This window comes from Vibrio sp. 03-59-1, assembly GCF_013114135.1.
Lineage (GTDB): Bacteria > Pseudomonadota > Gammaproteobacteria > Enterobacterales > Vibrionaceae > Vibrio > Vibrio cortegadensis.
In genome coordinates, this window is sequence record NZ_VTYA01000015.1 from 1 (window position 1) to 57,301 (window position 57,301).

At 43.5% G+C, this 57,301-nt stretch carries 61 protein-coding genes (1 of these 61 cut by a window edge); 23 read left to right on the plus strand and 38 right to left on the minus strand.

Going from position 1 to position 57,301, the window contains the following annotated elements; translation table 11 throughout:
- Positions 1-471: 471 nt before the first annotated feature.
- The gene (locus tag F0249_RS15030) at positions 472-1,026 is read left to right on the plus strand and encodes a gamma carbonic anhydrase family protein (protein ID WP_171757093.1); all 555 of its coding nucleotides are present in this window, start codon (positions 472-474) and stop codon (positions 1,024-1,026) included.
- Here the strand turns inward: F0249_RS15030 and F0249_RS15035 are convergent.
- The 4 genes from F0249_RS15035 to F0249_RS15050 form a co-directional block, all read right to left on the minus strand.
- Entirely contained in the window at positions 1,019-1,282 is a 264-nt protein-coding gene (locus F0249_RS15035; protein ID WP_171757094.1) for a DUF1488 domain-containing protein, read from the minus strand. The two genes, F0249_RS15030 and F0249_RS15035, sit on opposite strands and share 8 nt — an antisense overlap.
- Positions 1,282-2,115: a shikimate dehydrogenase gene (gene aroE / locus F0249_RS15040; protein ID WP_171757095.1), complete on the minus strand. Its 834-nt coding sequence runs from the start codon at positions 2,113-2,115 to the stop codon at positions 1,282-1,284. The genes F0249_RS15035 and aroE overlap by 1 nt, the downstream gene beginning before the upstream one ends.
- An 84-nt stretch (positions 2,116-2,199) precedes the next feature.
- The gene (gene hemF / locus F0249_RS15045; RefSeq protein WP_017052843.1) at positions 2,200-3,117 is read right to left on the minus strand and encodes an oxygen-dependent coproporphyrinogen oxidase; all 918 of its coding nucleotides are present in this window, start codon (positions 3,115-3,117) and stop codon (positions 2,200-2,202) included.
- 8 nt (positions 3,118-3,125) lie between these two features.
- Complete coding sequence (locus F0249_RS15050; protein ID WP_029203399.1) at positions 3,126-3,683, minus strand: L-threonylcarbamoyladenylate synthase; 558 nt, start codon at positions 3,681-3,683, stop codon at positions 3,126-3,128.
- A gap of 205 nt (positions 3,684-3,888) precedes the next feature.
- On the opposite strand from F0249_RS15050, the gene purE reads away from it, so the two are divergent.
- Both purE and F0249_RS15060 read left to right on the plus strand, forming a co-directional pair.
- Positions 3,889-4,374, plus strand: a complete 486-nt coding sequence (gene purE / locus F0249_RS15055) for a 5-(carboxyamino)imidazole ribonucleotide mutase (RefSeq protein ID WP_017052845.1) — start codon at positions 3,889-3,891, stop codon at positions 4,372-4,374.
- 4 nt (positions 4,375-4,378) lie between these two features.
- On the plus strand, positions 4,379-5,509 hold the full coding sequence (locus tag F0249_RS15060) for a 5-(carboxyamino)imidazole ribonucleotide synthase (RefSeq protein WP_171757096.1): 1,131 nt from the start codon (positions 4,379-4,381) through the stop codon (positions 5,507-5,509).
- 85 nt (positions 5,510-5,594) lie between these two features.
- On the opposite strand, the gene F0249_RS15065 is transcribed toward F0249_RS15060, so the two are convergent.
- The 4 genes from F0249_RS15065 to F0249_RS15080 are packed head-to-tail and all read right to left on the minus strand — an operon-like array spanning position 5,595 to position 8,832.
- Positions 5,595-6,167, minus strand: a complete 573-nt coding sequence (locus tag F0249_RS15065; RefSeq protein ID WP_113798156.1) for a type I DNA topoisomerase — start codon at positions 6,165-6,167, stop codon at positions 5,595-5,597.
- Positions 6,168-6,188: 21 nt separating this feature from the next.
- Complete coding sequence (locus tag F0249_RS15070; protein ID WP_017052848.1) at positions 6,189-6,665, minus strand: DUF494 family protein; 477 nt, start codon at positions 6,663-6,665, stop codon at positions 6,189-6,191.
- Between the two features lie 2 nt (positions 6,666-6,667).
- Positions 6,668-7,768 (minus strand): DNA-processing protein DprA, encoded by a 1,101-nt coding sequence (gene dprA / locus F0249_RS15075; RefSeq protein ID WP_171757097.1) that lies wholly within the window; start codon positions 7,766-7,768, stop codon positions 6,668-6,670.
- Positions 7,765-8,832: a LysM peptidoglycan-binding domain-containing protein gene (locus tag F0249_RS15080; protein ID WP_253825331.1), complete on the minus strand. Its 1,068-nt coding sequence runs from the start codon at positions 8,830-8,832 to the stop codon at positions 7,765-7,767. The genes dprA and F0249_RS15080 overlap by 4 nt, the downstream gene beginning before the upstream one ends.
- Positions 8,833-9,014: 182 nt before the next feature.
- Between F0249_RS15080 and def the strand changes: the two genes are divergently transcribed.
- The 6 genes from def to F0249_RS15110 all read left to right on the plus strand — a co-directional run bounded on the left by def (position 9,015) and on the right by F0249_RS15110 (position 15,361).
- Positions 9,015-9,527, plus strand: a complete 513-nt coding sequence (gene def / locus F0249_RS15085; RefSeq protein ID WP_017052851.1) for a peptide deformylase — start codon at positions 9,015-9,017, stop codon at positions 9,525-9,527.
- 16 nt (positions 9,528-9,543) lie between these two features.
- Positions 9,544-10,491, plus strand: coding sequence for a methionyl-tRNA formyltransferase (gene fmt, locus F0249_RS15090; protein WP_171757099.1), 948 nt, complete (start codon positions 9,544-9,546; stop codon positions 10,489-10,491).
- A gap of 68 nt (positions 10,492-10,559) precedes the next feature.
- On the plus strand, positions 10,560-11,843 hold the full coding sequence (gene rsmB / locus F0249_RS15095; protein WP_171757100.1) for a 16S rRNA (cytosine(967)-C(5))-methyltransferase RsmB: 1,284 nt from the start codon (positions 10,560-10,562) through the stop codon (positions 11,841-11,843).
- 137 nt (positions 11,844-11,980) lie between these two features.
- Positions 11,981-13,357, plus strand: a complete 1,377-nt coding sequence (gene trkA / locus F0249_RS15100; RefSeq protein WP_113798169.1) for a Trk system potassium transporter TrkA — start codon at positions 11,981-11,983, stop codon at positions 13,355-13,357.
- A 10-nt stretch (positions 13,358-13,367) separates the two neighbouring features.
- Positions 13,368-14,813: a TrkH family potassium uptake protein gene (locus F0249_RS15105; protein ID WP_017051906.1), complete on the plus strand. Its 1,446-nt coding sequence runs from the start codon at positions 13,368-13,370 to the stop codon at positions 14,811-14,813.
- Between the two features lie 11 nt (positions 14,814-14,824).
- Positions 14,825-15,361 carry a DUF3157 family protein gene (locus tag F0249_RS15110; protein WP_171757101.1) on the plus strand — a complete coding sequence of 179 codons (537 nt, stop codon included), beginning with the start codon at positions 14,825-14,827 and terminating at the stop codon, positions 15,359-15,361.
- Between the two features lie 12 nt (positions 15,362-15,373).
- Here the strand turns inward: F0249_RS15110 and F0249_RS15115 are convergent, their stop codons facing one another.
- Positions 15,374-16,027, minus strand: coding sequence for a hemolysin III family protein (locus F0249_RS15115; protein WP_171757102.1), 654 nt, complete (start codon positions 16,025-16,027; stop codon positions 15,374-15,376).
- Positions 16,028-16,155: 128 nt separating this feature from the next.
- Complete coding sequence (locus F0249_RS15120) at positions 16,156-16,947, minus strand: sporulation protein (protein WP_017051909.1); 792 nt, start codon at positions 16,945-16,947, stop codon at positions 16,156-16,158.
- 326 nt (positions 16,948-17,273) lie between these two features.
- On the opposite strand from F0249_RS15120, the gene F0249_RS15125 reads away from it, so the two are divergent.
- From F0249_RS15125 to ccoG, 3 genes are all read left to right on the plus strand, one after another.
- Entirely contained in the window at positions 17,274-17,441 is a 168-nt protein-coding gene (locus F0249_RS15125; RefSeq protein ID WP_170961688.1) for a hypothetical protein, read from the plus strand.
- A 98-nt stretch (positions 17,442-17,539) separates the two neighbouring features.
- The gene (locus F0249_RS15130) at positions 17,540-17,806 is read left to right on the plus strand and encodes a YihD family protein (RefSeq protein WP_017051911.1); all 267 of its coding nucleotides are present in this window, start codon (positions 17,540-17,542) and stop codon (positions 17,804-17,806) included.
- Positions 17,807-18,053: 247 nt separating this feature from the next.
- Entirely contained in the window at positions 18,054-19,472 is a 1,419-nt protein-coding gene (gene ccoG, locus F0249_RS15135) for a cytochrome c oxidase accessory protein CcoG (RefSeq protein WP_113798178.1), read from the plus strand.
- A gap of 238 nt (positions 19,473-19,710) precedes the next feature.
- Here ccoG and F0249_RS15140 read toward each other — a convergent pair whose 3' ends face one another.
- The 11 genes from F0249_RS15140 to F0249_RS15190 form a co-directional block, all read right to left on the minus strand.
- The gene (locus tag F0249_RS15140) at positions 19,711-20,259 is read right to left on the minus strand and encodes a GPO family capsid scaffolding protein (RefSeq protein ID WP_171757103.1); all 549 of its coding nucleotides are present in this window, start codon (positions 20,257-20,259) and stop codon (positions 19,711-19,713) included.
- A 74-nt stretch (positions 20,260-20,333) separates the two neighbouring features.
- Positions 20,334-21,362, minus strand: a complete 1,029-nt coding sequence (locus F0249_RS15145; RefSeq protein ID WP_171757104.1) for a P2 family phage major capsid protein — start codon at positions 21,360-21,362, stop codon at positions 20,334-20,336.
- Between the two features lie 258 nt (positions 21,363-21,620).
- The gene (locus F0249_RS15150) at positions 21,621-21,905 is read right to left on the minus strand and encodes an ogr/Delta-like zinc finger family protein (RefSeq protein WP_171757105.1); all 285 of its coding nucleotides are present in this window, start codon (positions 21,903-21,905) and stop codon (positions 21,621-21,623) included.
- Positions 21,899-22,081 (minus strand): ogr/Delta-like zinc finger family protein, encoded by a 183-nt coding sequence (locus F0249_RS20360; RefSeq protein WP_171757106.1) that lies wholly within the window; start codon positions 22,079-22,081, stop codon positions 21,899-21,901. Before F0249_RS20360 ends, F0249_RS15150 begins: the two co-directional genes overlap by 7 nt.
- An 878-nt stretch (positions 22,082-22,959) precedes the next feature.
- Positions 22,960-24,744 carry a DEAD/DEAH box helicase gene (locus tag F0249_RS15160; protein ID WP_171757107.1) on the minus strand — a complete coding sequence of 595 codons (1,785 nt, stop codon included), beginning with the start codon at positions 24,742-24,744 and terminating at the stop codon, positions 22,960-22,962.
- A 994-nt stretch (positions 24,745-25,738) separates the two neighbouring features.
- Positions 25,739-26,095: a terminase family protein gene (locus tag F0249_RS15165; RefSeq protein ID WP_171757108.1), complete on the minus strand. Its 357-nt coding sequence runs from the start codon at positions 26,093-26,095 to the stop codon at positions 25,739-25,741.
- The gene (locus F0249_RS15170) at positions 26,092-26,337 is read right to left on the minus strand and encodes an ogr/Delta-like zinc finger family protein (protein WP_171757109.1); all 246 of its coding nucleotides are present in this window, start codon (positions 26,335-26,337) and stop codon (positions 26,092-26,094) included. The genes F0249_RS15165 and F0249_RS15170 overlap by 4 nt, the downstream gene beginning before the upstream one ends.
- A gap of 16 nt (positions 26,338-26,353) precedes the next feature.
- On the minus strand, positions 26,354-29,005 hold the full coding sequence (locus F0249_RS15175) for a toprim domain-containing protein (RefSeq protein ID WP_171757110.1): 2,652 nt from the start codon (positions 29,003-29,005) through the stop codon (positions 26,354-26,356).
- Positions 29,006-29,190: 185 nt separating this feature from the next.
- The gene (locus F0249_RS15180; RefSeq protein ID WP_171757111.1) at positions 29,191-29,376 is read right to left on the minus strand and encodes a hypothetical protein; all 186 of its coding nucleotides are present in this window, start codon (positions 29,374-29,376) and stop codon (positions 29,191-29,193) included.
- Positions 29,377-29,395: 19 nt separating this feature from the next.
- The gene (locus F0249_RS15185; RefSeq protein ID WP_171757112.1) at positions 29,396-29,656 is read right to left on the minus strand and encodes a hypothetical protein; all 261 of its coding nucleotides are present in this window, start codon (positions 29,654-29,656) and stop codon (positions 29,396-29,398) included.
- A gap of 10 nt (positions 29,657-29,666) precedes the next feature.
- The gene (locus tag F0249_RS15190; protein WP_171757113.1) at positions 29,667-29,921 is read right to left on the minus strand and encodes a hypothetical protein; all 255 of its coding nucleotides are present in this window, start codon (positions 29,919-29,921) and stop codon (positions 29,667-29,669) included.
- A 108-nt stretch (positions 29,922-30,029) separates the two neighbouring features.
- Between F0249_RS15190 and F0249_RS15195 the strand changes: the two genes are divergently transcribed.
- The 4 genes from F0249_RS15195 (at position 30,030) to F0249_RS15210 (ending at position 33,495) form a co-directional block, all read left to right on the plus strand.
- On the plus strand, positions 30,030-30,740 hold the full coding sequence (locus tag F0249_RS15195) for a S24 family peptidase (protein ID WP_171757114.1): 711 nt from the start codon (positions 30,030-30,032) through the stop codon (positions 30,738-30,740).
- Positions 30,737-31,792: a tyrosine-type recombinase/integrase gene (locus tag F0249_RS15200; RefSeq protein ID WP_171757115.1), complete on the plus strand. Its 1,056-nt coding sequence runs from the start codon at positions 30,737-30,739 to the stop codon at positions 31,790-31,792. Before F0249_RS15195 ends, F0249_RS15200 begins: the two co-directional genes overlap by 4 nt.
- A 68-nt stretch (positions 31,793-31,860) precedes the next feature.
- On the plus strand, positions 31,861-32,847 hold the full coding sequence (locus tag F0249_RS15205; RefSeq protein ID WP_017051913.1) for a serine/threonine protein kinase: 987 nt from the start codon (positions 31,861-31,863) through the stop codon (positions 32,845-32,847).
- Between the two features lie 48 nt (positions 32,848-32,895).
- Positions 32,896-33,495, plus strand: a complete 600-nt coding sequence (locus F0249_RS15210; protein ID WP_171757116.1) for a thiol:disulfide interchange protein DsbA/DsbL — start codon at positions 32,896-32,898, stop codon at positions 33,493-33,495.
- A 61-nt stretch (positions 33,496-33,556) separates the two neighbouring features.
- On the opposite strand, the gene F0249_RS15215 is transcribed toward F0249_RS15210, so the two are convergent.
- Positions 33,557-35,080, minus strand: a complete 1,524-nt coding sequence (locus F0249_RS15215) for a YifB family Mg chelatase-like AAA ATPase (RefSeq protein ID WP_171757117.1) — start codon at positions 35,078-35,080, stop codon at positions 33,557-33,559.
- Between the two features lie 495 nt (positions 35,081-35,575).
- Between F0249_RS15215 and ilvG the strand changes: the two genes are divergently transcribed.
- The 5 genes from ilvG to ilvA all read left to right on the plus strand — a co-directional run bounded on the left by ilvG (position 35,576) and on the right by ilvA (position 41,934).
- Positions 35,576-37,222, plus strand: coding sequence for an acetolactate synthase 2 catalytic subunit (gene ilvG / locus F0249_RS15220; protein ID WP_017051916.1), 1,647 nt, complete (start codon positions 35,576-35,578; stop codon positions 37,220-37,222).
- Complete coding sequence (gene ilvM, locus F0249_RS15225; RefSeq protein ID WP_017051917.1) at positions 37,222-37,506, plus strand: acetolactate synthase 2 small subunit; 285 nt, start codon at positions 37,222-37,224, stop codon at positions 37,504-37,506. The genes ilvG and ilvM overlap by 1 nt, the downstream gene beginning before the upstream one ends.
- Before the next feature lie 10 nt (positions 37,507-37,516).
- On the plus strand, positions 37,517-38,455 hold the full coding sequence (locus F0249_RS15230; RefSeq protein WP_029203289.1) for a branched-chain amino acid transaminase: 939 nt from the start codon (positions 37,517-37,519) through the stop codon (positions 38,453-38,455).
- 61 nt (positions 38,456-38,516) lie between these two features.
- Positions 38,517-40,373, plus strand: a complete 1,857-nt coding sequence (ilvD, locus tag F0249_RS15235) for a dihydroxy-acid dehydratase (RefSeq protein ID WP_171757118.1) — start codon at positions 38,517-38,519, stop codon at positions 40,371-40,373.
- Between the two features lie 31 nt (positions 40,374-40,404).
- A complete protein-coding gene (ilvA, locus tag F0249_RS15240) occupies positions 40,405-41,934 on the plus strand; it encodes a threonine ammonia-lyase, biosynthetic (protein ID WP_017054335.1) in 1,530 nt (509 codons plus the stop codon).
- A gap of 106 nt (positions 41,935-42,040) precedes the next feature.
- On the opposite strand, the gene punR is transcribed toward ilvA, so the two are convergent.
- On the minus strand, positions 42,041-42,964 hold the full coding sequence (gene punR, locus F0249_RS15245) for a DNA-binding transcriptional activator PunR (protein WP_017054334.1): 924 nt from the start codon (positions 42,962-42,964) through the stop codon (positions 42,041-42,043).
- Between the two features lie 147 nt (positions 42,965-43,111).
- On the opposite strand from punR, the gene punC reads away from it, so the two are divergent.
- Positions 43,112-44,314: a purine nucleoside transporter PunC gene (gene punC, locus F0249_RS15250; RefSeq protein WP_171757119.1), complete on the plus strand. Its 1,203-nt coding sequence runs from the start codon at positions 43,112-43,114 to the stop codon at positions 44,312-44,314.
- An 81-nt stretch (positions 44,315-44,395) separates the two neighbouring features.
- Here punC and F0249_RS15255 read toward each other — a convergent pair whose 3' ends face one another.
- A complete protein-coding gene (locus F0249_RS15255; protein ID WP_171757120.1) occupies positions 44,396-45,169 on the minus strand; it encodes a transporter substrate-binding domain-containing protein in 774 nt (257 codons plus the stop codon).
- Positions 45,170-45,262: 93 nt separating this feature from the next.
- Between F0249_RS15255 and F0249_RS15260 the strand changes: the two genes are divergently transcribed.
- Positions 45,263-46,006: an amino acid ABC transporter permease gene (locus F0249_RS15260; protein WP_029203545.1), complete on the plus strand. Its 744-nt coding sequence runs from the start codon at positions 45,263-45,265 to the stop codon at positions 46,004-46,006.
- Between the two features lie 98 nt (positions 46,007-46,104).
- Here the strand turns inward: F0249_RS15260 and glmU are convergent, their stop codons facing one another.
- The 14 genes from glmU to mnmG form a co-directional block, all read right to left on the minus strand.
- On the minus strand, positions 46,105-47,469 hold the full coding sequence (glmU, locus tag F0249_RS15265; RefSeq protein ID WP_171757121.1) for a bifunctional UDP-N-acetylglucosamine diphosphorylase/glucosamine-1-phosphate N-acetyltransferase GlmU: 1,365 nt from the start codon (positions 47,467-47,469) through the stop codon (positions 46,105-46,107).
- A gap of 164 nt (positions 47,470-47,633) precedes the next feature.
- Complete coding sequence (locus F0249_RS15270) at positions 47,634-48,056, minus strand: F0F1 ATP synthase subunit epsilon (protein ID WP_017054329.1); 423 nt, start codon at positions 48,054-48,056, stop codon at positions 47,634-47,636.
- Positions 48,057-48,074: 18 nt separating this feature from the next.
- A complete protein-coding gene (gene atpD, locus F0249_RS15275; protein ID WP_113798194.1) occupies positions 48,075-49,478 on the minus strand; it encodes a F0F1 ATP synthase subunit beta in 1,404 nt (467 codons plus the stop codon).
- Between the two features lie 52 nt (positions 49,479-49,530).
- Positions 49,531-50,397, minus strand: coding sequence for a F0F1 ATP synthase subunit gamma (gene atpG / locus F0249_RS15280; RefSeq protein WP_113798196.1), 867 nt, complete (start codon positions 50,395-50,397; stop codon positions 49,531-49,533).
- Between the two features lie 42 nt (positions 50,398-50,439).
- Complete coding sequence (gene atpA, locus F0249_RS15285) at positions 50,440-51,981, minus strand: F0F1 ATP synthase subunit alpha (RefSeq protein WP_113798198.1); 1,542 nt, start codon at positions 51,979-51,981, stop codon at positions 50,440-50,442.
- A gap of 13 nt (positions 51,982-51,994) precedes the next feature.
- The gene (gene atpH, locus F0249_RS15290) at positions 51,995-52,528 is read right to left on the minus strand and encodes a F0F1 ATP synthase subunit delta (protein WP_113798200.1); all 534 of its coding nucleotides are present in this window, start codon (positions 52,526-52,528) and stop codon (positions 51,995-51,997) included.
- Between the two features lie 15 nt (positions 52,529-52,543).
- Entirely contained in the window at positions 52,544-53,014 is a 471-nt protein-coding gene (gene atpF, locus F0249_RS15295) for a F0F1 ATP synthase subunit B (protein WP_113798202.1), read from the minus strand.
- Positions 53,015-53,071: 57 nt separating this feature from the next.
- A complete protein-coding gene (gene atpE, locus F0249_RS15300) occupies positions 53,072-53,329 on the minus strand; it encodes a F0F1 ATP synthase subunit C (protein WP_005372317.1) in 258 nt (85 codons plus the stop codon).
- A 54-nt stretch (positions 53,330-53,383) separates the two neighbouring features.
- Positions 53,384-54,196 (minus strand): F0F1 ATP synthase subunit A, encoded by an 813-nt coding sequence (atpB, locus tag F0249_RS15305; protein WP_017054323.1) that lies wholly within the window; start codon positions 54,194-54,196, stop codon positions 53,384-53,386.
- 8 nt (positions 54,197-54,204) lie between these two features.
- Positions 54,205-54,594 (minus strand): F0F1 ATP synthase subunit I, encoded by a 390-nt coding sequence (locus tag F0249_RS15310; RefSeq protein ID WP_017054322.1) that lies wholly within the window; start codon positions 54,592-54,594, stop codon positions 54,205-54,207.
- 191 nt (positions 54,595-54,785) lie between these two features.
- On the minus strand, positions 54,786-55,667 hold the full coding sequence (locus F0249_RS15315; protein WP_171757122.1) for a ParB/RepB/Spo0J family partition protein: 882 nt from the start codon (positions 55,665-55,667) through the stop codon (positions 54,786-54,788).
- Between the two features lie 24 nt (positions 55,668-55,691).
- Positions 55,692-56,465, minus strand: coding sequence for a ParA family protein (locus tag F0249_RS15320; protein ID WP_017054320.1), 774 nt, complete (start codon positions 56,463-56,465; stop codon positions 55,692-55,694).
- A gap of 13 nt (positions 56,466-56,478) precedes the next feature.
- Positions 56,479-57,111, minus strand: coding sequence for a 16S rRNA (guanine(527)-N(7))-methyltransferase RsmG (gene rsmG, locus F0249_RS15325; protein ID WP_171757123.1), 633 nt, complete (start codon positions 57,109-57,111; stop codon positions 56,479-56,481).
- On the minus strand, positions 57,111-57,301 hold the final stretch of the coding sequence (mnmG, locus tag F0249_RS15330) for a tRNA uridine-5-carboxymethylaminomethyl(34) synthesis enzyme MnmG (protein WP_171757124.1). 1,705 nt of this gene lie beyond the right edge of the window; only the last 191 of its 1,896 coding nucleotides appear in the window; its start codon lies beyond the right edge, outside the window — the gene reads right to left on this strand; it ends in the stop codon at positions 57,111-57,113. The genes rsmG and mnmG overlap by 1 nt, the downstream gene beginning before the upstream one ends.

Here is a 57,301-nt window from a genome sequence, read left to right on the forward strand (position 1 = left end):
TGACTGTGCCAAGTTCTAAGAACTTGTATTGGTCACTCAGTTCATTGATATCTTTTGTTTCGACTTAATTTACTTTCGCTTTAAAAAGCGAAAACAAACAGTACAAAACTAGTGATTATCATCAACGAGTGCCCACACAGATTGATAGGTCTAAATTGTTAAAGAGCTTCTCTTCCAAGTCGCTAAGCTTCCTTTGAAGAGGTGGGCTATTCTAGCGAGATAAACGAGAGTGTCAAACACTTTTTCAAATTATCTTTTTAAGCTAGAAGCCAAACTGACATTGCGCTTGAACCCTTGTGGGCTCTGCCGTGTCAGTGAGGTCGCATTATAGAGATAACGATCACGTTGGCAAGCGGTTTATTAGGTTTTTTGTTATTTATCTATCGTTTGAGTGTTTTTTATTCGAAAAGCCTCATTTTTATAAGAAAAGTCATTTATATTAAAATTGACGACAAATTTTAAGGACAAATTATGAGCCATATTCGCTGTTATAAAGATAAAAGACCTGTAATCGGAGAACGCGTCTATATAGATACAAGTTCAGTACTAGTGGGAGATATTGTTATTGGCGATGATTCGAGTATCTGGCCACTTGTTGCAGCTCGAGGGGATGTTAACCATATCCACATCGGCCAAAGAACCAATATTCAAGATGGGAGTGTATTACACGTCACTCATAAAAATAATGAGAACCCAGCTGGTTTCCCTCTTCTTATAGGGAATGATGTGACAATTGGGCACAAAGTGATGCTACACGGTTGCACCATTCATGATCGAGTGTTGGTAGGAATGGGAGCGATAATATTAGATGGCGTAGTAATAGAGGAAGAGGTAATGATTGGGGCAGGTAGTTTAGTCCCACCCAATAAAACGCTAGAGAGTGGCCATCTATATGTAGGTAGCCCTGTAAAAAAAGCGCGTCCTTTATCTGATAAAGAACGAGCCTTCTTACAAAAATCATCTGATAACTACGTACAAAACAAAAATGACTATTTAACGGAAGTGCAGAACATCGAAATTATCTAAGCTCAATTTCGCCCCTTTCGTTGAATTCTTCATTTTCAATTAATTCTTCCGCGAGCTCTTCAATATCAAAACGTATACTAGAAAACACTTGAAGAGTTTGCTGTTCCCCATCGACTGATATTCCCGACAATCTTTCAATCATCTCAAGAGAAATCGAACATTCAATCAGAGCTCCCGCTTGTTGAGCAGGAAAAGTAACAACGGATTTATGCTGATCCCATGTTTGTATATCAGCAAAGAGAATTGATTGATTCATTACATACCTTCTAAATTTTTACGCAATTCACGTAATACCTGTCGCGCTCCAGGACGAAGACCTCGCCACAACATAAAACTTTCTGCTGCTTGGCCAACGAGCATCCCTAAACCATCATAAGTTTGGCTCACGCTATTTTGAATTGCCCATTGATTAAAACAGGTATTCCCTTTGCCATACATCATGTCATAGCAAACAGAATTCGATGAGAATATGGATTCGCTAATTGCAGGCAATTGACCATCAAGGCTTGCCGAGGTTGAGTTGATGATGACATCAAATGGAGCATTTATCGATTCCATACTTTTAGCACGAATAGAACCGTAAGCTTCAAATATACCCGCCAGCTCTTGAGCTTTAGAAAAAGTTCGGTTGGTTACTGTAATATGAGCCGGGTTATGATCCAGCAATGGCTTAATCACACCGCGTGCCGCACCACCAGCCCCAATCAATAAGATTCGAGCGCCTTCCAACCTAACTTGATTTTGAAGGAGATCTTGAACCAGGCCTTCACCATCGGTGTTATCACCAATAACATCACCATCGTCGAGCTTTTTTAAAGTGTTCACCGCACCTGCAAGTTTAGCGCGCTCCGTTAAGCGATCGGCAAACTGGTACGCATCTTCTTTAAACGGCACGGTAATATTGCAACCTTTACCTCCATGCTCAAAAAATGCCATCGCTGCATCTTTAAAACCATCAGCAGGTGCTAAGCAGGTGCTATAAGTTAAGTTCTGATTGGTTTGCCTTGCAAAAAGAGTATGAATGAAAGGTGATTTGCTATGTCCAATAGGGTTACCAAACACAACGTACTGATCGGTTTGTTGGGCCATATCCTTGCCTGCTTATATATAGTTAAAAAAAGAGCCATCTAAGATGACCCTACCACTTCACACTATGCTAGCCAAGTATCACTGTTACCATTCTCTCGGTTTCAAATAGTTCAGGTAAAGATCGGCTTCTGGAGAGCCATCTTCTGGGTTATAGCTATATTCCCAACGAGCTAATGGTGGCATAGACATGAGTATGGATTCTGTTCTACCACCGCTTTGTAACCCAAATAAGGTGCCTCTATCATAAACAAGATTAAATTCCACATAACGTCCACGACGATAAAGTTGGAAATGACGCTCTCGCTCACTGTATTCCGTATTTTGTCGACGTTTTACGATTGGTAAATACGCATGGGTATAATTTTCACCAACCGCTCGCATATAAGCAAAAGAAGATTCAAAACCCCACTCATTCAAATCATCAAAGAAAAGGCCACCAACCCCACGCGTTTCATCTCTATGTGGTAAGAAAAAGTATTTATCACACCACTCTTTATGCAGCTGATAAACATCCGCTCCAAAAGGCGCACAGATCTCTTTCGCGGTATTGTGCCAGTGTTGGCAATCTTCTTCGAAAGGATAAAAAGGCGTTAGGTCAAAACCGCCACCGAACCACCAAATAGGCGCTTCGCCCTCTTTTTCTGCAATAAAAAATCGAACATTGGCATGAGAGGTGGGTACATAAGGGTTCTTAGGATGCATCACAAGGGATACTCCCATCGCCTCAAATTTTCGCCCTGCCAATTCAGGACGGTGCGCTGTCGCAGATCCTGGCATTTCGTGACCAAAAACATGAGAAAAGTTTACGCCACCTTGTTCGAAAACCGCACCATCTTTCATAACACGACTACGACCACCTCCACCAAGCTTCTCATCTGGCGTTCGTTGCCATGCATCTTCTACGAATAATGCTTTGCCATCAGCCTGCTCTAATTGTTGACAAATACTATCTTGAAGGGCCAACAGAAACTGTTTTACGGCTTGTTTATCTATCGCTGACATTAAGCTGATTATCCTTGTCTTAATATACGTGACGTTTTCGCGTCTCGAATTTCACTAGGCTTCTCTCGTCCACCCGTTTCTCCATGCAACACCGCAACTAACTTATCACCTAATTGCTCTTCTACTTCTTGAGTCGTCATACATGGAGGGTGACCCGTTAAATTTGCACTTGTTGAGGTAAGCGGCTTACCAAAGGCATGACACATTTTTTGAACCAAAGGATGGTCGGTCACACGTACCGCAATAGAATCAAACTGCCCACAGAGTGATGAAGATACTTTATCACTGGTCGGCATTATCCAAGTGACAGGTCCAGGCCATGTCGATTTCACTTCCTTAAGTTGTGCTGCCGTTAACTGGCTTTCATCAATATAAGGTAAAAGCTGGCTATAATTCGCAGCAATCAAGATCAACCCTTTTTCAACCGGGCGTTGCTTTAACGCTAACAATTTATCTATCGCTTCATTATTGTCAGGATCGCACCCAACGCCAAATACCCCTTCAGTTGGGTAAGCAATAACTTCACCTTGCTTTAATGCCAGTAGCGCCTGCTCAAAATTATCCATGACCATCCCTTTAACTTTCTTTTTATTCTTCGCTTTAATTAAGTAAGTGTACAAATTATCTCTGTTCATACCTAAAGCTATTTAATAGCAAAATGTATCTAAGTTTAAATCACACCGACGCAAACGTTTTCCTTGGGCGATTTTACCCGTATAATGCGCGAAAAATATCCGCACACCTAATTTTATAGCACTGAAGGAGTTTGAGATGAAAGTCGGGATTATTATGGGTTCTAAATCAGATTGGCCAACCATGAAACTGGCCGCAGAAATGCTTGATCAATTTGGCATCGCATACGAGACAAAAGTGGTTTCAGCTCACCGAACTCCTCAGCTTCTCGCTGAATATGCTTCAAGTGCCAAAGATCGCGGTATAAAAGTGATCATCGCTGGAGCTGGCGGCGCAGCGCACCTTCCTGGTATGGCAGCCGCTTTTACTAGCCTTCCTGTATTAGGTGTTCCTGTTCAATCTCGTGCTCTTAAAGGCATGGACTCACTACTTTCTATTGTTCAAATGCCAAAAGGTATTGCAGTCGGCACTCTCGCGATTGGCGAAGCTGGCGCGGCAAATGCCGGATTACTTGCCGCACAAATTCTAGGCACCAGTGATGAGAGTGTAATGGAAAAAGTGGAAGCGTTCCGTCAACAACAAACAGAAACTATTTTAGATAACCCAAACCCAGCTGAGGACTAATGACATGCATGTTCTTGTGCTAGGCGCAGGCCAATTAGCTCGAATGATGTCGCTCGCGGGCGCACCACTCAACATTCAAATATCAGCTTTTGATGTCGGAAGCAGTAATATCGTTCATCCACTCACTCAAGCGGTGATTGGTAATGGGTTAGAAAACGCGATTGAGCAAGCAGACGTGATCACTGCCGAGTTCGAACATATCCCCCATCAAATACTTGAAGTGTGTGAACGCAGTGGTAAGTTTTTACCATCAACAGAAGCAATCAAAGCAGGTGGTGACCGCCTTCTTGAAAAAGCACTGTTAGACGAAGCAAACGTGAAAAATGCTAAGTACTATGTGATTAACTCTCGCGAAGACTTTGACACTGCAATTACCCACGTTGGCTTACCGATGGTATTGAAAAGCACACTTGGCGGCTACGACGGTAAAGGCCAATGGCGCTTAAAGACATTAGACAATGTTGACGCGACCTGGGCAGAAATGGCTGAATGCATTGCCGCGACCGACAACCAAGCAATTGTTGCTGAAGAGTTTGTTCCGTTCGATCGTGAAGTATCGCTTGTTGGTGCTCGTGGCGCTAATGGCGAGATTCAAGTGTACCCACTGGCTGAAAATGTTCACACCGACGGCGTGTTGAGTTTATCGACAGCGATTGATGACATTGAATTGCAAGAGCAAGCGAGTGTAATGTTCACAGCTGTTGCTGAGCGTTTAGATTACGTTGGCGTGCTGGCACTTGAGTTCTTTGATGTTCAAGGTTCGTTGCTTGTTAATGAGATCGCACCACGTGTGCATAACTCTGGCCACTGGACGCAACAAGGTGCTGAGGTTTGCCAATTTGAAAATCATCTACGAGCAGTTTGCGGCCTGCCACTAGGTGGAACCGAATGCATTCGCCCAACAGCAATGGTCAACATTTTAGGTGAAGACTCACTCCCACAAAGCGTATTAGCAATGCCAGGTTGTCATGTTCATTGGTACGGTAAAGAAAAACGCGCAGGAAGAAAAATGGGGCACATCAATGTATGTGCAAATTCGCGGAAAGATCTCCAACAAGCACTACTTGAACTTGCGAATGAGCTTAACGAAAAGGCTTATCCTTCGTTGAAAAGCGCTGCGTTAAAAATACAGTAATATATACAACCGATAAGATCACAAAATGGCGCTATATGCGCCATTTTGTCTTTGATATGCAGCCTCTAATAACCCTTCAACATATTTACTCGTTAGATTGAGTATGCTGACATTTTCGGCTAGAGCATTGATACTTAGTTCCACTCGCCAATTTTTTCTCAACCAACAATGTAAAACCACACTCTTCACAGCGACCTTTGACTGGAGGGTGGTTCACTGCAAATTTGCATTTAGGGTAATTGTCGCAAGCAAAGAACGTTTTCCCAAAACGAGATTTACGCTCGACAAGGTGTCCTCTGCCACACTCTGGACAACCATGTAGTGGCTTATCTTCTGTTGGTTGCTCCGGTTTATCGAGGGACTCAATATGGTGACACTCAGGATAACTGCTGCATCCGATAAACATCCCATAACGGCCCTGCCTTAATACCAACTCATTGGCACACTTAGGGCAAGCTACTCCAAGTTCTTTTACGATATGACCATCATTTTGATGTAATGGGCGAACATAGCTACAGCTCGGATACTGCGAGCAACCTAAAAACGGGCCATGTTTTCCGTGACGGAGTTGCAGTTCACTGCCGCATTCTGGACATGGTTCATGCTCCAACGCGTGTTCGTGAGCGGAAAATAACTGCTGATCGATTTTACTGCTCATGGCATCTCTTGTTGGTTAGTACTAGTGAAGAATACCTTGCTCTTTACTGTATAAGAGCTCTTCCATTTGGGTATATGCATTTTCATTACCCGGTACATTAAACAGCACCATTAAAATAATCCATTTCAGATCATCAAGTTCAAAATCATCCGTTTCTAACCCCATAACTCGATCAATGACCATTTCTCGAATTTCGGTTGTGAGTACACCTACCTGTTCTAAAAACAGTAGAAAACCACGACACTCCATATCAATTCGCGCTATTTCCGATTTGGTATAGATACGTATTGACGTTGCTGAACCTGTGGATATTGCCGAATGATTATCGCTCTCTTGAAGCGCAGCTAGTTCTTCTAGCCAATGTAATGCTTTATAAATATCTTTTTGGTGGAAACCTGCACGAGTCAGCTCATCTTCAAGTTCATCTTGATCCACTTGCAACTCTGCCTCGCTATGGATATAGGTTTCGAACAGATACATTAGTATGTCCATCATCATAGCTAGCCCCTCCTCTTTCGAATATAGCCACCGGTTACTGCAACAACATGCCCTGAGAGCTCAAGCTCCAAAAGCTGCATCATGACCTCATGCACAGGTATATGGGTCCGCTGTGCCAAAATATCAACAGGAGTCACCTCTATTCCTACGTTAGCTAACAGAAGAGGAAATAGCAATTCTTCCTCTTCTTCCACCATGTCGAATAAATTTGGCTGATGATCTATAGACCAGTTTACCAGAGTTTCTATTTCAGAGAGAACGTCTTGCGCACTTTGGACTAAACATGCTCCCGCTTTAATTAAACTATTTCCGCCACGACTATTAGGGTTATGGATAGAGCCCGGCATAGCAAAAACATCACGCCCTTGCTCGTTTGCGTAACGAGCCGTGATAAGAGAACCGCTTTTTTCTGCCGCCTCAACGACTAAGACCCCAACAGACAAGCCACTAATGATGCGATTACGCCGTGGAAAGTTTTCAGGCCTAGGCTTGGCACTAGGACGAAATTCTGAAACTAACGCCCCTTTATCGATAATTCTTTCAGCCAACTTCCTATGGCGAGCTGGATAAATATTATCAAGACCAGAGCCAAGTACAGCCACCGTTTCACCACTTCCTTCTAACGCTCCATCATGAGCGTAACCATCGATCCCCAATGCAAGCCCGCTAGTTACGATTAAACCTTGGTTAGAAAATTCTTTCGCAAACGACTTCGCGGTTTGTCGCCCTTCCAAGCTAGCATTTCGACTGCCAACCATTGCGATTTGAGGATCCCCCAAGCAACTCGAGTTACCTTTTACAAATAATACTGGCGGATGGGAGGGGATCTCTTTTAAAAGTGGTGGGTAATGTATATCGAGAGGGGTAATAATATGATGATTCTGTTGCTGAGCCCACTTTAGGCAAGGCTCAACATCTGAGAGAGCTTTATGTTTTAAGTACTCTATCTGTTTTGTTTTGAACCCTATTGCCTGAAGGTTTTGAGGCTTATATTGAACAATGTTAACCAGTGAATCGATACATCTTAATCTGGATAATCTCTTTTCTCCCAAATAGGGAGTGAAGCTCAACATCAACCACGCTTCGAGTTCTTGCTCCGTCACGATCCTGCATCTTCACTACTGATCGCAATAGTCACTGGCTTGATTGGTGAAATAGCAGAAATTTCTCGACCAATAGGCGTAGAGCTATCTGTTATCAGCCCTAAACTAAAATATTGATAAGGACGAATAACAATCAAGCGACCAACGGTGATATCAGGCAATTGAATAGCATCACTCTTTTCGCCCTCATAACTAAACTTACCTTCTTTGCTATGTACCATCGCTCCGGGTTTAATTAACTCAAACATACTTCCTTGACGTAAATTATCTTCCGTACCTTGATCCAGAATGATCACTTGGTTGTTTGCAGCATACTGGCTTCCCGCTATCGCTCCTAAAATATTGGCGAATGCACCTTGAGGAGCAGGTTGAGGGTGAAAGGTGGTGGATAACGTCATGGTTTCAATGCCAACTTCAGGTAACACCACATCATTAATCAATATTTCTTGTCGTTGAGAGGTCACCTGTAAACTACTAAATTCTTCATCACTGTCCACCAAAGTAGCCGCTGCCACTAAACGTAAAGATGTGATACTTACCTCTGGGCTTTCACGCTTATACTCTTCAACCTGACGATAAATCCCCCACTCAGCATGACTGTGCTGACCATCAATAAATAGGCGGTCATTGGCGGTTAAAAACTTACGACCATCACTTGTTCCTAGAACCCTATGAGCATTATCAAGGAGATCTTTCTCTACCAACCGATCCGATTGAAGGTAAGGAAGCACTAACTCTTCCGCAATAGTCGGTACCGCTTTCTTTTCAATCAAGCGAACCTTAGGGCTCAGAGTGACCATAGGTTTAAGACTTAACACTGGCTGACCATCTCTCCACGTTAACGTTAACCTATCTCCTGGATAAATTAGATGTGGATTTTCAATGTCAGGGTTTATCTGCCATAAGCGAGGCCATAACCATGGATTATCTAAATATAAAGCTGATATATCCCACAGCGTGTCACCTTTCACAACGATATAAGTTTGTGGTGCATTATCTCGAATCGTCAAAGGTGCAGGTATTGATTCACTTGCACTCGCAATATTAGAAATAGAGAGCGACATTGACAGTAATGCGCCTGTAATACAGCGAAGAAATGAAGGCATAACTCCCGCTCCTTTAGAGTAATGAGTAATAGAGAATCGAATAATTGGTCTTAGGATGCTGTCATTTGCCCTCTAAAATGTCTAGAATTGAGCCAACAAGGTTTATGCTGTTTCGGCACAGTTCAACATTTAGAGTGTATATGTCTGTATTACAAGTATTAACATTCCCGGATGACCGCCTACGTACCGTGGCGAAACCGGTAGAGAAAGTTACCCCTGAGATCCAAAAGCTCGTCGATGACATGATTGAAACCATGTACGACGAAGAAGGTATCGGCTTAGCCGCTACGCAAGTTGATTTCCACCAACGTATTGTTGTGATTGATATTTCAGAAACTCGTGATGAACCAATGGTTCTGATCAACCCTGAAATCACCGAAAAACGCGGAGAAGATGGCATCGAAGAAGGTTGCCTTTCGGTTCCGGGCGCAAGAGGTTTAGTTCCTCGTGCGGCTGAAGTGAGCGTTAAAGCTCTCAATCGTGATGGCGAAGAGTTCACCTTCGACGCTGATGACTTACTGGCGATTTGTGTACAACACGAATTGGACCATTTAAAAGGCAAACTGTTTGTTGATTACCTTTCGCCTCTTAAACGCAAGCGCATCAAAGAAAAGTTAGAGAAAATTAAACGCTTTAACGAAAAACAAAAATAAATTAAGTGAGGTTACCTTGAGCCAGTCATTACGTATTGTGTTTGCAGGTACTCCGGACTTCGCCGCCCGTCATTTGGCGGCGTTGTTGTCTTCGGAGCATGAAGTTATTGCGGTATATACCCAACCTGACCGCCCAGCCGGTCGTGGTAAAAAGCTTACCGCAAGCCCAGTAAAAAATATCGCCCTTGAACATAATATTCCGGTATACCAACCAGAAAACTTCAAAGCCGATGAAGCAAAACAGCAGCTTGCGGAGCTCAATGCCGATCTCATGGTTGTCGTGGCTTACGGTCTACTATTGCCACAAGTTGTGCTTGATACCCCGCGTCTAGGTTGTATCAACGTGCATGGCTCAATTTTACCTCGCTGGCGTGGTGCCGCACCGATTCAACGCTCAATCTGGGCGGGTGATAAAGAAACCGGTGTGACCATCATGCAAATGGATATTGGTTTAGATACTGGTGACATGCTCAGCATTGCCACTCTACCGATTGAAACGACAGACACCAGTGCCTCTATGTATGACAAGCTTGCGGATTTAGGTCCAGATGCACTTGTTCATTGCTTAGCGGACATCGCTTCCGGTAATGCTAAACCTGTCAAACAAGATGATGAGCTTGCCAACTACGCGAAAAAACTTAGCAAAGAAGAAGCTAAGATTGATTGGACGATGGATGCTCAAGCCATTGAACGTTGCGTTCGAGCCTTTAATCCTTGGCCGATGAGTCACTTCTCTGTTGCAGAAAATAGCATCAAAGTATGGCAAAGCCGTGTGGAACCTCAAACAACCGATAAACCGGCGGGAACCATACTTAAAGCCGATAAAACGGGCATTTATGTGGCAACTGGCAGTGGTGTGCTTGTTTTAGAGCAGCTACAAGTACCGGGGAAAAAAGCCATGTCGGTACAAGACATCTTAAACTCGCGTGCTGCTTGGTTTGAAGTGGGAAGCCAACTCAACTAATTCGGCAAGCAAGTTCGGCCAGTCGTTACTGGCCTTTATTTTTTTGATTCAACAATCGGGTATCCATCATGAATGTTCGCGCTGCAGCTGCAAATGTCCTGTTTCAAGTGGTCGATAAAGGCCATTCACTTTCACATGCTTTACCAGCAGCTCAGAAAACGATTAAACCTCGTGACCACGCTCTTCTTCAAGAGATCTGTTACGGAGCATTACGTTATTTACCACGTTTAGAAACCATTGCGAACGAGCTGATGGATAATTCGCTTAAAGGTAAAAAGCGAGTATTCCACCACTTAATTTTAGTGGGTATCTACCAATTAAGTTTTATGCGCATTCCTGCTCACGCTGCCGTTGGTGAAACCGTAGAAGGAACAGTAACCCTACGAGGTCCGAGCTTACGTGGCTTAATTAATGCCGTACTTCGTAGCTACTTACGCGAACAAGACCGCTTGGACGAACTGGCCGTTAGTCATAACGCAGGCAAATATTGCCACCCAAGCTGGATTTTAAAAATGCTTCAAGAGAGTTACCCAGAACAATGGGAATCCATCGTTGAAGCGAATAACAGTAAAGCACCAATGTGGCTACGAGTGAATCGTCAGCACCACACTCGTGATGAATACTTAGCACTGTTAAATAGCGAAAACATTGAATGCACACCGCACCCTCAAGCGGAAGATGCATTAAAATTAACGTCTCCTTGTGATGTCACTTTACTACCAGGTTTCACTAAAGGTTGGGTATCGGTTCAAGATGCTGCGGCTCAATTATCTGTCGATTACTTAGCACCACAAGACGGTGAGTTAATTTTAGATTGCTGCGCTGCACCTGGCGGCAAAACTGCGCATATTTTAGAGCGCACAAAGAACACTGAAGTGGTTGCCATTGACTGCGATGACCGCCGTTTGGATCGCGTGTATGACAACCTACAGCGTTTACAACTGCGTGCTGATGTTATCTGCGGAGATGCTCGCTACCCTGAAGAGTGGTGGCAAGGTGATCAATTTGACCGTATTTTGTTAGATGCGCCTTGTTCAGCGACTGGAGTGATCCGTCGCCACCCCGACATTAAGTGGTTACGTAGAGCGTCTGATATTGATGCACTCGCGGCACTTCAAAGTGAAATTATGGATGCGATGTGGCGTGAGCTTAAACCGGGCGGCACGATGGTGTACGCGACGTGTTCAATCACTCCACAAGAGAACAGCATACAAGTAAAAGATTTCTTGGCACGAACCGACAATGCACAATTAGTTGGTTCTGATGTAGAAAACCCAGGCCGCCAAATTCTTCCTGGTGAAGAAGATATGGATGGTTTCTACTACGCCGTATTGGTTAAATCGCTCGCTTAAGCGTATAACATTGATTCGAGCAGCGCTTATAACTTGAAGCACTGCTCGCATTCATTATGAATGAGCACCTTAATTGCGCAGCTTTCTGAGAATAGAAAAGACTGGCGCATAACTGAGTAAAACAAGAGAAGCAAAGTATGAAAATCATCATTCTTGGTGCTGGCCAAGTCGGTGGCACTCTGGCAGAAAACCTCGTTGGCGAAAACAATGACATCACCATTGTCGACCGCAATGGTGATCGCCTTCGTGAACTGCAAGATAAATATGATTTACGAGTGGTGAATGGTTACGCCAGCCACCCAACAACTTTGCGGGAAGCCGGAGCACAAGATGCTGACATGTTGGTTGCTGTAACCAATATGGATGAAACCAATATGGCTGCGTGTCAGGTTGCCTTCTCTCTGTTTAACACACCGAACCGTATTGCCCGTATTCGCTCTCCTGAATACTTGGCAGAAAAAGAAGCGCTGTTTAAATCAGGCGCAATCCCGGTTGATCACCTCATTGCTCCAGAAGAGCTCGTAACCAGTTATATTGAGCGTCTCATTCAATATCCTGGCGCCCTTCAAGTGGTGAGTTTTGCCGAACAAAAAGTCAGTTTAGTGGCGGTAAAAGCTTATTATGGCGGCCCTCTGGTAGGGAATGCTCTGTCTGCTTTACGTGGTCACATGCCTCATATTGATACTCGTGTTGCCGCGATTTTCCGTCAAGGACGTGCGATTCGACCTCAAGGAACCACCGTTATTGAAGCCGATGATGAAGTTTTCTTCGTTGCAGCAAGTAACCATATTCGTTCCGTTATGAGTGAACTTCAACGTTTAGAAAAGCCTTACCGCAGAATCATGATTGTCGGTGGCGGTAATATCGGTGCCAGTCTCGCTAAGCGTCTTGAACACAGCTACAGCGTTAAGTTGATTGAGCGCAACCATAAACGGGCTGAAAAGCTTTCTGAAGAGCTAGAGAATACGATTGTGTTCTGTGGTGATGCGGCAGACCAAGAGTTACTTACGGAAGAAAACATCGACCAAGTTGACGTTTTCATTGCCTTAACCAACGAAGATGAGACCAACATTATGTCTGCCATGCTCGCTAAGCGCATGGGGGCGAAAAAAGTAATGGTGCTGATTCAACGTGGAGCGTACGTAGACTTGGTTCAAGGTGGCGTTATCGATGTTGCGATCTCACCCCAGCAAGCGACGATTTCCGCACTACTTACCCACGTGCGTCGAGCCGATATTGTGAATGTATCATCACTGCGTCGCGGAGCAGCAGAAGCCATCGAAGCAATTGCCCACGGTGATGAAACCACCTCTAAAGTTGTCGGCCGCGCCGTCGGTGATATTAAACTTCCTCCAGGTACAACCATTGGTGCCATTGTTCGTGGCGAAGAAGTGCTCATCGCTCATGACAGAACGATGATCGAACAAGATGATCACGTCGTTATGTTCTTAGTCGATAAAAAGTATGTTGCCGATGTAGAGTCACTGTTCCAGCCGAGTCCGTTCTTCCTTTAGGTCACTAAAAATGGTCAATCTGCGTCCGATTATTTTTGTTATAGGGTTAGTGTTATCCAAGCTAGCCCTATTTATGTATATCCCAACACTTGTCGCGTTTTTTACCGGAACGGGTGGCTTTTTAGAGTTTGGTCAATCGGTTCTGATCACCCATTTAATGGCGTTTATCTGTTTAACCATTGGTCGCACCGCACACTTTAAATTAAGTGTTCGAGATATGTTTCTAATCACCTCTTTGGTTTGGACTATCGCCAGTGCCTTTGCTGCCCTGCCCTTCGTTTTCATCAACCACATCAGTTTTACTGACGCTTACTTTGAAACCATGTCAGGCATTACCACCACGGGTTCCACCGTTTTAAGTGGCTTAGACAGTATGGCTCCCAGCATTTTATTGTGGCGCTCAATCCTACAATGGTTGGGAGGTATAGGGTTTATCGTAATGGCGGTTGCCATTCTGCCAATGCTGAACGTTGGAGGGATGAAGCTATTCCAAACGGAATCATCAGATTGGTCCGATAAAAGTAGCCCTCGCGCGAAAACTGTCGCCAAAAATATAGTTCTGGTCTACCTCGTATTGACGGTGTTGTGCCTACTGGGTTACTTAGCAACAGGCATGAACTTGTTTGATGCGATCAATCACTCTTTTACTACCCTTTCAACCGGTGGTTATTCAACATCTGATGGCTCAATGAATCACTTCTCAAACGGAGCTCATTGGGTTGCGACTCTATTTATGTATCTGGGTGGACTTCCTTTCTTGCTCTTTGTGACTGTGCTCAGCAAAAGAAAGCCACAAGCTCTGTATAAAGACGCTCAAGTACGAGGCTTCACTTATCTGTTCTTAGGCTCAAGCTTCATTGTCGCCGCTTGGTTAATCATTCGAGATGGCTATGCGGTTTTAGACGCGCTAAGAGTATCCATGTTTAACATTGTATCGGTCGTGACCACCACAGGTTTTGGTTTAGAGGATTTCACCGCATGGGGCGCTCTACCTAGCGTGTTATTTGCGTTCTTAATGATGGCAGGGGCTTGTTCAGGTTCGACATCTGGGGGCATTAAAATATTCCGCTTCCAAATTGCGATGACACTCCTGAATAAGCAGATAATGAAACTGATTCACCCATCTGGTGTCTTTGTTCAACGTTATAACCAAAGGCCAGTAAATGACGATATTGTTCGTTCCGTGGTCGCTTTCGGTTTAATGTTCTTCATTACCATTATTTTTATTGCTGCGGCTTTAAGCTCTATGGGGCTCGATCCTATCACCAGTATTTCAGGCTCAATTACTGCGGTCGCGAATGTAGGCCCAGGAATGGGGTCGGTTATTGGTCCAACGGGTAACTTTTCTCCTCTCCCTGATGCTGCAAAGTGGATACTCAGTTTTGGTATGCTGATGGGAAGACTTGAAATACTGACTATTTTAGTACTATTTTTTCCTGCCTTTTGGCGCCGTTAAAGAGGTTTACAATGAACAAATGGATAATGTTATTAAGCATATTTCTGAGCAGTAATGTGCTAGCCAATCAAATCGTCACACTGGAAAACGGACAACAAATTCAGCTGAATGATGATTTTACTTGGGAGTACTTATCTGCCAAAAGTGAGGAAACCACGGATGTTGTCGCGATCCCACTGGCTTCGAAAAAAGCAGGTACTCAATTCAAGGTTGGAGCAAATAAGCACATTCTTCAACTTTCTGATTCTGGTATAGATATTTTACTTCAGTCTGCCAGTTATGAGTCCGGCACGCTGATTATTCCAACCTCTATCACCAATCAAAGCTCTCAATCGATTGTATTGATTGATCTAGAAGTTGAAATATTAGACTCACAAGGTGTTTCTCTGCTTAAAACGGAAGTGGCTATCTGGAAATCAATCAAGCGTATTGCTGACACTTATCTAAGACCACAATCATCTGAGTCTGGTCGTAATTTAGTATTCGAAGTACCTCAACATACCGGCTATCAAATCAATGTTAACGTGCTGAATGTTGAATCTCGCTAAACACATCAACTCTTAGATAATTGGCACATAAAGATAGATAGCAAAGAAGTGACATACGCATCCACCTAGCACAAACAAATGCCAAATAGCATGGTTATAAGGGATGCGTTTTGTTACATAGAAAATCACACCTAAAGAGTAAATCACGCCGCCTGCCGCCAGTAAAACTAAACCTCCCACAGCAATATTTAGCGCCAACTGGTAGATAACAATCATAGAGAGCCAACCCATAATCAAGTAGGTGATCAACGATGCACGTTTGAATCGGTAAACAAATGCGATTTTCATAACAACGCCAATCAGCGCAATCGCCCAAATCACGCCCATTAATCCTATCGCTAGCGGCGTTCTTAATCCCACTAACAGGAATGGGGTATAACTGCCTGCGATCAGTAGATATATCGCGCAGTGATCTAACGTTTTGAAAAGGCGTTTCGTATTAGGGTTTGAAATAGAGTGGTACAGTGTAGAGGCAAGGAAGAGTAAAATGATGCTACTACCGTAAACTGCCATGCTGGTTAAAGTCATGATGTCAGCGCCATGCTCGATGGCGTTATTGAGCAGTAAAACTGAACCCACAATACCAAAAAGGCAACCAATACCATGGGTGATCGCATTGGCTAACTCTTCAGTTGTACTGTAGGCCGTATTCGTTGGTTGATTCATAAGTTTTCCATGGTAGGACCATTATTTGATTCTACCAGTATGCCATATTAAGCTTACACGTGTAAGCTCAATATTTTACCAGTCAAAAGACTGTTTGCCAGAAAACGTCTAAATTGAATAATATCTGACTAACTGACCTGTTCTAGATACTCTAAAACGATCTTTCCTGCCTCGCTAGCGGGTGTGTCTGCTGGGATCACGAGTTTACGTTTAAGTTCACCTAAACCCAGCAAGCTAGATAACATGCCACCAAATCCTTTTCGGTTTCTGTCTATCTCGAACCAAAGTTGCAATTGCTCAGCGTCTCGATAAGCCACAATCTCTAATTCACGCCAACGACCGTGGTAAGGGCCCGTTGTTGGTACAAATTCAAACTCTTGGACAAAAGGCATGGCGAAACCTTTAGCAGCTTCACACTCAACTTGTCGAATTCGTAACCCTTGCTCTTCCAACTCAGTGAAAATGCCATCCATGATAGGATCGGGTCTCACTGTCAAAATATCTTTATCCGTAGGATCAATCGCCAGCGCGATATCTAACCCTGTCTCTAACCAAACTTTCGCATCACCAATGGTCACAGGCGTATTCCATGGGATATCAAGTTCAATCTCAAAATCTCGTTGCTCACCTGCACCAATAGTAAAAGAGTAAGGTAACGCCCAACTCGCAAGCGCATAACTCTGCTTCACTCGCTTGGTGTGTTGCTCGCGATTGTCGCCACCACCCACTTCGACTTCATCGATATATTGACAACAAAGTTTCAGGTCAATGTTATCTATCTCCTGAGGTGTCGAACCACCATAAACATGGATCACGACATTCACTTTTTGCCCAGGGAACAAGACTTCTTGCTGTAGAACAGAATCCACTTTTGCAGATCCAATACCAAAACTTGCTAAGGTTTTCTTCAAAAATGACATCAGCACTCTCCTTTCGCTTACCTTAATAGTACTCATGAAACTGACTGCAACTCAATTCATTTTACTTGATGATGAGGGTTCAAGGTGGCTGTTTTTTACTCAGCTGTCGATCCAGAACGAGTAAGGTGATATTCTGAATAATGATATGCATACATATCATTATTCCTGATTATTTATAGGATAGGCTTACGCCAGAAGAGTCACTCTTTTTTGAACATGATTACGAATGGTGCCTTGCACTTATGACTAACAAGCAAAGGGGAGCAACTCATAGATAATCGGGCCATTAAATTGGCAATGGAAATGCCTGGCTGTTAGGTATATTAATGCGCCCAACTCCTGTCAGGTTTTCGCACTCAAATCGTGGTGCGTCTCGTCGTCGTTGCAGCTTTGTCGCTGTGTCTTCGGCAAAAAAAGTAGCACCAACAATGACTTTAGTGGAAAAGACGGCACTTCATGCTTCTACTTCAGTAAAAGTCATTCAAGCTGCTTAATAAAAAGCGCAGTTTAATACTGCGCTTTTTCCTTATCTTATGCGGTGCATTTTGATACCTTTACTCAAAATCATTATAACTATTATGGAGAAAGCCCAATGAAGTGCCATCGTATAGAAGAGCTGATTGAATTAATCGAACCTGAATGGCAAAAAGATTCAGAAATGAACCTACTACAGTTCATTGTAAAATTAGCTCAAGAGGCAGGATACGAAGACAAAATCGAAGATCTAACCGATGACGTACTGATCTACCATCTTAAAATGCGTAACAGTGAAAAAGACGAAATGATCCCAGGTCTCAAAAAAGACCAAGAAGATGACTTTAAAACCGCAATCCTCAAAGCTCGCGGTATCATCAAATAAATCATCTCACAGTAATTTATGACTTTATTCAAAGCGGCCAGATGGTCGCTTTTTTTCTGTTCTACTCTTTTTCTACTGATCTGTAGTAACAAAGATTGTTAAAGGTTGATAGCCTTAAAAAAAAGTCACCAGCATTGGCGCTATAATCGCCAACGAAAAAGCTCAATGAAACACCACATAATAAAATGCAATGTCTAAGAGTGTGAATTAAATAAATCACACCTAAAGCCCAATAAGGATAGCTCCAATGAGTCAGGATAAGATCGATATCAAAGATGTGACTCCCAAAACCTTCAATCCAAAAACCCATAAAGGGAATGGCGATAGGTTTAACCCAAGTAATCGCATCTACGTTCGAGAAAGTAAAGGTTTCTTCCAACAACTACGCCGCTATGGTGGCTGGTTTCTATTGCTGCTTTTTGCACTAACACCATGGATCCCGTTTGGTGAACGCCAAGCAATTTTACTCGATATAGGTAACCAACAATTTAATTTCTTTGGCACCACTCTTTATCCGCAAGATCTTACTCTGTTAGCTCTGCTATTTATGATCGCAGCGTTTGGCCTATTCTTTTTAACCACCTTTTTAGGCCGAGTATGGTGTGGCTATTTATGTCCTCAAACTGTTTGGACATTCATGTACATTTGGTTTGAAGAAAAATTGGAAGGTTCAGCGAATAAACGACGCAAACAAGACGCCAATAAACCCACCTCAAACCTCATCATGCGGAAAACCGTTAAACACTTAGCTTGGATAGGTATCGCGCTACTAACGGGCTTAACCTTTGTTGGCTATTTTGTACCAGTCAAAGATTTGGTGATTGATTTCTTTACCTTTAATGCCAGCTTTTGGCCTGCATTCTGGGTCATCTTTTTTGCGGCATGTACTTATGGTAACGCAGGTTGGATGCGATCCATTGTTTGCCTTCACATGTGTCCATACGCTCGTTTCCAATCGGCTATGTTTGATAAAGATACGTTTATCGTCGGTTACGACACTAAACGTGGTGAAAACCGTGGTCCTCGCTCACGCAAAGCCGATCCGAAAGCATTAGGATTGGGCGACTGTATTGATTGTGATTTATGTGTTCAGGTATGCCCGACAGGTATTGATATTCGTGATGGTCTGCAATATGAATGCATCAACTGTGGTGCTTGTATTGATGCATGTAATAAAACCATGGATCGAATGGGTTACCAACAAGGTCTGATTAATTACACCACTGAACACCGCTTATCTGGTAATCATACTAAGGTCATGCGACCGAAATTATTAGGTTATGGCGGCATTTTAGTATTAATGATTGGCCTCTTCTTTGTTCAAGTCGCCAGTGTTGCACCAGTTGGCTTAAGTGTACTGAAAGATAGAAACCAGTTAGTCAGAGTCAATAGCCAAGGTTTCTTTGAAAACACTTATACCTTAAAAGTCATCAATAAAACTCAGCAGACCCAAAGCTATGATTTAGAGGTAACAGGATTGCCAGGTGCTATTTGGTATGGCAACCAAACTGTCACCGTTGAGCCAGGGGAAGTACTGAACTTACCGATGAGCTTAGGGATTGATCCAGAAAAAATCAGCTCTCCAGTTTCAAAGATTCAGTTTATACTCACAGACAGTGACCAGTTTACAGTTGAAGTGGAAAGCCGCTTTATAAAAAAACTGTAACCCTTAATTTTTAATGGAAAAAGGCTCAGTAATGAGCCTTACAGTGACAAGTAAGTAATTGATTTTAATTAATATATCACAATAAGCGACCACAAAAAGACCACAACTAATAGATCAGAATTTCCAAGTCCGCGTGTTAGGAGTTCGAATTTCTCCACCCCTGCCGTATTCCTGCATACTTATGTAGAATAAAAAAGCCAGCTTATAGCTGGCTTTTTTATTTTGATATCCTGAACGGTCAAAGGTACATGTCCTCCTCTCCCTCTCTGTCTGACTCATTTGTGAGTGCATTAGCCTGTATGGTTAGGCTGTCCAGTTGAGCGGATAACGTCGTTATTTTGTTTTTTAACTCGCTAATTTGATCACCTTTTTCATAGAATGAGTTCTTCTTTATAATGTCATTATGAGACGTTGCTGAAAGGTGAATTTGAGTGGTGCCTAGAGATGATGGATTGTCCGTTAAAGCAAGGCCTGTTAAGTATGCCTTACCTGTGCCCGCAAACTCTTCTACATACTCGCATGTGGTATGCAATAGCTGACCTTGCTCAACGGTACGCAGTAGCTTTGAGTTAGGCTTAAGCACGGCATACAGCTTGTTTCCCTGCTTTTCTAGCGAAGCAACAGAGCCGAGCGCGTCGCCGAACTGCGCCAGGTCTTTTTTTATTCGAGCGGTATAAACGCTTGGGTTATAACCCTCGGCCATTTCATCAATAATTGTCTGACTAATTTCTTTGCCATTAACGGCTATTCCGGCGGTTAAAATACAGATAGGATCAGATATAAACATAGGTAGTTCACTTCATTGTATGGAATGAGCCTGCGCTATCAAGTGACTTACGGCTCTTCTGTTGATTCGTGGGATTATTTCCAAACACCACTCTTGTTTAATTTTACCGCATCAAAATCAATAGCGGCGGCTTTGTCCAATTGCTCAATGACGTAAGATAAAGACATCGATTCAAAATTCTCCAGACGGTTGAGGCTATCATTGCGCTTTCCAAATGAACGTCTGAAGGCATGAATTAAGAAGTAAATGGATAGGTTGTCGAAACTGGTTACCATGATGCCCCGAGCCGGAAAGCAAGACGGCATAAAGGCAGGCATCGCACCATAGGACTCTTTGAGCTGTCGCATTTCTATTTGGTGAACGGGTTGCTTCGGATCAATACGCTTTTGATAGAAACTGGCTGCATCATGAGCTACTAAATCACTGCCAAGTAATACAATCAGGTCGTTAACGTCACGATGGCGGGGCGCGATTTTTTCCTTCACGGCGGACACCGCTTCATTAACGGTTGCGTAGTGTCCATCTTCACCAATGCGTATATCTCCGCTATCAGAGCTCAAAATGGACGCTTCTCTGTGGTCTCTTAACGCTTGAATCCAACCTTCTGTGACATCTTCTCCGTTGGGGTTAAGTTCTTCGTCCGAATTGTCGGCGGTTTCTTGGCCAAAGAAGCCTACTCTAATTAAATCTAAGTTCGCGTGCTTTTGCATCTCCCGCTCTAAGCAGTCGTTAAACTCGTCATGATGCGCCCATGCATCAATCGTTTCGTAGGAGATGGCGGAATCAAAATTAACTTGCTTGCACTCATAAGGCATTCCGATACTTGGATTCACTTTGCGTGGTACGCGAGTGCCGCCCTTTGCTGTATCGGTACGAGCTGCGATGAGCTTGCCACTGCCTAAGCCTATTGATTTTTCCATTTCGCGAGTCACCAGAATAAGGTTAATGCGATTAAGAAATTCATCCGTATCTTTAATTCTGATGAGTTCGCTTCTAGCCATTGAATTACTGACATTAAACGCACCGTCTTGGTCATAGGTGTCATATCGTTTTTGTTTATCGTCTTTGTATGCGCTGAATTTTTTATCTGTGATTATGTCCATGAAATATCCTGTTGGGTTTTTAAATTGGTTCTATTTGGTGAGGTTCTATTTAACCGATTTAAAAGGTGTAAATGCACTGGATAGAATTCTAGATGGCGTATCTAGAAGGCAGGAAGCAAGATTGCGGTGATAGGTTGGGTATTATGGACGGGTGAGTAAGGTTCCTCTTCAGTTTCTTGTCTCACGGTCTCCTTGTTGGAAAGTTCAAAAGCCGCTCTCGCTGAGCGGCTTTTTTTATGCCTGTAATTCCTCAAAGTATTATCTAAATGTCATAGCCGATTGGTTTAACTTATCTACTTGAGGTTTTTGTGATGGATTGAGCGTGCCAATGAACTTCTCTCTTCTTTTAGCGACGTCAGGTTGAATCTCTTTATTCGGCGGCTGGCTATTGGAATTTTGCACAATAAATTCTTCGAATACAGAGTACTGGCGAAACCGAGCTGAGCAGCTCAAACATTGGCAGCAAAATTCTCTTACTTCATTGGAAATTACCCGAGAGGTAAGTATGCGATATCTCTTTCCGCAGTTAGGGCAATCTAACATGTGGCCTCCTGTTTCTTTGGAAGAATAATGTTGCCAATCAGGCTTAAAGATATCTTGAAAGAAGAAGAGCAGTTTAAGTTAGAACACTGACATGTGTGTTCGCTTTCCTTGGTTGTCTTTTTCTGTTTGCTAATGACGTGAGCTTTGGAATAGCAAATTGGACACGTTACATACATATTGTTTGCCTCAGTTCTAGATGACCCCGATAGAATGACGGTATCAACTCGGTGATCTTCTGAATATCCAAGGACTTTCTAAAACCCAAATCTAGAAAATGGCTAAATACGGGGGTGATCGTATTCGCACGGATTTGATCTTCTAAATGGTGCGCGCAAGCCTTGTTCGGACTCACCCCTCCCTCCGCACCAAAATTCCGCCCTACAATAAAACGATCCAGAGTTGTGCATACTTAGGCAAGTTTCATTTAGCTCTAACCGTTGGTATACAAGGCTCTGCGGTAGGTTTTGTTAGGGGGGTAAAAAAAGGAGAGGATCGCATTCGTTCGTTTTTGTGCAGAATTGATTTTTGAAGGCTAAGTCTTACATGATTCGTGTAAGACAACTGTTGGGTCGTAACTTATCAAACACGTTTTTGGACATAAATGAGCTACAGCTTCCCCTAAATTAGCAATTTATAGATAACTAAAGGTATGGAAAGTCGCTTAACGTAGCGTCCAGTATTGATGGTGCAGATCATGTTAAAGGTAGCAAGGGCATTAGCTAGGATCATGAAGTAAAAATAAAGCTCCGAAAGGAGCTTTATAAGTGATGTTGTTTAAAAGAATATGAGACCTTTAGAGCAAATGAAGTTGGCCTAGAAAGGTCTTAACTTCAAAGTAACTCTCTAAATTGGTTACTCAATACCACCGAATCGTCTTCCATCTTCTTAATGATGATAGCAGCGCAATGCATACAGTATTTGTCCCAATTCCTATCATTTTTGACCTCTAAACGAAGCTCATGTTGTGAAATTGTGTGTTTCTTATTTGCTTTACATCTATGTTCACGTTTTGCATGAGTGAATTTCGTAGTGGTAATTAAAGACTTGGTACTCATTATTTAAGCCTATCTTCAACTGCAATAAGAATAGCGTCATACTTACTCTCAATTAGCTCAAGCTCTCCAATATTCAGATCAGCTCTACACCCTGATTTTTTGCCAACGACCATATTAATATCACTGTTTATTTGCGATATGACATAAGGGAGGTTTGCTAGGCGGAAAGATTTATCAAGACCTTTCCCGCTTGGATTTAATTGCAGTCGCTTGACAATAAGCATAGCAGAGGTTTTAACTCGTTCTGGTAAAGCCTTTCTCTTGGCCTTACGAACTTGAACTTTACTTGTAGGAATTGTTTCTAACAGGTCTTCAATTTTACCAGTTGCACCAATGGACCTTAAGTACTCAAGGGCTTCAAGAGCCTTAGGGTCATCGATTAAGTTCAACTCTGAAATAGATATGTCAGCTTGAGATCTAACGCTAATCTCATTGTCATCAACAAGTTTAGGCAATATTTCATAGCTCTTCTTGTCTGCGCCGTTTGAAACAGGAAACTCTTCCAATGGAAGTAGTTGGTTATAATATTCTTGGTCAGCTTTACTAAATTTTTTGAAATCGGTCCATCGGTTGGCAATGTTAGACCCAGCATGAAATACAACAACACCTTTGTTTAATGGATTGTCAGGCTCATTTTGGGTAATAACTCTCATTATACGACCAACAAATTGAACAAAAGGAGATAGGTTACTGAAAACGCTAAACACTGCTGCGACAGATAGGTAAGGGTGGTCAAAGCCCTCGTTTAGCTTTCTTACTTGGACGATAACATCCAATTCGTGTGCGTTTAGCTGAGATAAAACACGGTCATTTAATTTGCTGTCGTTCTTAGAGTGGACATAATCGGTCTTAAACCCGCGTGCTCTGTAAGCCTCGACTATTTGAATGCAATGATGATAATTTAAGGCTGAGGCAATTATTTTGAGCTTATTGTTACCTGTTTCTTGCCTTTTATTCATCAATTGATGAATAGATGCATCAACGATAGTGTTTAGCGATTCGGTAGAAGTAACGATGCTACGTCGGAATCCCGAATCTTCCTCACCTAGTTTTATTACTTCTTCAAGAGAAACTTCAACTTCATTCCCGCCTTCATTACGCACGTATTTGAGAGACTGAGGATTAAGAACAACACCTTTTAATTCTTTTACGTATCCACGTTTAATTGCCTGTGCAATAGGGAAGGAATAAACCACCTCACCAGACATTATCTGACCATCCGAACGTTCTGGGGTTGCGCTGTAGTTTACTACTGCCGCCTTTGGAAATTTTTCTTTTAAGGAGTTCCAAGTTTGAGCAACACTATGATGCCCCTCATCAAAAATAATGAGGTCGAAAAAATCGTCTTCAAGCTTGTCTAACCATTTGTTATCAACACCTTGTAGCTGTTGAATGTTAGTAATGACAACATCAGATTCTTTGAGATCATCTAAGTTGGTATCAGTTCCTCTAATTTCAACTGCTTCTGGGAACTCATTTGTTAAGACGCTACAGCGTCTATAGAACGAGGTTAAAGGCTCGAAATCTTTCTGTAGTTGCTGAGCTATCGCTACGCCAGGTGCAATAACAAGTGCTCGCTTAGATTTAAAGGCAAATGGAGTAAGAGTGATACAACCAGATTTACCGCAGCCTACTGGTAAAACTATACCTGCTTCTTTACATGTATCAGGGTCAAATTGCTCGTTGTGGAACTCTTGTAACGCTTCATATGAACATATTTGAGGTTCTCTTAGAGAGCTATTTCCACTGATACTAGGTGTTAAGGATTGAAACGCACTGGACATATATAAACCTTATAAAATGTAGGACATATATTATGTTATGCCAACTTGGCAGTTAATCAAGGTGCAATGCAGTGAAACTTATAATAATTTGATTCAGTGAACGTTTATTGTTACGTCGAATTTACCCCCGTGATACAACGCGGGGATTCACGACGAACAGCATTAGAAAAATGGATAACTTCTAGTAGGGCAAAACCCCATGAACAGGATGTGAATGAGTAAAAGGCCTATCCAACAAGGGGGCAGAACTTAGTTAGAGCGGTATGGCGTTAAGTCAACTAAACATATCAACCTGATTTAACTCCCCCACTTTGCATAGATCTGGCTGTAATTCAAAATTGGGCTTTTAAGCAAAAAAACAAGCGCATGAGTAATTTTTCCAGCGCACCTTCGGAAAAGCGTTACTACCGTTACCACCCCCCAAGATAGACATTAAGCGCATGATAAATAAAATAATAATCGGTAACGGTCAAAGCGTTACTATCCGTTACTGAAACGTTACCACCTTAAAAATCAATAAGTTACAAATAACAAAAGTAACGCTTAACAACCGTTACCAGTAACGGTTGGGTAACGCTTTAGTAACGGTTGTTAAATAGGTAATAAGTTATTATATATCATATGGTTATGTATATATTTTTATATCAGTAACGGTAGTAACGCTTTTCCGAAGCTCAACTTTATTTTTTTGCCCTATTGATGGTTAAATATACACCTTTCTTTTATGTTATTGTTTTTACTGCATTTCTTATTTTTTAACTGTTTTTGAGAAATGAGACGGCGTTACTCTGAATCTCATTGCATCTAGTCTTGATGCTCGTGTGTGAAGGTGTGTTTTTTTGAAGTGTTACGCTGTGATTTGTTTTTTTGCAGTATAAGTATCTACTGCTGGTGTTTGCGTTCACCACCTTGTTGAGAAGTGAGCACGGTACTACTAGGCACAAAAAAGCCCAAGATGATAACTTGGGCTGGAAAGGGATAAGAATGAGTGCAACTACAATTCTGAGGCAAAGATCGCCTTATGTTTGTTAAGTACCGTCCAAGAGGACACCAATTGGTAAACATCCGAAAAATTAGACTCATCAAAGCAGTTAATCGCATACGCGTTACCTGACAGCCCCATCGATGCGCGGTTATCAAGTGATAGGAAAAACAACTTTGCGCCATTGGGTAACTCAAACGGATTGGATAATAGCGATATCCCCGAGAGCTTCGATGTCTCCTGAAAGTACTGTTGTAGCCTATCGCTATCATCAGGAGAGGCCGATAAGAATATTTGATTTTTATTGGTTGTCAGCGCATCAAAGAAAGCCGTTTTTATCCAATATTGCTCTAAAGTTGTCTTATTCATAACGCACCTTGGAAAATATCTATTTGCTGTAAATCCATCCCTTTGCATAACTCAGGCTGTAACTTTGGATCGGGCTTATCTCCCGTTGGCTCAACAATATGATGCACTGTAGTGTGAGTCACAAAGATTGTGCCACAGTTTAAATTCATGCATTGGTTGTAGGCTTCACGGGTTTGATTTGTAATAATGTGAGAGGTCGCGATACGCGATTTACTCCCACAGTTAGGGCAAGTGATTAACATCTATCTTTCTCCAGACCTAGCGCGTTCTCTCGGCTTTAAACACCCAACAGCGCATCCGCTCTGGTCTTGGAGTGCCTTTATTGAGTCGGTTATAGTTGGCATTCACTCCACTTTTCACCGTCTTAATCTCTACAAAGGAGTGACACTTACCAGACTTAAGCATGTTTTTTAGGTCAGCAAGTGGCGCAATAGGCTGTCTCCAGTCAGCGGCTACTTGTTGGAACTGGTTTAAGCTAATCGCAATCGCATTGGGATCGGCTGAATGGTTTAACATACAGTCGTTTGATTCTAGGAACTCGAACACTTCCCAAAACTCTTGAACATAAGGGTGGTCAGCTTGTACGGCTTTTTGTCGCTGCTTAGCCAGCATTAGCATTGTGTCAATGGTTGACTCTATCCATTCCTCTTCAAGCGGTACAACTTCGCTAAGAGCTTCAAGTAGAGCCATTAATTGAGCGTGGTTCTTAATGATGCGAATATGGAAAAGACTTTCTTGCGCCTCAAGCACTTTTTCATAATGCTTAAATTGCTCTTGGTAGACCTTGAGTACGCGCTCTTCTGCTAAGAGACTGCTCACCAGAAAACCGGATAACTTGTCCGTATCGAGTCGTTCTAGCTGCTCAGCGGCTCGCTTCGTTTGGTTGTTTTGGCTGCGTCTATCGGTGTATAGGTGAATGATACGCTCTAATACGGCTGGGCTTGCGTCAACCGTGGCGTTCTGAGCTATCACTAGTGAGCCTTTAAAAGGGGGCTCATAGGTTTGATTGCCAGCGGTTTTCATTCCGCGAGAGCGCACACTACGGCCATTATAAAGCGGCTTGGTTTCTTCCCAATCGAACCCTTTTTGTTTGGCATCATTTAGGCGGTCACCCTCAATAAACACCACTGGCATGTTCGCCACTTGTGACATATTACGGCTACGAGCTGCAATGGTGGACTTAGACGGGTCAAAACCTTCGTACCCTTCACGACCTAGCAGCTTCCACATAAATTCAATGAGCGTGGTTTTACCTGAGCCAGGTTCACCCACCACCTCTAGGAACGGAAAGCTTTTATCCATATGGCGGATTTGTTCAGCAAACAGAGAGCCAAACCAGTAAGTGAGCGCAATCAGCCCCTTTTCGCCAAATGCTTGCCACACCAGTTTTTGCCAATTCTGGTCGTACTCTTTCAAGTCTGGGTTAACACTTAGTGACACCGATTGATCTAAGCTCTTCACGCTCATTTTTCCTAGCTCAAAAAAGTCCTCTTCGTTTACCTTGGTGAGCTTACCTTTATGAATGGCCACATCACGGAACAGGTAGCTTTGATGCTCTTTGCTATACCCAATAAAATCAATCGTATCAACGGTTTTTATCTGCTGTAACTGGCTAAGCATTAACATATCAAGCTGTTTACTGCTTCCTGTATATACCGCCCCTTTTGCAACGTGCAGCAAACGCTTTTTAAACTCAGAAGCAGAAGAGAGCTGACCGCCTGTAAAGGTGTTCTTCATCACCTCGCCAGATGGAAATTCCACCTTGAAGTAGTACCAGCTTTCATCCGTGATCAAGTTTTGCTGATAGTACAAAGCAGTAGGCTTACAGTTGGCAATCTCAGAAACACAATTTGCCTCAATCAATGCGCGTCTAATCAAATCCTCTTGGTTTTCGTTGCCGTCAACTGCTTCAAGATTACGCATTGCTTTTTCGTATCGGTCCATATCTAACTTGAACTGAAACAAACGGTTATCAAAGTCAAAATGAAAGACCTGTTTTTGAGTGCGCTCGTGCATCACCATAGCTTTAGCTGTGGCGGTTTTTGCAATCAGCAATTCACCATAATAGCGATAGGCCTCGATATTTTTTTCATTTAACCGGCTTAACTGGTGTAGTTCGTTCCAGTCCAACTTTTTACGGTTGCCAATCTTAAATGGGGGCTGTGCGGCTGTGACGTTCCAATGCGCATCATGAAGTTTTTTAACTATCTTCTTGGTAAATCGCTTTCCAGCCCTGTCACAATCAAGGGCGACGACAATCCGTACTCGAGGATTGGTTTTCGCTAGACCATCTAAGAACAGTTGAGGATAGTTGTTACAGCTCATCATCGATACTGCTGCAAGACCATTCTCAATCAGTGCTAGCGCATCAAAAATGCCTTCTGCAACCCATATCTCTTTCGCTTTGGAATAGTCTATATCTGGGTGCTGCCAAACCATACCTTGATAAGCACCGATAAAGTTCGCTTTGCGGTTAAAACGGCTTGGCTTATCAATTAAACGCTCCCAAAACACATCAGGCGCTATCGTAAAGCGAACCGTAGCTGATGCCAGTTGTAGCTTTGCATCAAAATAGATGTCTTGCGTATACACCTTATTAAACTTAGCCGAACTTAAACCCCTAGCATTATCCATAAACGCATCTGCGCTCGCGGTAGGGTTCGCTTTGGTTGGCTGGAAACGCTCAGAAAAAGACTCAAACAAATCTGGATACAACTCTTTAATGTGAACTTCTTCACCACACTTATTGAGTCGACCGCAACGTAGAACCCAAGGCGAGGCTACACCTGTGTAAAGTTCTTTTTTATGACACTTAGGGCAAGAGCCTTGCTGTAGCCATTCAGAACTTTCCTTGAAGGAAAAGTCCTGCATTAGCCTTTGATAAACATTTTTATATATTTCAGGGTTCATACTACAATTACCTAATCAGGTTCGCGCCTGAGTTAAAAAGAATAATCAGAAATGGTTGCTCTTTTTGTTGAATTTCTTCCATCATCCTCACTTCTCCCCAATCTCATCCAAAACAGAGCGATTAAGAGCCACCAAAGGTCGGTCTTTACGTTGTTTTTTGGCTAGGTCGTACATGCTCATGTGAGTTATTTCGCTTCTAGTACTTTTGTAAGGCGGAAAAGCTCATTTAAAGCACCACGGTAGTAATTAGCTGATGCTTCTTTGGCATCTTGAGACAAAGACGGGTTTGATTGGTATTCGTCAGCGTGCCTCTGTAACACTCCCATACGATCTTTGATTATATCGATAGGGGTTTTACTTTGATTTGACATGGTGTTGTTCCTTACTCGCTCACATAGGCATAGGGGGCACACCATCACAACCAAGGTTAGAGGCGGTGCGAAGTATAGAGCCAGCCAATTCAGGCTCCCCAAGGTCAGAAGCAAAATGCGCTAACATATCTAGCTTATTGGTCGTGCCCTCGCGGAATTTCTCGCTCATAAAATGGCGCGTATTATCGGGCGTACTGTTTTCTTGCATGGTTTGTTGTTCAAACTGGTATTTTTGAACCAGTCCGTTGTAAATGTTGATAATGGAATCTCTGTGAGTCATGCCTTACCTCCTAAAATGCAGCTCGCCAGTCTAGACACCCTGCTGCTTGCTCTTCTGCTAACTGATCAATAGCTCGCATATTGATAAAAATACGACGAGCATCACTGGATGATTCACGCTTTAAGAGTGGCAATTGACCGCGCTTAATCTGCATCCGAACAGCATTCAAGGACAACCCGGTTAGCTCTGCGTACTTTTCAGGCGTCACAAAAGACCCATAAAAACCGTTAACCCCGTTCATTTCTGTTTGTTTATGACCTACCATGACTTAAACACTCCAATAGTTAGATAAAGAACCAACACAATGGTTCGTTAAGGTTCTATTGGATTTAAACATACTCTCAGTGGTTTTCAAAGGTTCTTAAGGGTAATTATGAAAGAGTGGATAATGAGTGATTTATTAATTGAGCTAGAAGGGATGCCAAACTCAATTACAGGGATAGGGCAAAAGGCAAGAAGAAACAAATGGTTAAAAAGAAAAGCCATTGGTCATGCCCGTGCTGTTGAGTACCACATTTCAAATTTTCATCCTGACATACAAAAGCAAATAATTGAGAAGTTAGTCACAAATCCTCTTGAACGTGAAAAACTATTGAGCAAAGACTGGACTGTGCCACCGAGCAATGCGCACGGCTTAAGGCCGCTCGGTGATTTTGAAGATTGGGCGAAGCTGCCTGTTTATGATGTACACGCAGCAGCAGGAGCAGGAGCCTTGATTGAATCAGAATATCAAATCGGGGTTTTCAGTCTGCCTGTTGAGTTACTACACGAATACGGTCTAAAACCTAGCTATAGCTCGGTCATTTTTGTAGACGGTGATTCTATGGAACCAACCTTGAGCCACAAAGACCGGTTACTTGTTGATATTCGAGAACAGCAACACCCTGTATCAACTGGTGTTTATGTGATTCGCATAGACGATGCTGTTTACGTGAAACGCCTACAGTGGGATATAGAAAACGGCCTCTACAAAATTATATCCGACAACCTAAAATATCCTGCTTTTAGCATCAACCATCAGAATGGGCGAAACTTCAAAATAATAGGTAAAGCGGTAGCCCCTGTTATGAAGAAAATCATATGAGCATTAGAAAAGACGGTGAAAAATGGCTTGCTGATTTAAGACCATCAGGAAGAAGCGGCAAGCGTTTTAGGCGTAAGTTTGATAAAAAGTCAGAGGCTTTAGCCTATGAGAAACACATACTTTCGACACATCACAATAAAGAGTGGTTAGGTCTACCCGACGACAAACGGCTACTCTCTGAGTTAGTCGTAATATGGTGGATTAAGTCAGGCCAACTTAAACGAACGGCAAGCAACTATAGAAAAAAGTTAGACCTGGTATGTCGTGAGCTTGGTAATCCACCCGTCAATAAAATCAATAATGCGATGGTTAGCAATTGGCAACTGAATAGAATGTCTAAAGGGCAAAGCGCAAATACAGTCCGCCGATTAACATCGTGTCTAAGTAATGTTTTTACTGTACTGATTGAAACGGGTGACTTCAACGCACCTCACCCGTTAAAAGACCTCAAACAACCCGCCCCTAATCGGTCTGAAATGACTTATTTAACAACCTACCAAATAGATGCGTTGTTATCAGCGGTACAATCGCACCCTGAACTATCCAAGATAGTAGACATTTGTTTGTCTACTGGTTCACGGTGGAGAGAAACCGTAACTCTAAAGCCAATGAACTTAAGCCCCTATAGGATTAGATTCACCAACACAAAAACAGGCAAGCCTCGAACTGTTCCTATTAGTGAAGAGTTATATAAAAAGTTGCAAACCAATGTAAGTGGAAACTTGTTTTCATATGACCCGCAAAAAGAGCTATACGAGATTATGGATTCATTAGAGTTCAACTTACCGAAAGGGCAAAAGGTTCACGTATTACGGCACACTTTCGCGAGTCACTTTATTATGAACGGCGGTAACATTCTTACGCTAAAAGAAATCCTAGGCCATGCTAGTATTACCCAAACAATGGCTTATGCTCATTTAGCACCAGACCACCTAATTGACGCGGTAAAACTTAACCCACTAAGCAGGTTAAGAGATCCACAAAATGACCACACTCACGACCCAACGCGACCTATTACCATACAAGACGGATTGTTAAGTGATTGTATTTAATGGCTATGAACCATTACCACCCATACTAAACAACTTGGGAAACGCTCAGTAATGAGCCTTTTTTATTTATGACTGAGCAAAATTTTAACTTCAATGCCCTAACGCCTGACTTCATGTGGTACGCACTAGAGAGTATCGGCGTCCGCGCAGAATCAGGCTTACTGGCTTTAAATAGCTATGAAAATAGAGTCTATCAATTTGTTGATGAAGACAAAAAACGCTACGTCGTAAAGTTTTATCGACCTGAGCGTTGGAGTTCACTACAAATTCAAGAAGAGCATGACTTTACCCTAGAATTGGTTGAACAAGAGATCCCTGTCGCTGCGCCATTACGTATCAATGGACAGACGCTACATTTTTATAAAGGCTACACATTCGCACTGTTTTCTAGTGTTGGCGGGCGTCAGTATGAAGTCGATAACTTAGATCAACTTGAAGGTGTGGGCCGATTTTTGGGTCGCATTCATAAAGTAAGTTCACAAAAACTATTTCAACACCGACCAACCATTAGCCTTGAAGAGTACTTATACCAGCCAAGAAAACTTCTACAGCAATCGACCTTTATCCCATCTCATTTAGAGTCGGCTTTTTTTAATGATCTTGATCTGCTGATTAATTTACTCGAACAACATTGGAGCGACGATTCACAAATCATTCGCCTGCATGGCGACTGTCATCCCGGAAATATTCTATGGCGTGATGGCCCCATGTTTGTCGATTTAGACGACGCGAGAAATGGCCCAGCAGTACAAGATTTATGGATGTTAATGAATGGCGAACGCCAAGATAAACTCGTTCAACTGGATATCATCTTAGAAGGCTATCAAGAGTTTTGTGACTTTAACCCTACAGAATTGAAACTTATTGAACCATTACGTGGTCTACGAATGGTGCACTACATGGCATGGTTAGCAAAAAGATGGCATGATCCTGCTTTCCCACTCGCCTTCCCTTGGTTTAACGATCCTAAATATTGGGAAAGCCAAGTGTTAGGATTTAAAGAACAAATTGCGGCGCTCAACGAAGCTCCTCTTTCACTTATGCCGCAGTGGTAATACATTCGATCCCTCGCTTAAAGGGACTTACTATAATGGAGAACAACAATGAAGAAGCTACTCGCACTTGCAGCAACTCTACTACTGAGCCTATCCGCTCATGCTGCTCAATTTAGTGAAGGCGAACATTACAAAGTATTGGATCTTGAAGCTTCCAAAAAGCCTGTCGTAAATGAGTTTTTCTCTTTTTACTGCCCACACTGCAATAGCTTTGAACCTATTATTGAGCAATTGAAAACCAAACTTCCAGAAGGCGTGAAACTGAATAAAAATCACGTATCTTTCATGGGTGGCCCGATGGGTAAATCAATGAGTAAAGCTTACTCAACCATGATCGCTCTAAAAGTCGAAGATAAGATGGTTCCGATTTTATTCAATCGAATCCACAACATGCGTAAAGCACCGAAAGACGACGCTGAATTACGTCAAATTTTCCTTGATGAAGGCATTGATGCAGCAAAATATGACGCAGCGTTCAACGGCTTTGCTGTCGATTCAATGATTCGTCGTTCAGACAAAGCCTTTAAAGACAGTGGCCTTACAGGCGTTCCAGCAGTCATTGTGAATAACCGTTACCTTGTGGAAGCACAAAGCATTCAGAGCCTTGATGAGTACTTTGAACTCGTGAACTTCTTACTGAAAAAGTAATTCATAATAAAAGGGAGCCTCGTTATCGGCTCCCTTTTTACAAACCTACTCCGTAAAAACGTTATACCGCCTGTGCTGTCAACTGTTTCAATAACCTATCCATAGAGCGATAACCTAACGCTTCCGCTAAATGCTTCTTCTCAATACTTTCAACCCCTTCAAGATCCGCAATCGTCCGCGCCACTTTAATGATTTTATGGTAAGCACGAATCGATAAACCTAACCGATGCAGTGCATTCTCCAAAAACTCAGAATCTTGTTTCATTAAAGGGCAAAACTGCTCAATTTCACGACTGCCTAATAATGAGTTAACCTTTCCATTTCGGGCCTGCATTCGTTCTCTTGCAATCAAAACTCTCTCTTTTACGACTTGTGTGGCTTCACCTCGATCGCCACCTTCAGATAGCATTCCTTTCGGTAATAAAGGGATTTCAAGTGACATATCAAAACGATCCAACAGTGGTCCTGATAACCGATTTAAATAGCGCAAAATAATCTGTGGATTCGTTCGTGATTGCTCACCTTCGTAATACCCTGTTGGACTAGGGTTCAATGCACCGACTAATTGAAAACGGGCTGGAAATCGAGTTTTCCCCGCAGCACGAGAGATGATGATCTCTCCAGATTCAAGCGGTTCCCGTAACGAATCCAGCACCTTGCGTTCAAATTCCGGCATTTCATCCAAAAACAGCAAACCATTATGTGCTAATGATATTTCACCTGGCCGTGGTATCGATCCCCCTCCCACCAGCGCTGCCATCGAACTCGAATGGTGCGGTGAACGAAAAGGCCGCTGTTTCCAGTTATGCTGATTGATCTCCTGCTGCGTTAATGAGGCGACCGAAGCGGTATCCATAGCTTCTGCTTCATTCATCTCAGGCAACAGATCGCACAATCGAGAAGCGAGCATGGTTTTTCCCGTTCCAGGAGGACCAAGAAATAACAGATTATGATTGCCAGCCGCCGCGATCTCTAACGCTCTTTTCCCCTGTTGCTGACCAATAATATCCTGTAAATCCCGCTCTAAAGGCTTATGGACATGAATCGATGGCGTTTGAAATAAGCTAAGAGTCTGTTGCCCGCACAAGTCAGCACATACCTCGAGTAAACTCTGTGCTGATTTATGGTTATCCTTGCCAACCAGAGCCGCTTGATCGCCATTTTCATGCGGAACCACCAAACACCGTTGTTGTCTGTTTGCGGCTAACGCGGCAGGTAGAACACCTTTTACCGCGCGTAATTCACCAGATAATGCCAACTCTCCAATAAACTCACACCCTTCTAATTTCGTTAGCGCGATTTGCTGAGATGCAGCCAATATCCCAAGCGCAATAGGCAGATCAAATCGCCCTCCCTCTTTAGGCAAGTCCGCTGGAGCCAAGTTAACGGTGATCCGCTTGGCTGGAAACTCAAATTTAGAGTTAATGATCGCACTGCGTACCCGATCCCGAGACTCTTTAACCGTGGTTTCAGGTAACCCAACCAAAGCAAAACCGGGCATCCCATTACTAATATGTACTTCTATCGTGACTTCGGGTGCTTCCACCCCAACGCTGGCCCGACTATGAATAATCGCTAATCCCATGAGCATTCCTAAGTGGCGGAGTTACAAGAATTTATCCTCAATAAAGAGCGTAAACTCACTTCAATAAGATGTTATATAGCGTGTTTGTATTAGTAGGAAATGTGAAAAAAGTATGAGTTTTTTCTTGTCACGTAGCAGATTTGTATGATAACACTAGAGACGCAAACCATTTCGTAAGACATTACGTAACAAAAATAAGAGATGTATGAAATTTAACGCCCGCACTTACGCACTGATTAACCTGATTATCGTGGTCATTATTAAGACCGCGCGGGGGCGAGTGGGCAGAAAATAACCACAAGATTTTACAAACCCTCGCACTGAAAAGTCCGGGGGTTTTTTCTAATTTATAGACCTAAAATTACACTTTATAACTCAAGAAAATATCACTCAATACGATATTCAGACAGATCGATGACAGGAAGAATGGGAGCACAAGATGTGCAGTCAAAATGGATTAAGCTACCAACCAAAAAGTAGCACAGGAGGATTACGATGAGAGGTGCAGATTTAGTCGTATCCGCATTAAAACAACAGGGCATTAAAACCATTTTCGGTTACCCCGGTGGGGCCATTATGCCCATTTATGATGCACTCTATGATGGCGGCGTGGAGCATATCCTTTGTCGTCACGAACAAGGCGCAGCAATGGCGGCTATCGGTATGGCTCGTGCCACACAAGATGTCGCGGTATGCATGGCGACCTCTGGCCCGGGTGCAACGAACCTCGTCACCGGCCTCGCCGATGCTTTCCTTGATTCAATTCCTCTTGTCGCTATTACCGGACAAGTTGCTAGCTCTCATATTGGCACCGATGCATTCCAAGAGATGGACGTCATTGGAATGTCTTTAGCTTGTACCAAACATAGCTACCTTGTGACTCATATTGACGATCTCGCACCGACACTCTCTGAAGCGTTTGAAGTCGCAAAAACAGGCCGCCCTGGCCCTGTTATTGTCGATATCGCAAAAGATGTACAGCTTGCCGAAGCTCCTGTTTCTGTCATTCCTCCATTTGTGCCACCAGCAATGCCCGTTGCAAGCGAAGCCTCACTTCAACAAGCTCAAGCACTGTTAGCCGCCAGCACGCGCCCTGTACTGTATGTCGGTGGCGGTGTTCAACTTGGCAAAGCCACTGAATCAGTGCGCGAGTTTTTACGCTTAAACCCAATGCCATCGGTCAGCACACTGAAAGGATTAGGTACGGTTGAGCGTCATGACCCGCACTTTTTAGGCATGCTAGGGATGCATGGAACCAAAGCGGCAAACTTAGTGGTTCAAGAGTCTGATCTGCTGATCGTCGTCGGCGCAAGGTTTGATGACCGTGTGACAGGCAAACTTGATACTTTTGCGCCACATGCAAAAGTCATCCATATCGATATTGATGCCGCAGAGTTCAATAAATTGCGTGTTGCCAATGCGTCATTGCGCGGCGATATCAACTTGATCCTTCCACAGTTAGAGCTATCACAAGACATTAGCCCTTGGGTACATCACTCAGAAAGCTTACGTTCAGGCTTTAAGTGGCGTTATGACCATCCTGGCGATCTGATTTTTGCTCCATTAATGCTTAAACAGCTATCGGATATGATGCCGGAAAATTCAATCATCTCGACCGATGTTGGACAGCACCAAATGTGGGCAGCGCAACATACTCAACCTCGTGAACCACAAAATTTCATTACATCCGCAGGTCTTGGCACCATGGGCTTTGGCCTACCTGCAGCGATGGGCGCAAGTGTTGCTCGACCAGATGACCAATCCATCCTCATCTCTGGTGATGGCTCGTTTATGATGAATGTGCAGGAGTTAGGTACGCTGAAACGCCGCCAGATTCCCGTAAAAATCGTACTGATCAACAACCAACGATTGGGCATGGTACGCCAATGGCAATCTCTCTTTTTTGATGGCCGCCATAGCGAAACCATCTTAGATGACAACCCTGATTTCGTTATGCTTGCCAAGGCTTTTGATATCCCAGGAAAAACCATTACTCGTAAAGAAGAAGTCGAGCCCGCGCTAAAAGAGATGCTAGAAAGTAAGACAGCTTACATGCTGCATGTTCTTATTTCTGAAGAAGAAAATGTATGGCCGCTGGTTCCACCGGGCGCATCAAACAGTGACATGTTGGAGAACACCTAATGGAAAGATACTTATTAGATATCAAAGCCGATGATAAGCCCGTATTGCTTGAGCGTGTGTTACGTGTGATCCGCCACCGTGGTTTCATCATCAAACAAGTTGCTGCGACACAAAACCATGAAAGCAAAGTGGCTAGCGTCGAAATTATTGTCGACAGTGACCGCCCTATCTCTTTCTTAGTGAATCAAATAGAGAAGCTATGGGACATCAAAAATGTTGATGTGATCACGATTAGTAAGAACGAATTGCCAAACAATAATTTACAACAGAGCATTAATGCATAAGGACATCAAAATGACTGCAAAAACAGCCGACTACATTTGGTTTAACGGTGAAATGGTTCCTTGGGCAGAGGCAAATGTTCATGTTCTTACTCATGCGATGCACTACGGTACTTCCGTTTTTGAAGGCGTTCGTTGCTATAACACGCCAAAAGGCCCAGTGATTTTCCGTCACCCTGAACATGCCAAACGTCTTAAAAATTCAGCCAAGATTTACCGCTTTCCGATCCCTTACACTGAAGAAGAGATCATGGAGGCAACACGCGAAACTCTCCGTCAAAACAAACTGCAATCCGCTTACATTCGCCCACTAGGCTTTGTCGGTAATGTAGGGCTTGGCGTCTGTCCACCAGAAAATACTGAGATGGATTTAATTATCGCGGCCTTCCCTTGGGGTTCGTACTTGGGCGAAGAAGCGCTTGAAAATGGCGTTGATGCGATGATCTCAAGTTGGAATCGCGCGGCACCTAATACCATCCCAACCGCAGCAAAAGCCGGCGGTAACTACTTATCGTCCCTCCTTGTTGGTGGGGAAGCTCGCCGCAATGGTTACGCTGAAGGTATCGCACTCAGTGTCGATGGTTACCTATCCGAAGGGGCTGGCGAAAATATCTTTGTCATTCGTGATGGTATTCTCTCTACACCACCAGCGACCAGTGCCATTTTGCCAGGGATCACTCGTGATTCAATCATGGTGCTTGCCAAAGAGATGGGTTACGAAATTCGCGAAGAAAACATTGCCCGCGAAGCGTTATACCTTGCTGATGAAATTTTCATGACAGGCACCGCAGCTGAAATCGTACCGGTTCGTACCGTCGATAAAATCACGATCGGAGAAGGCAAGCGAGGCCCGATAACACAACAAGTTCAAGCGGCTTACTTTGGGCTGTTCAACGGCAAAACAGAAGATAAATGGGGCTGGCTAGACTACGTTTACCCACAAGACGTTTAACCATAGAAAGTGCCACCCCAGATAACGCTTAATTAGCAAAATATTGAATAAGGAAATACAAATGCCAACGGCTCCTAAGAATAAATATCGCAGTGCTACCACCACTCACGGACGTAACATGGCTGGTGCTCGTGCCTTATGGCGCGCAACCGGTGTAAAAGAAGAAGATTTCGGTAAACCGATTATTGCCGTCGTCAACTCTTTCACTCAATTTGTACCTGGCCACGTTCATCTTAAAGACATGGGTCAACTGGTGGCGGGTGAAATTGAGAAAGCAGGCGGCATCGCCAAAGAGTTCAACACCATCGCGGTCGACGATGGCATCGCAATGGGCCATGGAGGTATGTTGTACTCACTACCGTCACGTGAGTTGATTGCGGATTCAGTAGAGTACATGGTCAACGCACACTGCGCCGATGCGATGGTTTGTATCTCTAACTGTGACAAAATCACTCCGGGAATGATGATGGCCGCCATGCGCCTTAATATCCCAGTGATCTTTGTATCAGGCGGCCCAATGGAAGCGGGTAAAACCAAGCTTTCCGATCAGATCATCAAACTCGACCTTGTCGATGCCATGATCCAAGGTGCCGATCCAACGATTTCGGATGAACAGAGTGAACAAGTAGAACGCTCTGCGTGCCCAACTTGTGGCTCATGTTCAGGCATGTTTACCGCTAACTCAATGAACTGTTTAACCGAAGCGTTAGGGTTATCTCAACCGGGCAATGGTTCAATGCTCGCCACTCATGCAGATCGTGAGCAGTTGTTTATCAATGCAGGTAAACGTGTGGTTGAATTAACTAAACGCTATTACGAACAAGGTGATGACTCCGCTCTGCCACGTAACATTGCCAATAAAGCTGCGTTTGAAAATGCCATGGCACTTGATATTGCGATGGGCGGATCGAGTAATACGGTACTTCACCTAATCGCCTCAGCTCAAGAGGGTGATATTGATTTTGATATGGAAGATATCGACGCAATGTCTCGCCGTGTTCCACATTTATGTAAAGTTGCCCCTTCTACTCCTAAGTACCACATGGAAGATGTACACCGTGCTGGTGGTGTAATGGCGATTCTGGGTGAGCTAGATCGTGCAGGTCTGTTGAATGGTGAAACCAATACCGTATTGGGCTTAACCATGAAAGAGCAATTAGCTCAATACGACATCATGCAAACTGAAGATGAAGCGGTGCTGAAGTTTTTCCGCGCGGGCCCAGCAGGCATTCGCACCACGAAAGCTTTCTCACAAGATTGTCGCTGGGATCGATTAGACGATGATCGTGAGAATGGCTGTATTCGCACCAAAGAGAACGCTTTCAGCCAAGAAGGTGGGCTTGCGGTGCTGTCTGGCAACATCGCGATTGATGGCTGTATTGTCAAAACCGCAGGCGTTGATGAAGAAAACCTTAAATTCCAAGGCCCAGCGGTCGTATTTGAGAGCCAAGATACTGCGGTTGACGGTATTTTAGGTGGCCAAGTTAAAGCTGGCGATGTGGTGGTGATCCGCTACGAAGGACCAAAAGGTGGCCCAGGAATGCAAGAAATGCTCTACCCAACCACGTATCTAAAATCGATGGGGCTAGGTAAAGCGTGTGCATTATTAACCGACGGTCGATTCTCAGGCGGAACATCCGGCCTCTCAATTGGTCACGTATCTCCAGAAGCAGCAAGTGGTGGCACCATTGGTTTGGTTCAGCAGGGCGATATCATCACCATTGATATCCCAAACCGCTCGATAACATTAGATGTTGCTGAAACTGAATTGGCCGCTCGTCGCAGCGCTCAAGATCAACAAGGCTGGAAACCAGTTAACCGCCAACGTGAAGTTTCGTTTGCTTTGAAAGCGTATGCCAGCATGGCAACCAGTGCCGATAAAGGCGCGGTTCGTGATAAGTCGAAATTGGACGATTAGTTCGGCCACAGAGAAAAGGATTACTGTTCTTATGACGACAACTCAACAAACTGGCGCAGACTATCTGCGTCAGATCTTACGTGCTCCCGTCTATGAAGTAGCAACGGTCACCCCATTGCAAGCGATGCCGCGCTTATCTGAGCGTATGGGCAACCAGATTCAGCTCAAACGTGAAGATCGCCAACCGGTGCACTCCTTCAAACTTCGTGGTGCCTATAACATGGTTTCCAGTTTGTCTGAAGAGCAAAAACAGGCGGGAGTCATTGCAGCATCAGCAGGCAACCACGCACAAGGCATGGCGCTATCAGGAACTAAATTGGGTATCCAAACCACCATTGTGATGCCCAAAACAACGCCCGATATCAAGGTAGAAGCGGTACGTGGATTTGGTGGTAAGGTCATTTTACACGGCAGCAATTTTGATGAAGCCAAAGCAGAAGCAGAACGTTTATCCGCTGAGTATGGCTATACGTTTGTTCCTCCGTTTGATCACCCATTAGTGATCGCAGGGCAAGGCACGATTGGCATGGAAATGCTGCAGCAAAATGGTCATTTAGATTATATTTTTGTTCCTGTTGGCGGCGGTGGTTTAGCAGCAGGTGTTGCGGTATTAATCAAACAGTTGATGCCGGAAATCAAGATCATTGCAGTTGAACCTGAAGATTCTGCCTGCCTAAAAGCCGCCTTAGATGCCGGAGAACCTGTCGTTCTTGATCAGGTCAGCATGTTTGCCGATGGTGTTGCGGTAAAACGTATTGGTGAAGAGACTTTCCGACTTTGCCAGCAATATATCGATGGCCATATTACGGTTTCCAGCGATGAAATCTGTGCTGCCGTTAAAGATATTTTTGAAGATACTCGCGCCATTGCGGAACCTTCCGGAGCGCTGGCACTGGCTGGATTAAAAAAATACGCAGAAGCCAATCAACTCAAAGATAAACAACTTGGCACGGTTTTATCGGGTGCTAACACCAACTTCCACGGTTTGCGCTATGTTTCCGAACGTTGTGAACTCGGTGAAAAACGCGAAGGGTTACTCGCGGTGACTATCCCTGAACGCCAAGGTGCATTCTTAGAGTTCTGCAATATTATTGGTGGTCGTGCGGTTACTGAGTTTAACTATCGTTATAACGATGATCGCTTAGCGAATATCTTTGTTGGTGTCCGTTTGCAAGGCGGTCAAGATGAGCTTCTCAGCATTATTGATGATTTGCGTGAAGGTGGCTATCCCGTCGCCGATCTTTCTGATGATGAGATGGCAAAACTCCATGTTCGCTACATGATAGGCGGAAAACCCTCAAAGCAACTCAAAGAGCGATTATACAGCTTCGAATTTCCGGAATATCCGGGGGCGCTACTTAAGTTCCTCAGCACTCTAGGAACGCATTGGAATATAAGCCTGTTTAATTACCGAAATCACGGAGCTGATTATGGACGAGTTCTTTGTGGTTTTGAGCTTGATGAGCAAGATTTAGCTCAGTTTTCGACGCATTTACGCGAACTTGGCTACCAGTGCAAAGATGAAAGTGATAACCCATCGTATAAGTTTTTTCTTTCATAAAAGAGAGTGTTAAGAAGGTCATTTCTTCTTAAAAACGGTCGTTAGATAAACAAGCGAGATACTCATATCTCGCTTGTTTTATTTGTGTAGCTGATGCTCATTTTTATTACCCGATATCACCTAATCGACGCTCATCCAACCAATCATGATACAACTGTTCACTCGACCCTAAATAGTCCACCATCCATTTAATCAGCTTGTGGTTATCGTCTTTTCGCCAAACTAAACAACACTGACTCAATGGTTTATCATCAGGCATGACTTTTTCAACCAACTGACCATCGGCGATCAATGGTGCGGCGATATGGCGCGGCATATAACCCACACCAACCCCATTCTTCAAACACTCAATCGCACTATACCAATTAGGCAATAGCAGACGTCTTTGCTGCGGATAATGCCCAGTATGACGTTTGGGTAGCACACTGGATGTATCATCTAAACATATGGCAGGAAACTGGCTAACGAACGATTCTGTGAGGTTTTGTTCTTTCACACATGGATGACTTGGTGACATCACTAAAGCCCAATCCAAGAGACCCATCTCTTTTACCTCAAAATCGCCGCCTACTGGAATAGCAGAGGTCGCACCAATAACAATATCCGCCCTGCCTTGTGCGATCGCTTCCCAAGAGCCATTAAAAACCTCCATATTGATCTGCAGTTCAGCAAACTCAAATGTCTGGTAAAAATCTTCAATCATGGGTTTCATTTTATCGAGCTTAACCACGTTATCTAGGGTTAACTTTAGCGTTTTCTGCCAGCCATGAGCCGCTCGTTTGGTTTGCGCTTTTACTTCTGACATCTGCCTAAGTAGCACGCGAGCTTCTTCAATAAATAACTCACCAGCCGGTGTTAACTCGACCTTTCTTGGTAATCGCCGAAACAAGATGACATCCAAATCTTGCTCAACCTGTCTAACTCCATAACTGATCGCAGAAGGAACTTTATGTAACACCTCAGCGGCGGCGGTAAAGCTACCGAGTCGAGCCACCGTATCGAGCATTTCCAATGATGATTTAGAGAACATAAGCTTTCAAATTTTTTGATTGATAACCACAAATTTTAACGTTTTATTTTATAAAGGTCGAAGGAATAGAATGAAAGCGTAAATAAACAAGGGCTGGCGCCAACCTAAACAGTTCATCAACAGACAAATATTTTGAATGGAAATCGTATGAAAATCTCCAAGTTACAACTCATCTACTTAGCTGCGCTTTCGATGTTAGGTTTTATAGCCACAGATATGTATCTCCCTGCGTTTAAAATTATGGAGACAGACTTCGCCACAGGCCCAGAACAAATCGCTCTTTCTCTCACCGTATTTCTTGCGGGTATGGCGATAGGGCAACTGCTATGGGGCTTAGCTTCTGATAAATTTGGCCATAGAAACACCTTGGTTGTCGGCCTAGGCGTGTTCACTCTCGCTTCATTTGGTTTAGCCTTTAGCACTGAAGTTTGGCAACTATTAAGCTTGCGCTTCATTCAAGCGATCGGCGTATGTGCACCTGCGGTTATTTGGCAGGCGATGGTCATAAAACGTTATCCAGCAAGTGGTAGCCAACAAATTTTTGCGACAATTATGCCCTTAGTCGCGCTATCACCAGCCCTAGCACCTCAGTTAGGTGTGTTACTTGCGGACAACTTTGGCTGGCACAGTATTTTTATCACATTAACGTTAATGGGTGTCATGCTGGTATTAGCAACCATGAGCCAACCTCAAGAGAAGGTTGAAAGTAAGCAAAGCTCAATCAAAACAGATATCAAAGCGTTACTGCACTCTAAAACCTATGTGGGCAATGTCATGATGTTTGCAATGGCATCCGCTGCATTCTTCGCTTACTTAACGGGGATGCCTGAAATCATGAGCCAACTAGGCTATGAACCAAAAGACATCGGTTTAAGCTTTATCCCGCAAACCATCGCTTTTATGGTCGGTGGTTACATGGGCAAAGTTGGTGTGAAAAAATTTGGTGATGAAAAGGTTCTGAAGCAATTGATTGGTCTTTTCAGTGTCGCGACTCTGCTTATTTTCATCGCTTCTCAGTGGACGTTGTCATCCATCTGGCCAATTTTAGCGCCCTTCTGCCTAATTGCGGTAGCAAATGGTGCGTTATACCCAATCGTCGTAAACCGCGCACTATCTAGCGCCAAAAACAGTCCAGCAACGGCTGCGGGCCTACAAAATAGCCTGCAAATCTGTGTCAGTGGTTTTGCAAGCGCACTTGTAGCGGTCTTCGCAAGCCAAGCTCAGATGGTGACTGGTATTGCGATAATCATTTGCCTAGGCGGTTTATGGGTAGGCTATATCGTGTCGAACAGAGAGCTATCTAAACACTTCAAAGTGCCAGACAACGCTCGAGTGGTCAGCGACGAATAATTAAAAATGATGAACAGACAGCTCGGTTAGCTAGCAAACGAAAAAGCCGCGAAATTCGCGGCTTTTTTATATGAGACATCTCTATAAACTTTTCAAGCCCCACTTTTCAGCGGTCGCTTTGAAAAAACCTTGCGTCTTTTTCAGCTCAACCCAGTGGTTCACATAATTGATCCACACTTGGTCATCTTGAGGAAGTAACATCGAAATGGGGGTTGGTCGACGCGGATCTTCAACAGGCACGATAGCTAACTGTTTAAACTTCTCCACCAGCGTCGCGGCTTCAACATTGGACGTCACTGAGACATCAGCACGGCGAGCCAGTAATTCCTGAAAATCACGAGCAGGCGCTTCTATAACAATGTGTTTTGCTTCAGGGAAAAACTCTTTAACCATCTTCTCTTGCACGGTTCCTAATGTTGCGGCCACTTTGATGTCTGAGTGGTTAAAATCTTCCCAACGAGAGAATTTAGCAAGGTTCTTTTTCTGCACTACAGGCACAAACGCCAAATAGAAATAGGGCTGACTGTATCCCGCGACCTTAGCACGCGACATATTCAGCGACGCGCTTCCGGTAATGTCATATTTATTCGCCGTAATGCCATTAACCAAGGTTTTCCAATCGGTTGCGATATATTCAACCTTTACTCCAAGATCTTTCGCCAATTCCGTCGTGACATCAATATCAAAACCGCGATAACTATTGGTTGCTGGATCTTTCATGGTCATCGGGTTCCAGTCTCCCGTGGTTCCCACTCGCATCACGCCAGTGTCTAAAATCTCTTTTAAACGGCTATCCGCCGAAACTTGTCCAACCGCGAGCAAACACATTCCTAGTGCTATAATGAATCTCTTCATTGTCTATTCCTTAATATTATTAACTTTTTTTCTCATAGTCTTGATAACATAGCAGTAACATCGAAATTTTATTAGTTAGGATAGTAACTTATTGTGAATTACCGACACTTTTTCTTCCTTTTTACTCCCTTACTTATCACTGGTTGCTCTAGTTATGAGTGGGGATGGTATGTGCTTGATCCTTCCACCGAGCAAGGTCGGACAAACATCGGTTTTCTCTTAGGTGGTTTTGAAGATACGATAGCAGTATCCCTCCTGAGTATGCTCTTTGCTATGTCGATTGGACTAATGATCGCACTACCCGCTCTTTCAGATAAGAAGTGGCTCAATCTAATCAACCGTGTTTATGTAGAGACGATCCGCTCTATTCCAGTTCTGGTGCTTTTACTGTGGGTTTATTACGGTATGCCGACACTGATGGATATCTCACTCAACCACTTTTGGGCTGGGGTGATCGCATTAACCATCGCAGAAAGTGCCTTTATGGCCGAAGTATTTCGTGGTGGCATTCAAGCGATTCATAAAGGTCAGCACGAAGCCGCAGAATCACTTGGATTGAATTATTGGCAGAAGATGCGCTTTATTATTCTTCCTCAAGCATTAAGACAAATTCTGCCACCGCTAGGTAATCAATTTGTCTACATTCTCAAAATGTCTTCGCTGGTGAGTGTAATCGGCTTAAGTGATTTAACTCGACGAGCTAACGAGCTGGTGGTTAATGAGTACTTACCTCTAGAGATATACACATTCTTGGTACTTGAATATTTAGTGCTTATCCTAGTGGTTTCACAAGGAGTAAGAATGCTAGAAAAACGAATTGCGGTACCAAGCCACTAATCGGTTAGTAAGTGGGTAATTGATTCACACGATTTGAACATAAGATTCAAAAAGTAAAAAAGCCGCAAACAGTGCGGCTTTTTCGTTTAACTCATTAATTACTTCTTAATTTTCGCAGGTCTCTGCCAGTTTGCGATTTTACGCTCTTTCGCTCTGCTAATAACCAATTCGCTTTCCGCGACATCTCTGGTAACAGTCGAACCAGCACCAATCGTTGCACCGTCTGCAATAGTGATAGGAGCAATTAATTGGCTATCTGAACCAACAAAAACATCATCACCAATAATGGTTTTAAATTTATTAGCACCATCATAATTACAAGTGATTGCACCAGCACCAACATTCACACGTTGGCCAATTTCAGCATCACCCAAGTACGTTAGGTGATTAGCTTTAGAACCTTCGCCTAAACACGTATTTTTCACTTCCACAAAGTTACCTACATGCGAGTTATTACGCATATCGGCACCAGGGCGTAAGCGAGTAAATGGACCCACAGTACAGTCTTCACCAACAGTTGCACCTTCAATGACACTGTATGGACGAACGATAGTGTTATCATCAATCTCACAGTCTTTTAGTACACAGCCAGCGCCAATTTTGACGTTATCACCAAGGGTAACAGCACCTTCGATAATCACATTCACATCGATCTCGACATCCATACCATATTGAATTGAACCACGTAGGTCAAAACGAGCAGGATCGCGTAACATAACGCCTTGCTCTAATAAGTACTGAGCTTGCATTTGCTGATAGGCACGCTCTAATCGAGCTAACTGAGCACGGTCATTAACCCCTTCCACTTCGATAGGGTTAGCAGGGTGAACCGCTTCAACCGCACGTCCTTCATTATGCGCAGCTGCGATGACATCAGTAAGGTAGTATTCACCTTGTGCGTTTTGGTTATTTAAGCCAGATAACCAACGCTTCAGATCACCACCGGTTGCTACCATGACACCAGTGTTGATCTCTTTAATCAATTTTTGTTCGTCAGTCGCATCTTTCTGCTCAACGATCGCCACAACAGGACCATTTTTACGCACAATACGGCCATAGCCCATTGGGTTATCAAGCACAACAGTAAGCAGTGCGATACCGCCAGTAGGCTGTGCTTCCAGTAAGTTTTCAATGGTCTCAGAAGAGATCAATGGAACATCCCCATAAAGCACTAAGATCTTTTCATCATCTTCAAACTTTGGCGAAGCTTGATCAACCGCATGACCCGTTCCTAACTGATCCGCTTGAAGGATCCAGTTAACTGGCTCTTCTGCTAATACACTCTTCATTTGATCACCACCGTGACCATATACAAGGTGAATGTTATGCGCCCCAAGATCGCTGCAAGTATCAATCACATGCTTAACCATTGGTTTACCCGCTAACGTGTGAAGTACCTTTGGCATATTGGAGTACATACGGGTGCCTTTACCCGCAGCCAGGATAACTGAGCTAAATTTCATGTTCTAACCTATGACGTTTTTTTAATGCGGCTATTTTAGCCGGAATTCACTGAGCTGTTAAATCTGTATTACAAATTATTGATATCAAATAAGCAAAAAGGCGACCAATTGGCCGCCTTTGTCTCAACGTTGCTACTTAATTACTTAATTACTTAATTACTTAATTAGCGACGTTTCTTCGTCAGTTCGATAACTCGTAACTGAGCAATGGCTTTAGCGAGTTCGCTTGCCGCTTGTGCGAAGTCCATGTCGCCATGCTGATTCTGGATATGTTCCTCAGCTTTGCGCTTGGCTTCTTCCGCCTTAGCTGCGTCTAGTTCTTCACCACGGATTGCCGTATCAGCCAGTACAGTCGCTGTACCCGGTTGAACTTCAATCATACCACCAGAAACATAAATAATTTCTTCGTGGCCGTGCTGTTTCACGATACGCACCATGCCAGGCTTAATAGCGGTCAGCAGCGGGGTGTGACCATGGAAAATACCAAGTTCACCTTCGCTTCCGGTCACCTGAAATGTTTCAACACGACCTGAGAAAAGTTTTTTCTCTGCGCTTACTACATCTAGATGAAAGGTTATTGCTGCCATATCGCCTCCTATTTAGCCTTATAGCTTCTTGGCATTCTCAATAGCTTCGTCAATAGTACCGCAGTACATGAACGCTTGCTCTGGAATGTCATCGTATTCACCAGCTAGTAGACCTTTAAAGCCACGTAGAGTCTCTTTAAGAGCTACGTAAACACCTGGGTCACCTGTAAATACTTCCGCTACGTGGTAAGGCTGAGTAAGGAACTTCTCAATCTTACGAGCACGAGATACAACTTGCTTATCTGTTTCAGATAGCTCGTCCATACCTAGGATAGCGATGATATCTTTCAGCTCTTTATAGCGCTGAAGTGTTGTTTGAACACCTTGAGCGATATCATAGTGCTCTTGACCAACCACTAGAGGATCAAGCATACGAGATGTTGAATCTAGCGGGTCAATCGCAGGGTATAAACCCATTGCTGCGATGTTACGGTTAAGTACAACCGTTGCATCCAAGTGAGCAAACGTTGTTGCTGGAGATGGATCCGTTAAGTCATCCGCAGGTACGTATACCGCCTGAACAGAAGTAATAGAACCCTGTCTAGTCGATGTAATACGTTCCTGAAGAACACCCATTTCTTCAGCTAGTGTTGGCTGGTAACCTACCGCAGATGGCATACGACCTAGTAGAGCCGAAACCTCAGTACCTGCAAGTGTGTAACGGTAGATGTTATCAATGAACAGTAGTACGTCACGACCTTCGTCACGGAAACGCTCTGCCATTGTAAGACCAGTCAAGGCAACACGTAAACGGTTTCCTGGTGGCTCGTTCATCTGACCGTAAACCATTGCTACTTTTGATTCTTCAGGTTTTTCGATGTTAACAACACCTGCTTCCTGCATCTCAAAGTAGAAATCGTTACCTTCACGTGTACGCTCACCTACACCCGCAAATACGGATAGGCCTGAGTGTTGTAGTGCGATGTTGTTGATAAGTTCCATCATGTTAACGGTCTTACCTACACCAGCACCACCGAATAGACCGATTTTACCACCCTTAGCGAATGGGCAAATCAAGTCGATTACTTTAACACCAGTCTCTAGAAGCGCTGTCTCGTTAGACTGCTCTTCGTAGCTTGGAGCTTCACGGTGAATTGCATAATGCTCTTCAGCACCAATGTCGCCACACTCATCAATCGCATCACCAAGTACATTCATGATACGGCCAAGAGTTTTAGTGCCCACTGGAACTGTAATTGGAGCGCCAGTATTTACTACTGTCAAACCACGACGTAAACCATCAGAGCTACCCATTACGATTGCGCGAATTACGCCACCGCCAAGTTGTTGCTGAACTTCAAGAACTAGACGTTCTTTAGCATCAGTAACATTCAGAGCATCGTATACACGTGGTACTTCGCCCTGTGGGAACTCTACGTCGACTACCGCACCGATGATCTGTACGATCTTACCTGTAGCCATCGTTAATCCTCTAAACTAATTAGTTTTACCTAAGCTTTAAACCGAATAAGCGTTAAACCGCAGCGGCACCAGAAACAATTTCAGATAGTTCTTGTGTAATCGCCGATTGACGGGCTTTGTTATACACAAGTTCTAAATCATCAATAATGTCACCAGCGTTATCAGTTGCTGCTTTCATTGCAATCATTCGAGCCGCTTGCTCTGAAGCAAGGTTCTCTACCACACCTTGGTATACTTGAGATTCGACATAGCGAACCAACAATGTATCAAGTAATGGTTTTGGCTCGGGCTCATAAATATAATCCCAAGAATGATCGCGCTTAACTGCTTCGCTGTCTGATTTCGGCAAAGGTAGTAATTGATCGATCGTTGGTTCTTGAACCATAGTGTTTTCAAATTTGTTAAACACTAGGTATAGACGATCTAATTCGCCTTCATCATATTTCTTCAGCATTACGCCAACAGAACCGATTAGGTCTTCAAGGCTTGGGCTATCACCTAAACCTGAAACCTGCGCAGCTACTTTAGCGCCACTGTTATTGAAAAATGCTGTTGCTTTTGAACCAACAACGGCCAGTTCAATTTCAGCACCTTTCTCAGACCAAGCTTGCATGTCATTCATAGCTTTTTTGAACAAGTTAATGTTCAAGCCACCACACAAGCCACGGTCAGTAGAAATAATGATATAACCAACACGCTTGGCTTCACGCTCATCTAAGTACGGATGTCTGTACTCAAGACTTGCATTAGCCAAATGACCGATCACCTTACGCATTGTTTCAGCATACGGACGAGAAGCTTCCATCGCATCTTGCGAGCGACGCATTTTTGAAGCTGCTACCATTTCCATTGCTTTCGTGATCTTTTGAGTGCTTTTAACACTCCCGATCTTATTACGAATCTCTTTTGCGCCGGCCATCGTTACTCTCCGTTAGTGGGTGACCCGAAGGCCACCAACCAATTACCAGGTCTGGGTTGCTTTGAAATCATCAGCAAGCTTTTTCAGCTTAGCTTCGATGTCGCTATTATAAGCACCCGTAGCGTTGATCTCTGTTGCGAAATCAGCGTATTGACCATGAGCGTACGACAGTAGTGATGCTTCAAAATCTAGAACTTTATTCAGTTCTACATCGTTCAAGTAACCACGTTCCGCCGCGAAGATAACTAGGGCTTGATCAAATACAGACATTGGAGCGTACTGCTTCTGCTTCATTAGTTCTGTAACTTTTTGACCATGGTCTAGCTGCTTCTTAGTCGCATCATCAAGATCAGACGAGAACTGTGCGAATGCCGCAAGTTCACGGTATTGAGCTAGTGCAGTACGGATACCGCCAGATAGCTTCTTGATGATTTTCGTTTGCGCTGAACCACCTACACGAGAAACTGAGATACCTGGGTCAACAGCAGGACGAACACCCGCGTTGAATAGCTCAGTTTGTAGGAAGATCTGACCATCAGTAATCGAGATTACGTTAGTCGGTACGAATGCAGATACGTCACCAGCTTGCGTTTCAATGATAGGAAGAGCAGTTAAAGAACCAGTCTTACCTTTCACTTCACCGTTAGTGAAATTTTCTACGTATACTTCGCTTACACGAGCTGCACGCTCTAGAAGACGAGAGTGAAGATAGAAAACATCACCAGGGAACGCTTCACGACCCGGTGGACGTTTTAGTAGTAGAGAGATCTGACGATACGCTACCGCTTGCTTAGATAGATCATCATAAATGATCAATGCATCTTCGCCACGGTCACGGAAGTATTCACCCATCGCACAACCTGAATACGGTGCAAGATATTGCAGCGCAGCAGATTCAGAAGCAGAAGCAACAACAACAACGGTATTCGCCAATGCGCCGTGCTCTTCTAATTTGCGAACTACGTTGGCAATAGTCGATGCTTTCTGACCGATTGCTACGTAGATTGAGAAAATACCAGAATCTTTCTGGTTAATGATTGCATCGATCGCCATCGCTGTTTTACCAGTTTGACGGTCACCGATGATTAGCTCACGCTGACCACGGCCGATTGGAATCATTGAGTCAACTGACTTGTAGCCAGTTTGTACTGGTTGATCTACCGATTTACGGTCGATTACACCAGGTGCGATAACTTCTACAGGCGAAGACAATTTTGCTTCGATTGGACCTTTACCATCAATTGGCTCACCCAGTGTGTTTACAACACGACCAAGCATTTCAGGACCAACTGGTACTTCAAGAATACGACCAGTACCTGTAACTTTCATGCCTTCTTGTAAGTCAGCATATGGACCCATAACAACCGCACCAACCGAGTCACGCTCAAGGTTAAGTGCGAGTGCATAGCGCCCACTTGGTAGTTCAATCATTTCACCTTGCATCACGTCCGCTAGGCCGTGAATACGGATGATACCGTCACTTACCGATATGATTGTACCTTCATTGCGAGCTTCACTAACAACGTTGAAAGATTCAATACGTTGTTTGATTAGATCGCTTATTTCAGTGGAATTAAGTTGCATGCTCCAATCCCCATTAAGACTGCAAGGCATCGCTCAGGCGGTTCAAACGACCACGCGCTGAGTTATCGATGACTAGGTCTCCGGCTCGAATAATAACCCCACCAAGTAGGGTCTCATCTACACTGCAATTCAGCTGAACTTTGCGTTCAAGACGCTGCTCAAGTTTGCTGCTGATATCTGTGCGTTGTTCTTCAGAAAGTTCTACGGCTGAAAGTACTTCAACGTCGATCTCCTTCTCATGCTCTTGTTTAAGCACGAGGAACTCTTCACAAACTTCAGGCATGGCCTTTAGTCGGCCATTTTCAGCCATTACCTTAATTAGGTTTTGACCAAATTCATCAAACTGTTCGCCGCAAATTGCGATAAATATTTCAGACAGTTGCTCAGCAGATACAGATCCACTTAGCAAATCAGCAATACTATCGTTTTTTGCTACTTCGGCAGCAAAGGCTAGCATTTGACCCCATTGGTCTAGCTCACCTTTCTCAACCGCAAAATCAAACGCTGCTTTAGCATAGGGGCGTGCGATTGTAGTCAAATCAGACATATCCTGCCCCTCGCTTTAAAGTTTTGCAGTAATGTTGTCAAGAATATCTTTGTGCGCATCTTTATCGATTGTACGCTCAAGGATTTTCTCAGCACCAGCTACAGCCAGAGTTGCAACTTGTTTACGAAGCTCATCACGAGCGCGGTTACGTTCAGCTTCAAGTTCTGCTTCAGCTAGTGCTAGGATTTTCTGGCGTTCTGCCTGAGCTTCCTCGCGTGCTTCGTCAACAATTTGAGCTTTACGCTTATTCGCTTGATCGATTACTTCAGTTGCAGTGCGTTTCGCTTCTTTCATTTGGTCAGAAGCGTTGGCTTGTGCTAAATCTAAGTCTTTTGCAGCGCGTTCAGCAGCTACAAGACCGTCAGCAATTTTTTTCTGACGTTCTTCAATTGCTTGCATGATTGGCGGCCATACATATTTCATGCAGAACGCTACAAACATTGCAAAAGCAATTGCTTGACCTAGCAGAGTTGCGTTTATATTCACAACAGCTACCCCTCGTTAAGTATCAACTACAAAAATTTAATTAACGTAAATCGTTAATTAGCCTGCTAGTTGACCAACAAATGGGTTAGCAAACGTGAATAGTAGAGCGATTACGATACCGATCATTGGAACCGCATCAAGCAGACCAGCGATGATGAACATCTTAACTTGCAGCATAGGAGCCATTTCTGGTTGACGAGCAGCACCTTCAAGGAATTTACCACCTAGAAGTGCGAAACCAATCGCAGTACCAAGAGAAGCAAGACCGACGATGATACCCACGGCGATTGCTGAAAAGCTCAGTAAAGTTTCCATTACTATCTCCAATTTATAGTTGTTGGCTTAATGCCTAAATAAAAGCTTAAAAAATTAATGATCGTGGTCTTCGTGTGCCATTGACAGATAAACAATTGTCAACATCATGAATACGAATGCCTGAATCAGGATTACCAAAATATGGAAGATTGCCCACGGAAGTGAACCCATCCATTGTAGCCACCATGGTAGCATTGCTGCACAAAGAATAAATACAACCTCACCAGCGAACATGTTACCGAATAAACGCATACCAAGAGAAAGAGGTTTAGCTAAAAGCGATACCACTTCAATTAGAAGGTTAAACGGAATCATAGACCAGTGATTAAATGGATGTAACGCTAATTCTTTTGCGAAGCCACCCAGGCCTTTCACTTTGATGCTGTAGTAGATCATCAGAGCAAAAACACCCAGAGCCATAGCCATGGTGATATTTACATCAGCAGAAGGAACCACTTTTAAGTAAGGGATGCCTAGCCAATGTTGTGCTGGGTAAGGTAAGAAATCAATTGGAACTAAGTCCATGATGTTCATTAATAATACCCAACAAAAGATAGTCAGTGCCAGCGGAGCTATAAGTGGGTTGCGTCCATGGAAAGTATCTTTGACGTTTTGGTCAACGAACTCTATTACCATTTCAACGGCACACTGTAGCTTACCTGGTACACCTACTGTTGCTTTCTTAGCGACAGAATGGAAAATCCAAAGGAAAATCAGTCCTGTAAACACAGAAAAAAACAGGCTATCGATATGTACGTTCCAGAAGCTTGCTTCATCCGCTACCAAACCCAATTTCGCAAGCGATAGGTTTGATAAGTGGTGGGCAATATATCCGGATTGTGTTAGCGCTTCACCTGGCGCAGCCATAACTCATCCTATTTTTTGTTGTTAATGAATAGCACTGGCGCAAAGATGTTAATCCCTAATGCCAGCAAATAGGTTAGTTTGAGGGGAACAAGTTCCACCTGCATATACACGTAAGCAACAGAAAATAGTACAACCGTGATTAGGATTTTTAAGGCTTGTCCTGTATAGAAAGAGGCCGCGATGCGCTTGGCAGCACGAGCCCCACTAAACATGAAAGCACACAACGCGAAAACCGCGTTAGCAATGACAAAAATACCACCACCAACAAGCGCTGAAAGGCCCCAATCAGCATTTACGGCTATAGCCATCCCTGCTGCCACTAACATAACCGCGCCAAACTCGATCATTAACAATTGCTTTGCAAGCTCTCGTCCTGGTCTCGCTAACGCAGCTACCATGTATTCGTACCTCTAATAATATCCACTATGCACCTCATACTGCTCAGTGCGGGGAATTTTCCGAAAATTATACGGTGAGTCAAACTGATTGCAATAAAAACGCAGCAAAAAGTTACACTTTTGTTTACAAACCGACAACTTTCGAATGAAATTTCATTTTTTACATAATTGACCTAAATCAATTATCTCATTTAGCTATGTAGCTTGGCAATAAGTTGCTCTAATTTGTGAGGTTCATCAATACTAATCGTTATTTTTGACTTACCGTTGACAGAGCGAACTACCGACACTTTTGAGCCAAGAATATCACTTAAGCTCTGTGACATTTGCTTAGCATCTTCATCTTCAGGTTGGTTTTTACCTTCAACCTTTGGAGATAAACATTTTTTAACCAATTGCTCTGTCTGGCGAACGGTTAATTGTTTCGCTGCTACATTCTGCGCAACCTCAACTTGCTGTTCACCTTCTAAAGCAAGAAGCGCTCTAGCATGCCCCATTTCTAGCTGTTTAGTTAAAACTAAACCTTTTACGTCATCATGGAGCTGATTTAGACGTAATAAGTTACTGACTGTCGTTCTAGACTTGCCAATAACTTCAGCAACTTGTTGATGTGTTAAAGAAAACTCATTCTGTAACCGCTCTAAAGCTTGAGCTTCTTCCATAACGTTAAGATCTTCACGCTGTATATTTTCAATCAACGCCATTGCAATCGCAGCTCGATCTTTTACATTTTTCACCAAACATGGGACTTGTTTTAGCCCTGCTTGCTTAGCTGCTCTCCAACGTCTTTCACCCGCGATAATTTCAAACTGACCTTGCTCAATCTGACGGACAATGATCGGTTGAATAATGCCTTGTGACTGAATAGAAGCCGTAAGCTCTTGCAACGCCTCTGGTTCCATATCTTTACGAGGTTGATACACACCAGCTCTTAAGCTATTAGTCGATAAATCTTTTAACTCACCTTCAGAAGAGAGCGATTGACTATGTGAGGCCACTTGCTGTTTCTCACGAGCTAATGAACTGGTTGCAAGTAAAGCATCCAATCCTTTTCCTAAACCACGCTTAGACATTGAGTGAATTCCTTGGATTAAAGTTTATACTGGGACTTCTTCACGACGAAGCATTTCACCAGCCAAAGCTAAGTATGCTTTAGCCCCGGCAGAATACTTGTCGTAATACATAGCTGGTTTTCCATGACTTGGAGCTTCAGCTAAGCGAACGTTACGTGGAATCACTGTGCGATACACCTTGCTACCAAAGTGCTTCTTAAGCTGGTCGGAGACTTCGTTGGAGAGTCGGTTTCTCGGATCGTACATAGTACGCAATAAACCTTCTATCTTTAGATTTTCATTCACGACTGCAGCCAGTTTGCTGATGGTATCCATTAACGCAGTTAAACCTTCTAACGCAAAATACTCACATTGCATTGGCACTAATACAGAATCCGCTGCTGCCATTGCGTTGATTGTAAGAAGATTTAAAGAGGGAGGACAATCAATAAAGATGAAATCATAGTTATCACGAACCATAGATAGCGCATTTTTTAACCGAACTTCACGCGCAAAGACTTCCATGAGTTTAATTTCAGCCGCGGTTACATCTCCGTTTGCAGCAATGAGGTCATAGTTGCCATTCGTGCTGCGCTGTACCACTTCACTAAATGCAGTATCTTCGACCAATAAATCATAAGCAGTGGCATCAACTTGATATTTATCGATCCCACTCGCCATTGTGGCATTGCCTTGAGGATCAAGATCTATCACTAATATCTTACGCTTAGTGGCTGCCATTGAAGCGGCTAGGTTGACACAGGTTGTGGTTTTCCCCACTCCGCCTTTCTGATTAGCTATTGCTACGATTTTTCCCACGATTGCCTCGCTGTTATCCCTTACGCGATAAGATTACCAGATGACGCTCACCTTCAAGCTCTGGAACCTGTAAAGCTTTGACATCTGTCACGGTACACCATTCTGGAAGCTGCTCAATTTCGTTTTCAGATAATTGACCTTTTAGCGCCATAAACACACCAGTATTATCTTTTGGTAGGTGATGACACCATTCCACCATATCCGTCATTGAAGCAAATGCACGGCTGAGTACACCATCAAATTTATCTTCAGGTTGATACTCTTCTACACGACTTTGAATAGGCATCACATTTTTGATGCCTAATTCGTGGGTTGCCTGTTTAATAAAACGAATTCGCTTACCTAAACTGTCTAATAAGACAAAGTCACAATCTGGATTCATGATTGCAAGTGGTACGCCAGGTAAGCCAGGCCCAGTACCAACGTCAATAAAACGCTTTCCATGTAAGTATGTACTTACAATAATACTGTCTAAAATATGTTTAATCAGCATTTCCATAGGATCGCGAACCGAGGTGAGGTTGTAAGCTTTATTCCACTTATTCAACATCTCCACATAACCGACGAGTTGTTCACGCTGATTCTCATTCACTTCTAAATCAGTTTGAGCTAATAATTGGTCTAGTTTTATACGTAATACGCTCATTAAGCTTGCTCGCCTTTTTTCAGTAAACCTTGTTTTTTCAGATGCACCAATAAAATAGAAATGGCCGCTGGAGTGATACCAGAGATACGCGATGCAATACCTAATGTTTCCGGCTTGGCCGTGGTCAATTTCACGACGACCTCATTTGATAGCCCTTTCACTTCACTGTAATCAAGATCGATTGGCAGTT

Excerpts from the sequence above, each read along its gene's own strand:
- F0249_RS15130 (WP_017051911.1), top strand. The coding sequence starts at position 17,540 with ATGAAGTGCCATCGTATAGAAGAGCTGATTGAATTAATCGAACCTGAA.
- F0249_RS15145 (WP_171757104.1), bottom strand. The coding sequence starts at position 21,362 with ATGGACATAATCACAGATAAAAAATTCAGCGCATACAAAGACGATAAA.
- F0249_RS15210 (WP_171757116.1), top strand. The coding sequence starts at position 32,896 with ATGAAGAAGCTACTCGCACTTGCAGCAACTCTACTACTGAGCCTATCC.
- atpH (WP_113798200.1), bottom strand. The coding sequence starts at position 52,528 with ATGTCTGATTTGACTACAATCGCACGCCCCTATGCTAAAGCAGCGTTT.
- F0249_RS15215 (WP_171757117.1), bottom strand. The coding sequence starts at position 35,080 with ATGGGATTAGCGATTATTCATAGTCGGGCCAGCGTTGGGGTGGAAGCA.
- F0249_RS15200 (WP_171757115.1), top strand. The coding sequence starts at position 30,737 with ATGAGCATTAGAAAAGACGGTGAAAAATGGCTTGCTGATTTAAGACCA.
- atpB (WP_017054323.1), bottom strand. The coding sequence starts at position 54,196 with ATGGCTGCGCCAGGTGAAGCGCTAACACAATCCGGATATATTGCCCAC.
- rsmB (WP_171757100.1), top strand. The coding sequence starts at position 10,560 with ATGAATGTTCGCGCTGCAGCTGCAAATGTCCTGTTTCAAGTGGTCGAT.
- F0249_RS20360 (WP_171757106.1), bottom strand. The coding sequence starts at position 22,081 with ATGTATGTAACGTGTCCAATTTGCTATTCCAAAGCTCACGTCATTAGC.
- ilvM (WP_017051917.1), top strand. The coding sequence starts at position 37,222 with ATGGAAAGATACTTATTAGATATCAAAGCCGATGATAAGCCCGTATTG.
- F0249_RS15140 (WP_171757103.1), bottom strand. The coding sequence starts at position 20,259 with ATGTTTATATCTGATCCTATCTGTATTTTAACCGCCGGAATAGCCGTT.
- F0249_RS15165 (WP_171757108.1), bottom strand. The coding sequence starts at position 26,095 with ATGAATAAGACAACTTTAGAGCAATATTGGATAAAAACGGCTTTCTTT.
- atpE (WP_005372317.1), bottom strand. The coding sequence starts at position 53,329 with ATGGAAACTTTACTGAGCTTTTCAGCAATCGCCGTGGGTATCATCGTC.
- F0249_RS15070 (WP_017052848.1), bottom strand. The coding sequence starts at position 6,665 with ATGATGATGGACATACTAATGTATCTGTTCGAAACCTATATCCATAGC.
- F0249_RS15190 (WP_171757113.1), bottom strand. The coding sequence starts at position 29,921 with ATGGTAGGTCATAAACAAACAGAAATGAACGGGGTTAACGGTTTTTAT.
- F0249_RS15060 (WP_171757096.1), top strand. The coding sequence starts at position 4,379 with ATGCATGTTCTTGTGCTAGGCGCAGGCCAATTAGCTCGAATGATGTCG.
- F0249_RS15080 (WP_253825331.1), bottom strand. The coding sequence starts at position 8,832 with ATGTCGCTCTCTATTTCTAATATTGCGAGTGCAAGTGAATCAATACCT.
- F0249_RS15310 (WP_017054322.1), bottom strand. The coding sequence starts at position 54,594 with ATGGTAGCTGCGTTAGCGAGACCAGGACGAGAGCTTGCAAAGCAATTG.
- F0249_RS15050 (WP_029203399.1), bottom strand. The coding sequence starts at position 3,683 with ATGGATAATTTTGAGCAGGCGCTACTGGCATTAAAGCAAGGTGAAGTT.
- F0249_RS15175 (WP_171757110.1), bottom strand. The coding sequence starts at position 29,005 with ATGAACCCTGAAATATATAAAAATGTTTATCAAAGGCTAATGCAGGAC.
- atpD (WP_113798194.1), bottom strand. The coding sequence starts at position 49,478 with ATGGCTACAGGTAAGATCGTACAGATCATCGGTGCGGTAGTCGACGTA.
- F0249_RS15105 (WP_017051906.1), top strand. The coding sequence starts at position 13,368 with ATGGTCAATCTGCGTCCGATTATTTTTGTTATAGGGTTAGTGTTATCC.
- ccoG (WP_113798178.1), top strand. The coding sequence starts at position 18,054 with ATGAGTCAGGATAAGATCGATATCAAAGATGTGACTCCCAAAACCTTC.
- F0249_RS15205 (WP_017051913.1), top strand. The coding sequence starts at position 31,861 with ATGACTGAGCAAAATTTTAACTTCAATGCCCTAACGCCTGACTTCATG.
- F0249_RS15110 (WP_171757101.1), top strand. The coding sequence starts at position 14,825 with ATGAACAAATGGATAATGTTATTAAGCATATTTCTGAGCAGTAATGTG.
- F0249_RS15030 (WP_171757093.1), top strand. The coding sequence starts at position 472 with ATGAGCCATATTCGCTGTTATAAAGATAAAAGACCTGTAATCGGAGAA.
- atpA (WP_113798198.1), bottom strand. The coding sequence starts at position 51,981 with ATGCAACTTAATTCCACTGAAATAAGCGATCTAATCAAACAACGTATT.
- F0249_RS15170 (WP_171757109.1), bottom strand. The coding sequence starts at position 26,337 with ATGTTAATCACTTGCCCTAACTGTGGGAGTAAATCGCGTATCGCGACC.
- F0249_RS15160 (WP_171757107.1), bottom strand. The coding sequence starts at position 24,744 with ATGTCCAGTGCGTTTCAATCCTTAACACCTAGTATCAGTGGAAATAGC.
- F0249_RS15315 (WP_171757122.1), bottom strand. The coding sequence starts at position 55,667 with ATGTCTAAGCGTGGTTTAGGAAAAGGATTGGATGCTTTACTTGCAACC.
- F0249_RS15270 (WP_017054329.1), bottom strand. The coding sequence starts at position 48,056 with ATGGCAGCAATAACCTTTCATCTAGATGTAGTAAGCGCAGAGAAAAAA.
- aroE (WP_171757095.1), bottom strand. The coding sequence starts at position 2,115 with ATGGCCCAACAAACCGATCAGTACGTTGTGTTTGGTAACCCTATTGGA.
- F0249_RS15150 (WP_171757105.1), bottom strand. The coding sequence starts at position 21,905 with ATGTTAGATTGCCCTAACTGCGGAAAGAGATATCGCATACTTACCTCT.
- F0249_RS15120 (WP_017051909.1), bottom strand. The coding sequence starts at position 16,947 with ATGTCATTTTTGAAGAAAACCTTAGCAAGTTTTGGTATTGGATCTGCA.
- trkA (WP_113798169.1), top strand. The coding sequence starts at position 11,981 with ATGAAAATCATCATTCTTGGTGCTGGCCAAGTCGGTGGCACTCTGGCA.
- F0249_RS15195 (WP_171757114.1), top strand. The coding sequence starts at position 30,030 with ATGAAAGAGTGGATAATGAGTGATTTATTAATTGAGCTAGAAGGGATG.
- F0249_RS15255 (WP_171757120.1), bottom strand. The coding sequence starts at position 45,169 with ATGAAGAGATTCATTATAGCACTAGGAATGTGTTTGCTCGCGGTTGGA.
- ilvA (WP_017054335.1), top strand. The coding sequence starts at position 40,405 with ATGACGACAACTCAACAAACTGGCGCAGACTATCTGCGTCAGATCTTA.
- atpG (WP_113798196.1), bottom strand. The coding sequence starts at position 50,397 with ATGGCCGGCGCAAAAGAGATTCGTAATAAGATCGGGAGTGTTAAAAGC.
- hemF (WP_017052843.1), bottom strand. The coding sequence starts at position 3,117 with ATGTCAGCGATAGATAAACAAGCCGTAAAACAGTTTCTGTTGGCCCTT.
- F0249_RS15115 (WP_171757102.1), bottom strand. The coding sequence starts at position 16,027 with ATGAATCAACCAACGAATACGGCCTACAGTACAACTGAAGAGTTAGCC.
- rsmG (WP_171757123.1), bottom strand. The coding sequence starts at position 57,111 with ATGAGCGTATTACGTATAAAACTAGACCAATTATTAGCTCAAACTGAT.
- F0249_RS15065 (WP_113798156.1), bottom strand. The coding sequence starts at position 6,167 with ATGAGCAGTAAAATCGATCAGCAGTTATTTTCCGCTCACGAACACGCG.
- purE (WP_017052845.1), top strand. The coding sequence starts at position 3,889 with ATGAAAGTCGGGATTATTATGGGTTCTAAATCAGATTGGCCAACCATG.
- F0249_RS15035 (WP_171757094.1), bottom strand. The coding sequence starts at position 1,282 with ATGAATCAATCAATTCTCTTTGCTGATATACAAACATGGGATCAGCAT.
- glmU (WP_171757121.1), bottom strand. The coding sequence starts at position 47,469 with ATGAAATTTAGCTCAGTTATCCTGGCTGCGGGTAAAGGCACCCGTATG.
- F0249_RS15125 (WP_170961688.1), top strand. The coding sequence starts at position 17,274 with ATGCGCCCAACTCCTGTCAGGTTTTCGCACTCAAATCGTGGTGCGTCT.
- F0249_RS15180 (WP_171757111.1), bottom strand. The coding sequence starts at position 29,376 with ATGTCAAATCAAAGTAAAACCCCTATCGATATAATCAAAGATCGTATG.
- ilvG (WP_017051916.1), top strand. The coding sequence starts at position 35,576 with ATGAGAGGTGCAGATTTAGTCGTATCCGCATTAAAACAACAGGGCATT.
- F0249_RS15230 (WP_029203289.1), top strand. The coding sequence starts at position 37,517 with ATGACTGCAAAAACAGCCGACTACATTTGGTTTAACGGTGAAATGGTT.
- punC (WP_171757119.1), top strand. The coding sequence starts at position 43,112 with ATGAAAATCTCCAAGTTACAACTCATCTACTTAGCTGCGCTTTCGATG.
- ilvD (WP_171757118.1), top strand. The coding sequence starts at position 38,517 with ATGCCAACGGCTCCTAAGAATAAATATCGCAGTGCTACCACCACTCAC.
- F0249_RS15185 (WP_171757112.1), bottom strand. The coding sequence starts at position 29,656 with ATGACTCACAGAGATTCCATTATCAACATTTACAACGGACTGGTTCAA.
- def (WP_017052851.1), top strand. The coding sequence starts at position 9,015 with ATGTCTGTATTACAAGTATTAACATTCCCGGATGACCGCCTACGTACC.
- punR (WP_017054334.1), bottom strand. The coding sequence starts at position 42,964 with ATGTTCTCTAAATCATCATTGGAAATGCTCGATACGGTGGCTCGACTC.